Annotated in this window: 47 protein-coding genes (1 of these 47 running past the window's edge); 17 read left to right on the forward strand and 30 right to left on the reverse strand. The window is 74.4% G+C overall.

Annotated features, from left to right (window positions below; genetic code table 11):
- Positions 1-1,661: transglycosylase domain-containing protein (locus IE329_RS22270; RefSeq protein ID WP_190212722.1), on the forward strand; the 1,661-nt coding region annotated here is incomplete at its 5' end.
- Between the two features lie 82 nt (positions 1,662-1,743).
- Here the strand turns inward: IE329_RS22270 and IE329_RS22275 are convergent.
- The 4 genes from IE329_RS22275 to IE329_RS22290 all read right to left on the reverse strand — a co-directional run bounded on the left by IE329_RS22275 (position 1,744) and on the right by IE329_RS22290 (position 5,402).
- Positions 1,744-2,715 (reverse strand): LacI family DNA-binding transcriptional regulator, encoded by a 972-nt coding sequence (locus IE329_RS22275; RefSeq protein ID WP_190212723.1) that lies wholly within the window; start codon positions 2,713-2,715, stop codon positions 1,744-1,746.
- Positions 2,716-2,792: 77 nt separating this feature from the next.
- Positions 2,793-3,218, reverse strand: a complete 426-nt coding sequence (locus tag IE329_RS22280) for a DUF4229 domain-containing protein (protein WP_229927663.1) — start codon at positions 3,216-3,218, stop codon at positions 2,793-2,795.
- Between the two features lie 122 nt (positions 3,219-3,340).
- The gene (locus IE329_RS22285) at positions 3,341-3,868 is read right to left on the reverse strand and encodes a GNAT family N-acetyltransferase (protein ID WP_190212725.1); all 528 of its coding nucleotides are present in this window, start codon (positions 3,866-3,868) and stop codon (positions 3,341-3,343) included.
- 130 nt (positions 3,869-3,998) lie between these two features.
- A complete protein-coding gene (locus IE329_RS22290) occupies positions 3,999-5,402 on the reverse strand; it encodes an MFS transporter (protein WP_190212726.1) in 1,404 nt (467 codons plus the stop codon).
- A gap of 126 nt (positions 5,403-5,528) precedes the next feature.
- Here IE329_RS22290 and IE329_RS22295 point away from each other — a divergent pair, with 126 nt between their 5' ends.
- Positions 5,529-6,536: a GlxA family transcriptional regulator gene (locus IE329_RS22295; RefSeq protein WP_190212727.1), complete on the forward strand. Its 1,008-nt coding sequence runs from the start codon at positions 5,529-5,531 to the stop codon at positions 6,534-6,536.
- A 472-nt stretch (positions 6,537-7,008) separates the two neighbouring features.
- On the opposite strand, the gene IE329_RS22300 is transcribed toward IE329_RS22295, so the two are convergent.
- Positions 7,009-7,530: an ATP-binding protein gene (locus IE329_RS22300; protein ID WP_190212728.1), complete on the reverse strand. Its 522-nt coding sequence runs from the start codon at positions 7,528-7,530 to the stop codon at positions 7,009-7,011.
- A gap of 569 nt (positions 7,531-8,099) precedes the next feature.
- On the opposite strand from IE329_RS22300, the gene IE329_RS22305 reads away from it, so the two are divergent.
- Both IE329_RS22305 and IE329_RS22310 read left to right on the forward strand, forming a co-directional pair.
- Positions 8,100-8,855 carry an RNA polymerase sigma factor gene (locus IE329_RS22305; RefSeq protein WP_190212729.1) on the forward strand — a complete coding sequence of 252 codons (756 nt, stop codon included), beginning with the start codon at positions 8,100-8,102 and terminating at the stop codon, positions 8,853-8,855.
- Positions 8,852-10,129: a zf-HC2 domain-containing protein gene (locus tag IE329_RS22310; protein ID WP_190212730.1), complete on the forward strand. Its 1,278-nt coding sequence runs from the start codon at positions 8,852-8,854 to the stop codon at positions 10,127-10,129. The genes IE329_RS22305 and IE329_RS22310 overlap by 4 nt, the downstream gene beginning before the upstream one ends.
- A gap of 42 nt (positions 10,130-10,171) precedes the next feature.
- On the opposite strand, the gene purU is transcribed toward IE329_RS22310, so the two are convergent.
- Both purU and IE329_RS22320 read right to left on the reverse strand, forming a co-directional pair.
- Positions 10,172-11,089 (reverse strand): formyltetrahydrofolate deformylase, encoded by a 918-nt coding sequence (gene purU, locus IE329_RS22315; RefSeq protein WP_190212731.1) that lies wholly within the window; start codon positions 11,087-11,089, stop codon positions 10,172-10,174.
- A 103-nt stretch (positions 11,090-11,192) separates the two neighbouring features.
- A complete protein-coding gene (locus IE329_RS22320) occupies positions 11,193-11,636 on the reverse strand; it encodes an SCO4402 family protein (RefSeq protein ID WP_073924082.1) in 444 nt (147 codons plus the stop codon).
- Positions 11,637-11,880: 244 nt separating this feature from the next.
- Between IE329_RS22320 and IE329_RS22325 the strand changes: the two genes are divergently transcribed.
- On the forward strand, positions 11,881-13,233 hold the full coding sequence (locus IE329_RS22325; RefSeq protein WP_190212732.1) for an ABC transporter substrate-binding protein: 1,353 nt from the start codon (positions 11,881-11,883) through the stop codon (positions 13,231-13,233).
- A 194-nt stretch (positions 13,234-13,427) separates the two neighbouring features.
- On the opposite strand, the gene IE329_RS22330 is transcribed toward IE329_RS22325, so the two are convergent.
- Positions 13,428-14,585, reverse strand: a complete 1,158-nt coding sequence (locus IE329_RS22330) for a hypothetical protein (protein WP_190212733.1) — start codon at positions 14,583-14,585, stop codon at positions 13,428-13,430.
- A gap of 491 nt (positions 14,586-15,076) precedes the next feature.
- Positions 15,077-16,453 carry a transcriptional regulator gene (locus tag IE329_RS22335; protein WP_073924080.1) on the reverse strand — a complete coding sequence of 459 codons (1,377 nt, stop codon included), beginning with the start codon at positions 16,451-16,453 and terminating at the stop codon, positions 15,077-15,079.
- Between the two features lie 307 nt (positions 16,454-16,760).
- Here IE329_RS22335 and IE329_RS22340 point away from each other — a divergent pair, with 307 nt between their 5' ends.
- The gene (locus tag IE329_RS22340; RefSeq protein ID WP_190212734.1) at positions 16,761-17,477 is read left to right on the forward strand and encodes a bifunctional DNA primase/polymerase; all 717 of its coding nucleotides are present in this window, start codon (positions 16,761-16,763) and stop codon (positions 17,475-17,477) included.
- Positions 17,478-18,070: 593 nt separating this feature from the next.
- Here the strand turns inward: IE329_RS22340 and IE329_RS22345 are convergent.
- Positions 18,071-18,763 (reverse strand): metal-dependent transcriptional regulator, encoded by a 693-nt coding sequence (locus IE329_RS22345; protein WP_190212735.1) that lies wholly within the window; start codon positions 18,761-18,763, stop codon positions 18,071-18,073.
- 220 nt (positions 18,764-18,983) lie between these two features.
- On the opposite strand from IE329_RS22345, the gene IE329_RS22350 reads away from it, so the two are divergent.
- From IE329_RS22350 to IE329_RS22365, 4 genes are all read left to right on the forward strand, one after another.
- Positions 18,984-19,733 carry a sugar isomerase domain-containing protein gene (locus tag IE329_RS22350; protein ID WP_190212736.1) on the forward strand — a complete coding sequence of 250 codons (750 nt, stop codon included), beginning with the start codon at positions 18,984-18,986 and terminating at the stop codon, positions 19,731-19,733.
- 171 nt (positions 19,734-19,904) lie between these two features.
- Complete coding sequence (locus IE329_RS22355; RefSeq protein WP_190212737.1) at positions 19,905-20,825, forward strand: DUF4231 domain-containing protein; 921 nt, start codon at positions 19,905-19,907, stop codon at positions 20,823-20,825.
- 156 nt (positions 20,826-20,981) lie between these two features.
- Entirely contained in the window at positions 20,982-21,848 is an 867-nt protein-coding gene (locus IE329_RS22360; RefSeq protein WP_229927664.1) for an alpha/beta fold hydrolase, read from the forward strand.
- Between the two features lie 89 nt (positions 21,849-21,937).
- The gene (locus IE329_RS22365) at positions 21,938-22,510 is read left to right on the forward strand and encodes a helix-turn-helix domain-containing protein (RefSeq protein WP_190212738.1); all 573 of its coding nucleotides are present in this window, start codon (positions 21,938-21,940) and stop codon (positions 22,508-22,510) included.
- Between the two features lie 150 nt (positions 22,511-22,660).
- On the opposite strand, the gene IE329_RS22370 is transcribed toward IE329_RS22365, so the two are convergent.
- The 12 genes from IE329_RS22370 to pdxH form a co-directional block, all read right to left on the reverse strand.
- Positions 22,661-23,548, reverse strand: coding sequence for a dihydrodipicolinate synthase family protein (locus tag IE329_RS22370; RefSeq protein WP_190212739.1), 888 nt, complete (start codon positions 23,546-23,548; stop codon positions 22,661-22,663).
- Between the two features lies 1 nt (position 23,549).
- Positions 23,550-24,341: an aldolase gene (locus tag IE329_RS22375; RefSeq protein ID WP_190212740.1), complete on the reverse strand. Its 792-nt coding sequence runs from the start codon at positions 24,339-24,341 to the stop codon at positions 23,550-23,552.
- Between the two features lie 410 nt (positions 24,342-24,751).
- Positions 24,752-25,723 carry a 2-hydroxyacid dehydrogenase gene (locus tag IE329_RS22380; RefSeq protein WP_190212741.1) on the reverse strand — a complete coding sequence of 324 codons (972 nt, stop codon included), beginning with the start codon at positions 25,721-25,723 and terminating at the stop codon, positions 24,752-24,754.
- 97 nt (positions 25,724-25,820) lie between these two features.
- Complete coding sequence (gene fxsT / locus IE329_RS22385) at positions 25,821-29,810, reverse strand: FxSxx-COOH system tetratricopeptide repeat protein (protein ID WP_190212742.1); 3,990 nt, start codon at positions 29,808-29,810, stop codon at positions 25,821-25,823.
- On the reverse strand, positions 29,807-31,180 hold the full coding sequence (locus IE329_RS22390) for a TIR-like protein FxsC (protein WP_190212743.1): 1,374 nt from the start codon (positions 31,178-31,180) through the stop codon (positions 29,807-29,809). The genes fxsT (IE329_RS22385) and IE329_RS22390 overlap by 4 nt, the downstream gene beginning before the upstream one ends.
- 186 nt (positions 31,181-31,366) lie before the next feature.
- Entirely contained in the window at positions 31,367-32,113 is a 747-nt protein-coding gene (locus IE329_RS22395; RefSeq protein ID WP_229927665.1) for an AAC(3) family N-acetyltransferase, read from the reverse strand.
- Positions 32,114-32,349: 236 nt separating this feature from the next.
- Entirely contained in the window at positions 32,350-34,782 is a 2,433-nt protein-coding gene (locus IE329_RS22400; RefSeq protein WP_190212744.1) for an FxsB family cyclophane-forming radical SAM/SPASM peptide maturase, read from the reverse strand.
- 41 nt (positions 34,783-34,823) lie between these two features.
- The gene (locus tag IE329_RS22405; protein ID WP_190212745.1) at positions 34,824-35,006 is read right to left on the reverse strand and encodes a hypothetical protein; all 183 of its coding nucleotides are present in this window, start codon (positions 35,004-35,006) and stop codon (positions 34,824-34,826) included.
- 225 nt (positions 35,007-35,231) lie between these two features.
- The gene (gene fxsT, locus IE329_RS22410; protein WP_190212746.1) at positions 35,232-39,266 is read right to left on the reverse strand and encodes an FxSxx-COOH system tetratricopeptide repeat protein; all 4,035 of its coding nucleotides are present in this window, start codon (positions 39,264-39,266) and stop codon (positions 35,232-35,234) included.
- Positions 39,263-40,585 carry a TIR-like protein FxsC gene (locus IE329_RS22415; RefSeq protein ID WP_190212747.1) on the reverse strand — a complete coding sequence of 441 codons (1,323 nt, stop codon included), beginning with the start codon at positions 40,583-40,585 and terminating at the stop codon, positions 39,263-39,265. The genes fxsT (IE329_RS22410) and IE329_RS22415 overlap by 4 nt, the downstream gene beginning before the upstream one ends.
- A 126-nt stretch (positions 40,586-40,711) precedes the next feature.
- Complete coding sequence (locus tag IE329_RS22420; protein WP_190212748.1) at positions 40,712-40,966, reverse strand: hypothetical protein; 255 nt, start codon at positions 40,964-40,966, stop codon at positions 40,712-40,714.
- Between the two features lie 57 nt (positions 40,967-41,023).
- Positions 41,024-41,647 (reverse strand): pyridoxamine 5'-phosphate oxidase, encoded by a 624-nt coding sequence (gene pdxH, locus IE329_RS22425; protein WP_190212812.1) that lies wholly within the window; start codon positions 41,645-41,647, stop codon positions 41,024-41,026.
- Between the two features lie 387 nt (positions 41,648-42,034).
- Here pdxH and IE329_RS22430 point away from each other — a divergent pair, with 387 nt between their 5' ends.
- Positions 42,035-43,135 (forward strand): citrate synthase 2, encoded by a 1,101-nt coding sequence (locus IE329_RS22430; RefSeq protein ID WP_073924063.1) that lies wholly within the window; start codon positions 42,035-42,037, stop codon positions 43,133-43,135.
- Positions 43,136-43,334: 199 nt separating this feature from the next.
- Positions 43,335-44,453, forward strand: a complete 1,119-nt coding sequence (serC, locus tag IE329_RS22435) for a phosphoserine transaminase (protein ID WP_190212749.1) — start codon at positions 43,335-43,337, stop codon at positions 44,451-44,453.
- A 301-nt stretch (positions 44,454-44,754) separates the two neighbouring features.
- Here the strand turns inward: serC and IE329_RS22440 are convergent, their stop codons facing one another.
- Entirely contained in the window at positions 44,755-45,522 is a 768-nt protein-coding gene (locus IE329_RS22440) for a glucose 1-dehydrogenase (RefSeq protein WP_190212750.1), read from the reverse strand.
- An 82-nt stretch (positions 45,523-45,604) separates the two neighbouring features.
- On the opposite strand from IE329_RS22440, the gene IE329_RS22445 reads away from it, so the two are divergent.
- A complete protein-coding gene (locus IE329_RS22445) occupies positions 45,605-46,261 on the forward strand; it encodes a TetR/AcrR family transcriptional regulator (RefSeq protein ID WP_190212751.1) in 657 nt (218 codons plus the stop codon).
- A gap of 42 nt (positions 46,262-46,303) precedes the next feature.
- Here the strand turns inward: IE329_RS22445 and thpR are convergent, their stop codons facing one another.
- Complete coding sequence (thpR, locus tag IE329_RS22450) at positions 46,304-46,939, reverse strand: RNA 2',3'-cyclic phosphodiesterase (protein ID WP_190212752.1); 636 nt, start codon at positions 46,937-46,939, stop codon at positions 46,304-46,306.
- A gap of 44 nt (positions 46,940-46,983) precedes the next feature.
- Here thpR and IE329_RS22455 point away from each other — a divergent pair, with 44 nt between their 5' ends.
- The gene (locus IE329_RS22455; protein ID WP_190212753.1) at positions 46,984-47,499 is read left to right on the forward strand and encodes a GNAT family N-acetyltransferase; all 516 of its coding nucleotides are present in this window, start codon (positions 46,984-46,986) and stop codon (positions 47,497-47,499) included.
- 154 nt (positions 47,500-47,653) lie between these two features.
- Here the strand turns inward: IE329_RS22455 and IE329_RS22460 are convergent, their stop codons facing one another.
- The 3 genes from IE329_RS22460 to IE329_RS22470 form a co-directional block, all read right to left on the reverse strand.
- The gene (locus IE329_RS22460) at positions 47,654-49,180 is read right to left on the reverse strand and encodes an MFS transporter (protein ID WP_229927667.1); all 1,527 of its coding nucleotides are present in this window, start codon (positions 49,178-49,180) and stop codon (positions 47,654-47,656) included.
- 229 nt (positions 49,181-49,409) lie between these two features.
- Positions 49,410-49,844: a MarR family winged helix-turn-helix transcriptional regulator gene (locus IE329_RS22465; protein WP_073924059.1), complete on the reverse strand. Its 435-nt coding sequence runs from the start codon at positions 49,842-49,844 to the stop codon at positions 49,410-49,412.
- A gap of 136 nt (positions 49,845-49,980) precedes the next feature.
- Positions 49,981-50,325, reverse strand: a complete 345-nt coding sequence (locus tag IE329_RS22470; RefSeq protein ID WP_190212754.1) for a hypothetical protein — start codon at positions 50,323-50,325, stop codon at positions 49,981-49,983.
- A gap of 291 nt (positions 50,326-50,616) precedes the next feature.
- Between IE329_RS22470 and IE329_RS22475 the strand changes: the two genes are divergently transcribed.
- Both IE329_RS22475 and IE329_RS22480 read left to right on the forward strand, forming a co-directional pair.
- Entirely contained in the window at positions 50,617-51,015 is a 399-nt protein-coding gene (locus IE329_RS22475) for a VOC family protein (RefSeq protein WP_229912815.1), read from the forward strand.
- 406 nt (positions 51,016-51,421) lie between these two features.
- Positions 51,422-52,234, forward strand: a complete 813-nt coding sequence (locus tag IE329_RS22480; protein ID WP_190212755.1) for an MHYT domain-containing protein — start codon at positions 51,422-51,424, stop codon at positions 52,232-52,234.
- 151 nt (positions 52,235-52,385) lie between these two features.
- On the opposite strand, the gene IE329_RS22485 is transcribed toward IE329_RS22480, so the two are convergent.
- The gene (locus IE329_RS22485; RefSeq protein ID WP_190212756.1) at positions 52,386-54,098 is read right to left on the reverse strand and encodes an enoyl-CoA hydratase-related protein; all 1,713 of its coding nucleotides are present in this window, start codon (positions 54,096-54,098) and stop codon (positions 52,386-52,388) included.
- A 342-nt stretch (positions 54,099-54,440) separates the two neighbouring features.
- Positions 54,441-55,364, reverse strand: a complete 924-nt coding sequence (locus IE329_RS22490; protein WP_190212757.1) for a DUF4231 domain-containing protein — start codon at positions 55,362-55,364, stop codon at positions 54,441-54,443.
- A gap of 266 nt (positions 55,365-55,630) precedes the next feature.
- Between IE329_RS22490 and IE329_RS22495 the strand changes: the two genes are divergently transcribed.
- Positions 55,631-56,395, forward strand: a complete 765-nt coding sequence (locus tag IE329_RS22495; RefSeq protein WP_190212758.1) for a CDP-alcohol phosphatidyltransferase family protein — start codon at positions 55,631-55,633, stop codon at positions 56,393-56,395.
- A 117-nt stretch (positions 56,396-56,512) separates the two neighbouring features.
- Here IE329_RS22495 and sigJ read toward each other — a convergent pair whose 3' ends face one another.
- Positions 56,513-57,245 carry the 3' portion of an RNA polymerase sigma factor SigJ gene (sigJ, locus tag IE329_RS22500; protein WP_190212759.1) on the reverse strand. The gene runs 152 nt beyond the window's last position, so only the last 733 of its 885 coding nucleotides appear in the window; the start codon falls outside the window, past its right edge — the gene reads right to left on this strand; the stop codon is at positions 56,513-56,515.

A 57,245-nucleotide genomic window follows, 5' to 3' on the forward strand; every position in this document is an offset into this window, starting at 1 on the left:
AGCTGGAGGAGGACCTGACCAAGGACCAGATCCTCACCAACTACCTCAACATCACGTACTACGGGAACGGCGCCTACGGTGTCGAGGCCGCCTCCCAGCGCTACTTCGGCAAGAGCAACAAGGACCTCACGGTCCCCGAGGCCGCCACCCTGGCCGGCCTGGTGCAGAACCCCTCCCAGTACGACCCCAAGCTGCACCCGCAGGCGGCGCAGAAGCGCCGCGACGTGGTCATCGACAAGCTGCTGGAGAACAAGCACATCACCGCGGACCAGGCCAAGGAGGCCAAGGCCGCCCCGCTCGGGCTGGCCTTCCACCCCCCGCGCAACGGCTGCATCACCGCCCAGGCCGGGATGGGCTTCTTCTGCGACTACGTCCGGCACGTGGTGAAGCAGGACCCGGCCTTCGGCAAGAGCGCCGCCGAGCGCAAGAAGCTCTGGGACCAGGGCGGCCTGAACATCTACACCACCCTCGACCCGGACAAGCAGGCCGCCGCGCAGGACGCCGTGAGCAGCAACGTCAGGGTCACCGACCCCGTCTCGGCCGCCGCCACCATGATCGAGCCCGGCACCGGCAGGATCCTGGCGATGGCGCAGACCCGCCCCTACGGCCTGGACCCGGGCAAGAACGAGACCGTCGTCAACTACAACGTCGACGCGGCGATGGGCGGCGGCAACGGGTTCCAGCCCGGGTCGACCTTCAAGCCGGTGGTCGCGGCGGCGGCGCTGGAGGCCGGGCTCCCGGCGACCCAGTCGTACCCGGCGCCGAACCGGATCGACTACCCGACCATGAAGACCTGCGACGGCACCTGGAAGAACCTCGCCACCGGCAAGGAGCGCAGCGTCCCCAACGAGTCGGCCAAGGAGATCGGCCCGTACCAGCTGAAGGAGGCGATGGCCCTGTCGGTCAACACCTACTTCGTGCAGATGGAGCAGGAGATCGGGCTCTGCCCGGTCAAGCAGATGGCCAACAAGCTCGGCATCGGCGCCAAGGCCAGCGGCAAGCCGCTGGAGGAGGTCCCCGCGATGGCGCTGGGCGTGGAGGAGGTCAGCCCGCTGACCATGGCCAACGTGTACGCGACCTTCGCCGCCCGCGGCGTCTACTGCACCCCGCTCTCGATCAGCAAGATCACCCGGGTGGACGGCCGGGACGTCCCGGTGCCGCCCGCCTCCTGCAACCAGGTGATCTCGCAGCTGACCGCCGACACCCTGACCACCGTCCTGAACGGTGTGACCGAGAAGGGCACGGGCGCCGACCTCGGCCTGAGCGACCGGCGGCAGATCGCCGGCAAGACCGGTACCTCGGACCAGAAGAAGGCCGCCTGGTTCGACGGCTACACCCCGCAGCTGGCCACCGCCGTCTGGCTCGGCGGCCCGGCCGGCGGCGTCGAGATGCGGAACATCACCATCAACGGGGAGTTCACCCGCGAGGTCTTCGGCGCCACCGGCCCCGGTCCGATCTGGCGCGACGCCATGAACCAGGCGCTGCGCGGCAGCACCAAGGAGCCGCTGAACATGATCTACATCCCCGACCCGCCGCCGCGGACCGACCCGAAGTCCACCACCGGCCCGGCGGCGAGCCCGGGGGCCACCGACGCGACGCCCTCCCCCGGTGCCTCGCAGCGCCGGCCGCGCGGCACCGGGAAGCCGACCGAGCAGCCGTAGCCCGGCGGGCCCGCGGGCCGCGGTCCGCGGGCCGGGAGCTCGGGTCCGGGGACCAGGGGACGAGGGCGCGGGCCCGGCGGGCTCAGGGCCCGGCCGGAGCCGTGGACGAACGGAGGACGAGCCCGGTGGCCAGTGCGGCCACCGGGCTCACCGGTTCGCCGCGCAGCAGCCCGGCCAGCGCGGCCAGGCCGACCCGGCCGAGCTCCTCGCCCGGCAGGTCGACCGTGGTCAGCGGCGGCGCGAGCAGGCCGGCCACCGGGATGTTGTCGATGCCGACCACCGAGACGTCCGCCGGGATCCGCAGCCCCAGTTCGGCCGCCGCCTGGTAGACGCCCGAGGCCACCACGTCGTCGTCGCAGATCACCGCGCGCGGGCGGTCCGCCCGGCTCAGCAGCTCGTACGCGGCGGCGCGGGCCGCCGGCTGACCCAGGTTGAGGCTGACGCCCAGCTCCAGCACGTCCAGACCGAGCTCCTCCGCGGCCCGCTCGAAGGCCTCCTGCCGGACCCGGAAGGTGTACGCGGAGTGGACCGATCGCAGGTGGCCGATCCGGCGGTGGCCGAGTCCGGCGAGGTGGCCGACGGCGTCCCGCATGCCGCCGGCGACGTCCAGTTCCACGGTCGGCCGGCCCGGGTCGGTGCCCGGGTCGGCGTCCAGGAAGACCACGGGGGTGTCGGGGGGCAGCTCACCGAGCTGGCTGTCGTCCGGCGAGCAGATCAGCAGGCCGTCGAAGCGGCTGGTGGTGGCGGCCTCGGCGAGGGTGGCGCTGCCCCAGCCGGAGCTGACCACCACGGCCAGTCCGTGCCGGCCGGCCTCCTCGTGCACGCCCATCAGGACCCGGCCGAAGAACGGGCCGAGGATGTTCGGCACGGCGAGCAGGATCATCCCGCTGCGGCCCAGCCGCAGCTGGCGCCCGGCGGCCTGCGGCCGGTAGCCGAGCCCGCGGGCGGCCGCCCGGACGCGCTCCCGGGTCGCCTCCGACACCCGGTGGCCGGCCTCCGAGCCGGAGAACACCAGCGAGACCGTCGCCTGGGAGACACCGGCGAGCCGGGCCACGTCCCGCCCGGTCGGCCGGCGCGGCGCCGGCCCGGGGCGGCCGGCCTGCGGAGTCCCGTCCGGGGGCACGGGAGCGGTCAGTTCTGCGCGGCGGCGGCCGAGCGCGCCGCGTCGTCGGCGGCGTCCTCCTCGGCGTTCTGGGCGGCGATCCGCTCGGCGGTCCTGCTGCGCAGCCGGCCGCTCACCTTGTCGGCGATCTGGGCCGACATCTGGTCCCGCTGCTTGCTGAGCAGGACGTAGCTCAGCGGCGCCGAGACCAGGGCCGCGAGCAGCACGAGGAAGACGTAGCCGGACGCGCCGGCGACCGGGATGATCCCGAAGTGGCCCAGCAGCAGGGCGAGCAGCAGGCAGCCCAGGAAGATGCTGGCCCGCATGGAGGTGTAGCGGAGCGTGGCGTGCGCGGTGCTGATCGGCGGGGCGCCGACCGGCGCGGTGCCGTCCGCCGGCGGGCTGCTCGGCGACTGGCTGCTCTGCGGCTGGCTGCTCAGCGGCTTGCTGCTCACGAGGGGCATCCTTACTGCACGGGTGGGTCCGGTCCGGTATCCCAGTGAAGCATGCCGTGCCGGGCGGGCGGGGTACGGCCCCGCCCCGCGCCCGCCCCCGGTACGGCTCCGCCCGCGCCCGCTCAGGCCAGGCCGCGCCAGAAGGTGATGTCGTCGCGGTCGTCGCCGGGGGCGACCCGGATCGCGCCCGGTACCCGGCCCACCTCCTGGTAGCCGCAGCGCCGGTAGAAGGACTCCAGGCCGAGTCCGCCACGGGCCGTCAGCCGCAGGCCGGCCAGCCCCCAGCCGCGGGCGGTCCGCTCGGCCTCGGCCATCAGCTCGACGCCGTACCCGCGGCCCTGGAAGTCGGGGTGGACCATGACCCGCTTGAGCATCCGCCAGTGCTCCATCAGCGGGAACCGCATCGACTCGAAGAACAGCAGGCCGGCGATCCGGCCGGTCCCGCTGTCGTGGGCGACCAGCAGCCGGTCCGGGCCGTCCGCCCCCGCCCCGGCGAACTGCCGGTCGGCGGTGGCCAGGACCTCCGCCGGGGTGACCGGCGGGACGAATCCGACGGCACCGCCGGCGTTGGTCACGTCCGCCCACAGCCGGACGATGCCGTCGCGCAGCTCGGGGGTGAGATCGGGGTCGAGGGTGAAACTCAGCGTCATGGGCACTCATCCTAGGAGCCCATTACGAAGGGCACGTGAACGGGCGGGCGCCCCGGCCCCGGCGGCCGTCCGGTCAGGCCGGTGAGGCCGGCCGGAGCGGTCGGACCGGCCGGGCGCCGGGGCCCGCCGGTCAGGCCGGCGCCACCACCGGCGCCGCCGGGCGCCGGCGCAGCGCCAGGCAGAGCAGCACCGCCACGGCGCAGAGCCCGCCGGCCGCGTACCAGGCCAGGTCGTAGTTGCCGAAGGCGTCGCGGGACAGGCCCGCCAGACCCGCCACCGCCGCGGCGCCGATCTGGTGCGCGGCCAGCACCCAGCCGAAGACGATCGGCGCGTCGGGCCCGAAGTGCTGGCGGCAGAGCGCGACGGTCGGCGGCACGGTGGCGACCCAGTCCAGACCGTAGAAGATCACGAAGGCCAGGATCGGCGGCTTCAGGGAGCCGGCGAACAACTGCGGCAGGAAGAGCAGCGAGATCCCGCGCAGCGCGTAGTAGGCGACCAGCAGCTTCCGCGAGTCGAAGCGGTCGGTGAACCAGCCGCTGGCGATCGTGCCCACCACGTCGAACACCCCGACCAGGGCCAGCAGGCTCGCCGCCGTGGTGACCGGCATGCCGTGGTCGTGCGCGGCCGGGATGAAGTGGGTGCCGACCAGGCCGGCGGTGGTCGCGCCGCAGATCGCGAAGGACCCGGCGAGCAGCCAGAACGCCTTGCTGCGGGCGGCCTCCCGCAGCACCCGCAGCGACCGGGCCAGCGCGCTGCCCTCGGTCACCGGGACGGGCGGCGCCTCGGTCGCCCCGTACGGGAGCAGGCCGACGTCGGCCGGGCGCTCGCGCATCAGCAGCAGCACCGGGACGGCCACCGCGGTGGCGGCCAGCGAGACCACCACCACCGCGGTCCGCCAGCCGTGCCGCTCGACGAGCGCGGCCAGCAGCGGCATGAAGATCAGGTTGCCCGCGGCGCCGCCGGCCGTCAGCACCCCGGTGACCAGCCCCTGCCGGGCCTGGAACCAGCGGCCCGAGACGGTGGTGGCGAAGGCACCGGCCATCGACCCGCTGCCGAGGCCGACCAGCACGCCCCAGCAGAGGACGAGCTGCCAGCTCTGCGTCATCAGGATGGTCAGCCCGGCGCCGGTCGAGATGGTCAGCAGCGCGCAGACCACCACCAGCCGGACCCCGAAACGGTCCATCAGCGCGGCCGCGAACGGCGCGGTCAGGCCGTACAGGGTGAGGTTGACGGAGACGGCGCTCGCGACGGTCGCGTGCGACCAGCCGAACTCGGCGTTCAGGGCGTCCATCATCAGGCCGGGCGTGGAGCGGAATCCGGCCGATCCGACCAGGACGAGCAGGGCGACGCCCGCGACCACCCAGGCGTAGTGCGGCCGGGAGGTCCGGCGGACGCCCGGACCGGAGCCGGGGGTCGGGTCGGCAGCGACGGCGGCGGGGGTGCGGTCGGCAGGGGTGCGGTCGCTGGTGGCGCGGTCGGCGGGACAGCTCTCGGCGGCGGCGGCGGGGCCGGGGCGGGTGGTCGGTTCGGTCACAGAAGCGAGTGTCCCGAAGGCGACCGGCCCCCACGAGTGGCCTGACTGCCATGTTTCGTCAGGATCGGGCCACCGGTGTCCGCATCCGTGTGGCAGCATCGGGGGTCTCGACGAGGGGAGTCCGGCATGAGCGCCGCAGACCGCGGGGCCCCGCACCGGGTGGCGGTGCTGGCCCTGGACCGCGTGATCGCCTTCGAGCTCGCCATCCCCTCGCGGATCTTCGAGTCCGCCAAGGCCCCGGACGGCACCCCGCTCTACCAGGTGGCCACCTGCACGCTGGACGGCGGCCCGGTCGCGACCAGCTCCGACTTCCGGATCAGCGTCGACCACGGCCCCGAACTCCTGGAGCGGGCCGACACCGTGGTGATCCCGGCCGCGGCCGAGATCGCCGACCTCTACGCGGCGGGCGGGCCGGGGCCCGGCACGGCCGCCGCCCTCGCCCGGGTCCGGCCCGGCACGAGGCTGGTGTCGATCTGCACCGGCGCGTTCGTCCTGGCCGCCGCCGGGCTGCTGGACGGCCGTCCGGCGACCACGCACTGGCGGCACACCGCGCAGTTCGCGGCCCTGTTCCCCGAGGTCCGGCTGGACCCCGACGTGCTGTTCACGGACGACGGGGACGTGCTCACCTCCGGCGGCGTGGCGGCCGGGGTCGACCTCTGCCTGCACCTGGTGCGGCGCGACCACGGCAGCGCGGTGGCCAACGCCGTGGCCCGCACCTGCATCGTGCCGCCCTGGCGCGAGGGTGGCCAGAAGCAGTACGTCGAGCTGCCCCGGCCCGCGACCGGGACGGCCGGTCCCGGCACCGCGGCCGTCCGGGCCTGGATCCTCGAACACCTGGACGAGCCGCTGACCCTGCGCGAACTCGCCGCCCGGGCCGGCACGAGCGTACGCACCTTCACCCGCCGGTTCCGCGAGGAGACCGGGAGCAGTCCGGGCCAGTGGCTGACGCTCCAGCGCACCGAGCGGGCCCGGCAGCTGCTGGAGGGGACCGACCTGACGATCGACCAGGTGGCCAGGGAGTCCGGGTTCGGGACGGCGGCCTCACTGCGGCTGCAGTTGCGCGGGCGGCTGGACGTGGCGCCCAGCGCCTACCGGCGGACCTTCCGCGAGGTCGAACGGCCCCGCCCGGCCTGAACGGGCAGCGCCCGGCGGCCCCGGCGGCCCGGGCCGGCCGGCTCCGGGGCGTTCCCGGGGAGTGGTGGACGGGCGGAGGAGCGCCGGCCGCGGGTTGGACGGCGGTGCGCCGCGCGCACCCCGAGCACGGCACGGCCGACCGCCGTCCAACCGCGATGCACGGGCCCTGAACCCGCGCCGAGCCCTCCGCACTCGCCGAGGCGCTTTCGCGCAACCGGCACCGCACGGCCCGCCTGCTGAGTTCCCCCTGGACAGCAGTGCCGCGGTGACGGTCGGTCGGCGGTTCCTCGGCGTCCCCTCGCAACGGAGAGCTGCACCCAAGAGTGATCAGCTGGATACTTCACGTCAATGGGTTGTCCGAAATTCGGAATGGTTGCGTTGCGTTTCGGCCGTATCCGGCGCGTACGGCCCAGGCCCGTGCCCGCGGCCGCGTACGGGCCCCGGCGGTCTCGGGACGCCCGGTCCGCCCAGGTCAGGGCGCGGCCGGCACCCGGTCCAGCGAGTCGTGCAGCGGTGCGTCCACGCCGCCCGCCGCCGGCCGGACGGCGGTGGCCGCGGCGTCGATCTCGCACCAGACCCGCTTGCCGGAGCCGTCCGGGTACCAGCCCCAGCGGTCGCAGAGCAGCTCGACCAGCTCCAGCCCGCGGCCGTTGGTGGCGTCCTCGTCGGCGCCCGCGTGCCGGGGCGCGGGCGCCACCTGGCTGGCGTCGGCGACCTCGACCCGCAGCGGGCCGACCATGGCGAACAGCCGGGCGCCGGGCGGCCCCGGGGCGGCGGTGGACTCCAGCGGCATCAGCAGCCTCAGCACGGCCGGACACCCGGTGTGCACCACCGCGTTGGTCACCAGTTCGGACACCACCAGCACCAGCGTCTCGGCGATCGGCGCGTCCGGGTCCACTCCCTGGTTCAGCAGTCGCGAGCGCACCCACCTCCGCGCCCGGCCGACCTCGGCGGGGTCCGCCTGCACCGCCAGTTGCACTTGAAGTACCTGCACCGCTCCACCACCCGCACTCGCAGTTCGGCCGTCGTTTCGATCGGGCCGGTCCGGTCGGCCGGCCGGCCCGGGCCGCCCGCCCCCACAGCCGGGCTGCCCCGCGCTCTCGTCCGTCGCACAACCCTGTCCGTCACGTACTGGCTGCGGCACGAATACGCCTCAGGATGATCCGGCGGGCCGGCCGCAGCAAGCGCTTCGGGCATATTCCAGCGATCGGGGGACAGGGCAGTGCATACTGTCCCGTTCACTCCGGCGGAGCTCGCGCCGATGACCGGACGGGCTCCCGCCCGCGACCCCGCCGGACCTGCTGGGGACGAGGGTAGCGAAACTACCCGCCCATTCCCGGGACACCACGGCCGCCACTCTGGAACCACCCTTCCTACATATGTCCACGCGGCCTCGAACAACGTCCCGCGCGAAGACATCGTGCACGGAGCGGTTGTTCTGACGGTCCGCCGGCCCGGTGGCCCCCTTCGGAGGATTTCCGCCCGGACCGCACGGCCCAAGGACTACCTTGGGAGCAGCAGGCCGGCGGCCGCCGGCCCGGACGTGCCGGGAGGGGCGTGCCGATGACCACCCCCGGACAGCCGCTCTCCTGGGACGAACGACTCCAACAGCGCCTGGCCCGGGGCGAGGAGACGGCGCTCGGCGAGCTCTACGACCAACTCGCCCCGCTGGTGCACGGCCTGGCGGGCCGGATACTGACCGACCAGGCCGCCGCCGAGCAGCTCACCCGGGAGGTCTTCGCCCATCTGTGGACCCACCCGGAGGCCTTCGACCCCGGGGAGGGCTCGCTGCGCTCCTGGCTCGGCGCCCTGACGCACCGCCGGGCGGTCGACCGGCTGCGGCTGGACCGGACCGCCGCCCTCGGCGTGTCGCCGGGACCGCACCCCGGCGCACCCGCCGGCCCGCCGACGGCCACCCACGGGCTCCCGGCGGACGGGCCGCTCCCGGACGCGCCGCCGGCGCCCCGGCCGTGGCCGGACGGCGGAGCCCCGCCCCACCAGGACCTGAGCGCCCGGGCCGGCGCGGTGGACGAGGAGATCCGCGCCGTGGCGACCGCCGCCCGCGTGCAGTACGTGGTGGACTCCCTCCCCCACCCCCTGCGCGAGACCATCACCGAGACGTACTACGACGGCCGGACCTACCAGGAGACGGCCCACCGGCTGGGCATCAGCGAGCAGGCGGCCAAGCAGCGGATGCGGCTCGGCCTGCAACTGCTCGCCACCGAACTCACCGAGCCGCGGGACGACGACGCGGACGGCGCCGTGCCCCCGGCGCCGGGCAGCAGCCCCGCCGGCGCCCCCGCCGGGAGCCTGTCGTGAGCGCGGACGCGACCGCCGCGCCCCTCACCGAGCAGCAGCACGAGGACCTCCGCTCCCTGCTCGGCGCCTGGGCGCTGGGCGCCTGCCCGCGGCGCGAGGCCGCCGCACTGGAACGGCACCTGCGGCTCTGCCCCGACTGCGCGGAGGAGGGCACCCGGCTGCGGGACGCCGCCGGGTGGCTCTCCGCCGACGAGCCGCTCGACCCGTCCGGCGCGCTGCGCCAACAGGTGCTCGACTGGTGCCTGGCCCGGCGCCCGGCCGAACTCCCCGTCCCGGCCTGGGGCGCGCCGTACGCCGCCGAGACCGCCAAACTCGACGCGCTGCTGCGCGACCTCGGCCCCGAGGAGTGGCAGGAGATCGTCGAACTCCCCTGGCACGGCGGCACGGACCGGCTGCGGCCGGCCGAGGTGCTCAGCCACCTGGCCGCGGTCGACGGCTACCTGGCGCTGTCCCTCGGACTGCCCGACCCCGTCCCGGCCGGGCCCGGCCCCGCCGCCCCGGCCGCCGGCCCCGCCCCGGCCGCGGGCGCCGCGGAGACCCCCGGCCCGCCGGCACCGGAGCCTGCCGGGCGGCCCGCGCCGCGGGTCCCCCGGCAGGGCGCCTCGCCGTTCAGCGGGATCGTCGACCGCACCGAGCGGCTGGCCGCCGCCCGGGCCGGCTGCTCCCCCGAGTCCGTCCGCACGCTGTGGCGCCGGCAGACCCGCGCCCTGGTCCGCGGCGCCGCGCTGGCGCCCGGCGGCAACCTCCCGGTCGACTACGGCTTCGCCGCCCTGCCGCTGCGGGACGCCTTCGTCGACCGGGCCTTCGAGTGCTACGTGCACGGCGAGGACGTGGCCCGCGCGGTCGCCTACCCGTACGCGCCGCCGGCGCCGCCGCACCTGCGGCAGATGATCGACCTGGCCGCCCGGATGCTCCCCGAGGCGGTGGCCGCGCTGCGCCGGGCCGGGCGGCCGGGCGCAGCCGGTCCGCCGGGCCCCGAGGGAGGCGGCCGCACGGACGGTGAGCGGCGGCCGGCGAGGCTGCTCAGACTGGTGATCGACGGCCCGGCGGCCGGCGAGTGGCTGATCCCGCTGGACGGGCCCGCCCCGCCGGGCAACCCGGCCGGGTACGGGCGGACCACCGAGCCGGTGGCCGCGATGGTGCTGGACGGGCTGGAGTTCTGCCAGCTGGCCGCCGCCCACCGCGACCCGGACCGGGTGCCGGTCGGCGAGCACGGCGACCGGGCCGCGATCCGCGAGGTGCTGCGCGCCGCCCCGCTGCTGTCCCGGCCCTGAGCGGCCCGGCCGGCCGGCGAAGGCGCCGGCCGGGGCCGGGGCTCAGGTGAAGACGACCGTGCGCGTCCCGTTGAGCAGCACCCGGTGCTCGCTGTGCCACTTCACGGCCCGCGCCAGCGCCTGGCACTCGACGTCCCGGCCGAGCGCGACCAGCTGGTCCGGCGTCACGTCGTGGGTGACCCGGGCCACCTCCTGCTCGATGATCGGGCCCTCGTCCAGGTCCGCCGTGACGTAGTGCGCGGTGGCGCCGATCAGCTTCACGCCCCGGGTGTGCGCCTGGTGGTACGGCTTGGCGCCCTTGAAGCTCGGCAGGAAGGAGTGGTGGATGTTGATCACCCGGCCGGACAGCGCCTTGCACAGGTCGTCCGAGAGCACCTGCATGTAGCGGGCCAGCACGACCAGGTCGACGTTCTCCCGCTCGACCAGGTCGAGCAGCTGCCGCTCGGCGTCCGCCTTGGTGTCCCGGGTGACCGGGATGTGCACGAAGGGGATCCCGTAGGACTCGGTGAGCTCCTCGAAGTCGCCGTGGTTGGAGACCACCGCGGCGATCTCCACCGGCAGCGCGCCGATGCTGGTGCGGAACAGCAGGTCGTTCAGGCAGTGCCCGAACTTGCTGACCATCAGGACGATCCGCATCCGCTCGGCGCTGGGGTGGATCCGCCAGTCCATCCGGAACGAGGCCCCGATGGCGGCGAAGCTGGCCCGCAGCTTGTCGACCGTGACCGGCTCCTCGGCGGAGAAGTGCACCCGCATGAAGAACAGCCCGCTGTCCCCGTCGCCGAACTGCTGGCTGTCGATGATGTTGCAGCCGGTCATGAAGAGGTAGCTGGAGACCGCGTGCACGATCCCCTGCTTGTCCGGGCAGGACAGCGTGAGGACGTACTGGGCGCTGGCCGTCTGCTGTTCCACGGTGGGGTCCTGTCCTGAAGATCGTTCGGCGTGGACGGTCAAGCGTGTCATATTCCGGACAGTGCTCGTCGCCCTGCCCGAACTGCGGGACGCCCGCCCGCGACGGCCCGGGGCCGGTGCGGGAACGGGAGCGAGAACGGGCGGGCGGGGGCGGTCAGACCTGCGTCATGATCCGCAGGACCTCCAGGGACCGCGGGGCCGCGTCCGGATCGTCGCCGTCGTTCTGGGCCAGCCGCACGTGGGCCTCCCGGCAGGCCCGGACCGCCTCCGGCCAGCCGTGGTGCGCCAGGTAGTCGGAGACCGGCGCGTCCGCGCCCACCTGGTGCAGGATCCGCACCACGCGCAGCACCGCGACGTCCACCACGGCGGCCTCGCCGGAGTCACGGAAGATCGTGCCGACGTACTTCTCGGCGGACCAGCGGTCCAGCCAGGTGTCCTCGACCAAGCGGTACACGGCATCGGTCACGTCGCCGAAGCCCTCGCGGCCGGCCAGCCAGGTCTCCTGCTGGAAGGCGGGGTCGGACAGCATGTGCAGCGCCGAGCGCAGTCGGGCGCGCCAGCGCCACCAGGGCAGGTCGTTGAGCGGCATGCCGCCCATCGTGCTGGAGCGGTGCCCCGGACGAGAAGGGTTTCGGGCAGACCGATACGAAGAATCTGTGCTGGCGGACATGGGGAGAGATCGTACGTTCCCCCACCGTTCGTGTTCTACACGCGTCCCCGACCCACCCCACCCGGTGTTCCGCCCCCGTTGGCCGTCCGTTCTCTTTTCTGCCCTCTGTGCTTGTGGCATGGCGGCTTGGCTGGTGCCAGTGAGCAACAGGGTTGCCCAGGGAGGGAAAGCCATGTTCAGGCAGTCCGCATCGCCCGAGGACCAGCAGTCGGCGGGAGACCAGCAGCCGCCCCGGCGCCGTGACGACGCGGCGAACCGGCCCGGAGGACGCTCCGGAGGACGCCGGACCGTGGTCGGCACGGCCGTGGCGGCGGCCCTGCTGCCGGCCCTGTTCGCCACCTCGGCCTGCGGCGGCCCGGCCGACGCCTCCACCGGTGGCGCCGAACTCACGGTGATGACCTGGGCCCCGTCCGGCACCGGGTCCACCGACCGGCCCGGCATGACGGCGCTGGCCGAGGCGATCGGCCGCGACATCAACTCCAAGGGCGGCCTGGGCGGTCACAAGGTGCGGGTACTGACCTGCAACGAGCACAACGAGGCGCCGGGCGCCGCCAAGTGCGCGCAGCAGGCGGTGGACGCCAAGGCGATCGCCGTGGTCGGCTCGTACAGCCAGTTCGGCGAGAGCTTCATGACCACCCTGGAGCGGGCCGGGATCCCGTACCTCGGCGGCTACGGCCTCTCCGGCGCCGAGTTCACCAGCCCGCTGTCGTACCCCGTGGCCGGCGGCATGCCGGCGCTGATCGCCGGCAGCGGCCGCCAGCTGGTCGACACCGGCTGCCGTTCGGTCTCGCTGGTCCGCCCGGACACCCCGGCCGGCGACAGCCTGCTCGGCTACCTCGCCAACGCGCTCAAGCCGGCCGGCGTCAAGCTGGTCGACGTCAAGGCGCCGGAGAAGTCCAGCAACTACACCGAGGTCGCCCGCAAGGCCATCGGCAAGGACGAGAGCGGCAACTGCGTGACGGTCGCCCTGGGCACCGAGCCGACCGGCAACCTGCTCGACTCCTACCGCCGCCTCGGCTCCAGGAACACCCGGCTCGCCTCGGTGATCGGCAGCGTCCAGCAGTCGGTGGTGGACTCCACCGGCGGCGACAGCGGTCCGCTGTCCGGCGCGTACGTCGCCGGCTGGTACCCGCCGGAGTCCTCCGGGGTCTGGGACGCGCTGCGCTCGGTGGTCCGGGGCAGCACGGCCGACGGCAGGACGATCGACGTCGCCGACTCCGGCGTGCAGACCACCTGGGTCGCCTACGAGGTGCTGCGCCAGGTCGGCGAACGGCTCACCGCCGCCGGGCGCCCGCTCAACGCCAAGGCGCTGACCGCGGTGCTGGACAGCGGCGACCCGATCGACACGGCCGGCCTCACCCCGCCGCTGGCCTGGGGCGCCACCAACATGCTGGCCAGCGCGGAGTCGCCGCGGCTGGTGAACACCTGGGTCACGTACCAGCAGGCGAGCTCCGGACGGCTCACCCTCCAGCAGCCCGGCTTCGTGGACGTCCGCTGGGTGCTGACCGGCGGCAAGAAGCCGTAACGGACGACCGCGGGTGCGGTGAAGGGGGCGGGCCGGGCCGGTGGGGCCCCGGCCCGCCTTCCTGTTCCGGGCCCGGGCCCGGCCTCCCGCCCGGGAGCGGAGCAGACGGGGGCGGCCCGCCCCGGTGGGGCGGGCCGGGCCCGCGGCGGGCTGCCGCGCGAGGCGGTGCGGGGGCTGGAGGAGCGGTGCGGGGGCTAGAGGTCCCCGTCGCTCTTGGTGGCCAGGCCGGCCTGGCCGGCGATGGCGTTCCACAGCGCGGAGGCCTGCTTCTTGGCCGTGGTGGCCGTGCCGCTGGCCGCCACCGCCGCCTTGTAGTGCGGGTTGTCCTTCTTCGTCGGGTCGCAGCCCGCCTGGGCGTCCCCGGCCCAGGCCGCGTACTCGGTGTCGGCCGTGGCCGACGCCTCCCAGGCCTGGTTGAGCTGCTCGACCAGCTGCGGGCCGGTGGGCAGCTGGTCCGTCTTCAGCGCCGCCAGCTTGGTCTTCAGATCCCTGCGCTGGCCGGCCGCCGCGGTCAGTGCCTGCTGCGACTCGGGCAGCTTGTCGCACTTCTGCACGGAGGCGACCGCGCCGATCACCGCCTGCCGGCTGTCGTTGGCGGTGCCCAGCAGGTCGGAGAGCCCCTTGGCCTGCTCCTTGGCCTCCGGGCCGAGCGCTCCGGCGGTGGCCCCGGCGCTGCCGCTGCCGGCGGCGCTGCTGCCCGCCGCGACCGGCGCACCCGGCTTGGTCCGGCCGTCGTCGGTGGAGTCGCCGCCGCTCACCAGCACGGCGACCAGGATCCCGGCGGCGGCGCAGCCGGCCACCACCCCGCCGATGATCAGCTTCGAGGACGGCCGCCGGCCGCCGGCACCCGGCGAGGAGCGGGTGGTGGGGGTGAAGGTCGTCTCGGCCTGGGCGGGGTAGCCGGCACCGGCCGGCGCGGCCGCCGGGTACCCGGCCTGCTGGTAGCCCTGGTCCACCGGGGCGTAACCCTGGTCGGCGGAGCCGTAGCCGGGCTGCGGCGCGGGCTGGTAGCCCTGCGCGGGCCCCTGGGCGGGGTAGCCGCCGCCCTGCGGGTCCGAGGTGGGGTACGGCGGCAGGTACTGGGTCTCCGGCGCCGGAGCGGCGGCCTGCGGGGCCGCATACTGCTGCTGGCCGCCCCAGCTGCCGCCGGGGGCCGGTGCGGGCTGCCCCGGGCCGCCGCCCAGGTACTCGGGCTGGCCGGGCTGCGCCGGCAGGCCGGGCTGGCCCTGCTGCTGGCCGGGCTGCTGGCCCTGCTGCTGATCCGGCTGGCCCTGCTGCTGGCCGGGTTCCGGCCGGAAGAGGTCGTCCAGATTGAAGTCACCGGAGTTGGGATACGAGCGGCGCTGGTTCAACGCGATTCCTCACCTGTGCGTGACACCGGGCCCGCCGGGACAGCCGACAGCGATCGAGCGGCCGGCGGCCACCCGTGCCCTGTCTCCCGTACGCGCACCCGGGCCTTCCTCGGTTGTTCCGCGCCCTCGTTGACGGCGGACCACATCTGGGCGGTTCTCTTGGGCGTCAGTTGCCCTTGAACGTCGCGCCCACGGTACCGGTTCACCGTCACGGGTGACCATGCGGAGTGCCGCTTGCCCGGTTCCGGCCCTCCGGCGGCGGCCCCGAACAGCGCGAACGGCCTTCTCCTGCCCGCCGCCGGGCAGAAGAAGGCCGGTTTTCGAACCTCGCCCGGGCCGGACCGGCGGTGGCCCCGGGCACAGTCGCGGGACGGACGGAAACACGGCGGACGGGAAGGACGGAACAGGCGGGAAGGGCGGACGCGGCAGAAGGGCCGCAGGGCGGACGGTGCCCGGGGCCGGCGGCTGTGCCGCGGCCCCGGGCGGCGCCGTCAGGCCGCCTCCGCCTCCGCCCTGGCCTGGAACTCGCGGACCACCCGCTGCTCCCGGTACGGCTCCAGCCGGCGCCGGAACTCGTCCAGGTACTCCACGCCCCGGTTGGAGCGCAGCCCGCTGAGCAGCCGGACGGCCTGGGTGCCCGTCTCACAGGCCCGTTCGACCTCGCGCTGCTGCAACTGGGCCGTGGCCAGCAGGACGAGGTCCACCGCGCGGCGGCGCACCCTGGTCGGCGGGTGCAGGTCGAGCGCCCGGCGGGCGTACTTCTCGGCCTGGCCGGCCTGCTCCAGGTCCCGGTGACAGTGCGCCAGTTCGTCGGCGAGGTAGGCGTCGTCGAAGTGGACGATCCAGTCCGGGTCGTCCTCGGGGTTGCGCCGTTCCATCGCGGCCAGTGCCTTGGCCGCCACCGCCTCGCAGGCGCGGGCGTCCCCCAGCAGGGCGTGGCCGCGGGCCTCGGCGGCGTAGAACATCGCCATCGCGGTCGGGGTGGCGACCGAGCGGGCCCCCTCCTGGGCGGCGCGGGCGAGTTGGGCGATCTCCCGCGGGTTGCCGAGGGTCGCCGCCAGGTGGCTCATCGAGGCGGCCAGCACGTAGCCGCCGTAGCCGCGGTCGTCGGCGGCCTGGGCGAGGCGCAGCGCCTGGATGTAGTAGCGCTGGGCGAGACCGGGCTGCCCGGTGTCGACCGCCATGTAGCCGGCCAGTTCGGTCAGCCGGGCGACCGCCGCGAACAGCTGCCGGCCGGTGTCGTCCCGGTAGCCGCCGCTGAGCAGGCCGGAGACCACACTGTTGAGGTAGTGCACGACGACCGGGCGGACGTGCCCGCTGCCGAACCGGTGGTCGAGGTCGACCAGCATCTGCGTGGTGGCCTTGATCGCCGCGACGTCGGAGGGGCCGACCCGGACGGCGCCGCTGCGGGCGACCACCGGGTCGGGCGGGGTGATCAGCCAGTCCCGGCTGGGCTCGACCAGGGCCGAGGCGGCCACGGCCGCACCGGTCAGGAAGTCCCGTCGGCCGACGTCGCTGCGCCACAGCTCGCAGACCTGCTCCAGCGCACCGCTGAGGGTGGCCGAGAACTGCAGCCCGATGCCGGAGCTGAGGTTCTTGCCGTCGGCCATCCCGATCTCCTCGACGGAGACCCCGCGGCCGAGTTTGCGGCCGATCGCCTCGGCGATCACGGCCGGTGCCTGGCCGCGCGGTTGCTGGCCGCGTAGCCAGCGGGCGACCGAGGTCTTGTCGTACCGCAGGTCGAGGCCGTGCTCGGCGCCGCACAGGTTCACCCGGCGGGCGAGGCCCGCGTTCGAGCAGCTCGCCTCCTGGATGAGTTGCTGCAGGCGCTCGTTGGGCTGTCGTGCGACAAGTGGTCTCGCGGCCATGGGCTTCGCCTCCCCAACGCCCTCCGGTCCCGGCCGGCGGACGACGATTCTGCTGATCTGTTGCCGACTGTCCGACCGTCCAAGGAATCTGACACCAGGTTAGCGATCAGCAACGCCAGCGGGATACCCACGGTGACGGTCCTCACCCCCCGCGCGCCCGGGAGAATGCCCCCGTGCGCCCCCACTGCGCCCGGTCCGCCCCAGCTCCGGCGGGGAGCACTCACCGGTTCGGGTGACATTGCGGCCCCCGGGCACACCTCCTCCCGCCGGGCCGTAACCAGCCTCACGGACGGTAGTTGAGCAGCGCGTGGAAGACACCCCAGGAGCCCCCGGGCGGAGCAGCGACAGCGAGCTGCCCGCACTGCTCATCGAAGCCGTCAGCTACGCCGAGGAACGCCACTGGGAGGTCGCCCCCGGCGCCTGGCTGGTCGACGGCGACGGACCGGCCCGCTGCTCGTGCGGCGACCCCGGCTGCGAGGCCCCGGGCGCGCACCCGGTCGGCGACGACTGGCGCGGCCGGGCCAGCGCGGGCCCGGGTGTGGTGCGCCGCTGGTGGACGGAGACCCCGCAGGCCTCGATCCTGCTGCCGACCGGGCGCTCCTTCGACGCGCTGGACGTGCCCGAGGTGGCCGGCTGCCTGGCGCTGGCCCGGATGGAGCGGATGGGCCTGCAGCTCGGCCCGGTGGTGGCGGTGCCGGCCGCGGCCGGCCAGGTCGGGCGGCGGCTGCTGTTCCTGGTGCTGCCCGGGGTGCTGGCCAAGCTCCCCGAGATGCTCCGCAAGCTGGGCTGGGCGCCCGGCCGGCTCGACCTGGTGGCACGCGGCGAGGGCGACTGGATCGTGGCCCCGCCCTCGCGGGTGGGCCCGTACAGCTTCGCGCAGTGGGCCCGGCCGCCGTCCTCCACCAACCGGTGGCTGCTGCCGGACGCCGCCGAGCTGATCAACCCGCTGGCCTACGCCTGCGGCCGCGAGGCCCCCGCCGTGGCGGCCCGGCAGGGCCGGACGGCGGTGCACCAGCACTCCTGAGTCACTCGTCCGGGTGCCTGCCGGCACCCCCTGGAACGGCCGCCCTACGCCTATCGGGTGAGGGTGTGCGACGCGCGGGACCTCGCGCGCGACCGACGGGCCTTGTCCCCCACCGGGGACGGGGCCCGTCGGACGCATGTCCGGATAAAGGACCGGTGTACCCGCTGGTCAACGGCGAAAGCCCCTCGTACGAGTGACAACGCTCAAGGATTGCCAAGATCTGCCGAGGGGAGGATTTCCTGCGAGAGGGGACGCCGCCGGACGGAAGGGAGCAGCGGGGCCGGGGACACGGCCGAGGAGCGAAGGACCGCACGGGGAAGCGGTGAGCGGGGAACTGCCGGGAGGGGCGCTCGGACGGGGAAGCCGGGCGCGGCGACCGGGGGGATTCGGGAGGGACGGGGCGGGACCAGGAGGGGACGGGGCGGGATCCGGGGGGGGCGTGACACCGGCCGGGCTCGGGGTGGCCAGGTGGCACGAGGCGGGACCAGGGGGCGGGGAGGGAACGGGGAGGGAACGCGAGGGCCCGGTACGTGGGGACGTACCGGGCCCTCGCCGTGCTGCTCCCGGGCCGCGCCGAAGCGCCGGCCGGGGGGTCAGGCCAGCGCCACGAACACGTGCGCGGCGATCTCCTTGCCCAGCTCCGCCGCCTCGTCGCCGGTGCCCACCCGGACCCCGCCGGGGCCGGTGGCCACCTGCACCGTGGCGCCCGGGCGGATGCCCGCGCGACGCAGCGTCCGCATCAGGTCGCCGTCGGTCTGGATCGGCTCGCCGATCCGGCGGACCACCACGCTGGCCCCGCCGTCACCGGGCCGCAGCGCGTCCAGGGTGACCAGGGCGGCGTCGAAGCCCTCCCCCTCCGCCTTGGTGTCGCCCAGCTCGTCCAGCCCGGGGATCGGGTTGCCGTACGGGGACTGCGTGGGGTGGCCGAGCATGGCGAGCACCTTGCGCTCGACCGTCTCGCTCATCACGTGCTCCCAGCGACAGGCCTCCTCGTGCACCTGCTCCCACTCCAGGCCGATGACGTCGACCAGCAGGCACTCGGCGATGCGGTGCTTGCGCATCACCCGCACGGCGAGCCGGCGGCCCTCCTCGGTGAGTTCGAGGTGCCGGTCGCCGGCGACCTGCAGCAGGCCGTCACGCTCCATCCGGCCGACGGTCTGGCTGACGGTGGGGCCGCTCTGCTCCAGGCGCTCCGCGATCCGGGCGCGCATCGGGGTGATGCCTTCTTCCTCCAGCTCCAGAATGGTGCGAAGGTACATCTCGGTCGTGTCGATCAGCCCAGACATCGCCGCTGGCTCCGTTCCTCGGTGTCCTCACCGTCAATTCTGACCTACCGCAATGACAACCGGATCCAGACGGTGGTGTTCCCGGCCGCTTTTCGTCCCTGTTGACAGTCGCAGGCTCCAGGCACCACGGTGCTCGCCGTAGCTTTCTCCACTGGCGGTCTGGACCACCCGGCCGCCCCAGCGGCCGGGCGCCCCCACCCGGCAGAGAGCGCAGGCCCCGATGAGTGACCTGGTCGGACAGTACTTCGACGCAGCGATCAGCCACCTGCAGCGGGTCCGGGCCGAGGAGGCGGGCAACATCGAGCGCGCCGCGGAACTGCTCGCGGACGCCCTCGCCGGCGGGCAGCGGGTCTTCACCTACGGCGCCGGACATTCCTCGCTGGCCGCCCAGGACGTGGTCTACCGGGCCGGCGGACTCGTCCCGGTCAACCTGCTGGACGTGCCGGGGATGGCCGGCGTCACGGTGCGCCCGGCCCCGCTCGCCAGCGCCCTGGAGCGGGTCTCCGGCCTCGCCACCACCACCCTGGACCACACCCCGGCCAGGGCCGGCGACCTGCTGTTCGTCATCTCGCTCTCCGGCCGCCAGGTGATGCCGGTCGAGCTGGCCGCGCACGCCCGCTCCCGGGGCATCCGGGTGATCGGCCTCACCTCGCTGGCCTACCCGGCCGAGGTCAGCTCCCAGCACCCCTCGGGCACGTACCTCAAGGACCACTGCGACGTGGTGCTGGACAACAAGATCGCGGTCGGCGACGGCGAGCTCACCCACCCCGGCGCCGCGACCACCTTCGGCCCGGTCTCCACCATCGTCACCAGCGCCCTGATGCAGGCGGTGGTCGCCTCCGCGGTCGGCCGGCTCGCCGACCGGGGCATCGAGCCGCCGCTGTTCCGCTCGGGCAACGTCGACGGCGGGACGGAGTGGAACGCCAAGGTGATGGCCGACAACGCGGAGCGGATCTTCTACACCTTCTGAGGCCGCTGCCGGGGGCCGGTGCCGGGGCGGGCGCGGGGGCCGTGGCCGCCCCTGGGCCGGTCTGAGACAACCTTCGGGGCTTCTTGGCCATACCGGCCCGGAGGCAGGCGTACCGGCCGCCGGGCCGGGGCAGGACAGCCCTGCGACCTGAGCGACGGGTGGGGGCCGAGCATGGCGACGGGGGCGGGTTCGATGGGGCGGGTCCGTGAGGACGAGCTGCTGCCCGAGCTGTTCTGGGCCGCCGACTCCGCCTCCCAGCAGGGGCAGCGGCGCTCGGTGGCGCTGAGCCGCTGGGAGCTGGTCCTGCTCGTCGCGGCCGCCGCCACCGGCTCCGCCGACGGCCCGCTGTGGGCCTGGCTCGCGGCGGCCGCGTACCTGGGCGCGATCTGCTTCGCGGTGATCACCGGCCGGCAGAACCCGCAGGGGCTCTGGTACGAGGGCCGGGCCGCCGCCGAGTCGGTCAAGACGCTCGCCTGGAAGTTCGCCGTCCGGGCCGACGCCTACCAGCCGCCGCCCACCACCCTGCCGGACGCCGAGGGCCTCTACCGCTTCCAGCTGGCCCGGGTGCTGCACGCCTTCCGGGACAGCCGCGCGGTGCGCGCCGGGGCCACCGCCGAGGTCACCGAGGCCATGCGGGGCCTGCGCGAGCAGCCGCTGAGCGTGCGCCGGGAGGTGTACCTCCAGGAGCGGGTGAAGGTCCAGCACGACTGGTACGCCACCAAGGCCCGCCGCTGCGCCCGGGCCGGCTTCTGGACGGGCGTGCTGGGCATCGTGCTGCCGGCGCTCGGCCTGGTCCTCGCCGTGCTGCGGGCGCTGGGCGGCTTCGACTACGACGCGCTGGGCACCGTCTCGGCGGTCGCGGCCTCGGTGGCGGCCTGGGCCCAGCTGCGGCAGTACCGGCCGCTGGCCGCCGCGTACGCGCTGGCCGCCGACGAACTGGAACTGATCCGGCGCCAGCTGACCCAACTGGACGTGCGCTCGCCGGAGGCCGAGGAACTCTGGGCCCGGCTGGCCAGGGACGCCGAGGACGCGGTCTCCCGCGAGCACACCACCTGGCAGGCGCGCCGGGAGGTGCGCGGCCACGAGCACTGAGCCCGGCCCCGTGCTGCCCCGCGCCGCCCTGTCCCGGCCCGCACCACCCGCACCACCCGCACAGCCCGTCCTGCCCGGCCCGGCCGGGTCGGCCGGGCCGTGCCGGGCCCGCGTCCGGCGGGCCGACCCGATGACCCCGACAACGGGAGGATCCGCGTGACCTCACGCGTGGTGAAGGCGGCGGACGGCCGCGCGCTGGCGGTCGAGACCTACGGCGACCCGCGCGGGCGCCCGGTGTTCCTGCTGCACGGCACCCCCGGCAGCCGGTTCGGGCCGGCGCCGCGCAGCACGGTGCTGTACCGCCTGGGCGTCCGGCTGATCGCCTTCGACCGGCCCGGCTACGGCGACTCCGACCGGCTGCCCGGCCGGCCGGTCGCGGCGGCGGCCGTGGACGTGCGGACGATCGCGGACGAGTTCGGGCTGGCCGAGTTCGCCGTGCTCGGCCGCTCCGGCGGCGGGCCGCACGCGCTGGCCTGCGCCGCGCTGCTGCCCGGCCGGGTGCGCCGGGCGGCCGCGCTGGTCAGCCTGGCGCCCCGGGACGCCTCCGGCCTGGACTGGTACGCGGGCATGACGGCGTCCAACGTGCGCGCGTACCGGGAGGCCGAGCGCGGGCACCACCGGATCGCCGACAGCATGGAGTTCCGGTCCCGCCAGATCAAGGACGACCCGATCCGGCTGCTCAAGGGCCTGGCGCCGGAACTGCCCGCCACCGACCGGATCGTGGTCGCCGACGCAGGCATCCGCCGGATGCTGCAGAGCAACTTCCGTGAGGCCTTCCGGCACAACGCGGACGGCTGGATCGACGACGTGCTGGCGTTCACCGCCGACTGGGGGTTCAAGGTCGGGGACATCGCCGTGCCGACCTGGCTCTGGCACGGCGCGGACGACCAGTTCTCGCCGGTCGAGCACTCCCGCTGGCTGGCCGACCGGATCCCCGACGCCACCCTGATCCTGGAGCCGGGCGCCGCGCACTTCGGCGCGCTGCGGGTGATGACGGCCGCGATGAAGTGGGCGGCCGGCTGAGCGGCCGCCCGGGCACCGGCGGACGGCCGCCCGGGCACCCGCCGGGTGGAATACTCGGACACCGGAACGTTCCAGCCGAGGGGTGCCGCATGACCAGCCGTCTGAGGGTGCTGAGGAAGCAGAACCGCCTCAGCCTGGACGCCCTCGCCGAGCAGGTCGGGGTGACCAAGAGCTACCTCTCCAAGGTCGAGCGCGGCCTGAGCGTGCCCTCGATCTCCACCGCGCTGAAGCTGGCCCGGGCCCTGCGGGTGGACGTCGGGCGGCTGTTCTCCGAGGAGGTCGAGCCCGAGCTGATCACCGTGGTGCGGGCCGGCGAGCGGACGCCGATCGGCACCGACACCCCCGAGGGGCCGCACTACGAGGGGATCGCGACCGGGCTGAGCGGCAAGCGGATGGTGCCGTTCGTGATGTACCCGCCCGAGGACCTGGCCGGTTCGCCGTACAAGTCGCACGCGGGCGAGGAGTTCTTCTTCGTGCACGCGGGCGAGGTCGAACTGGAGTTCCCGGAGCGGACGATCACCCTCCGCACCGGGGACAGCGTCTACTTCAACGCCGGCCTGCCGCACCGCTCGCGGCGGCTGGGGGCGGACCCCGCCACCGTCCTGATCGTGATCCACGACGATCCCGCGCAACCCGCCGACCGGGTCCCGGCACTGCCCTGAGCCGGTCCCGGACGGCGGCCCGGCCGACGGGCCGGACGGCTCGGTGTCCGACGGGCCGGACGGCTCGGTGTCCGACGGACCGGACGGCTCGGTGTCCGACGGACCGGACGGCTCGGTGTCCGAGGGACCGGCCGGCGGGCGTCCGGTGGTTCAGCGCGCGGCCGCCAGCAGCTCCGCCAGCTCCCCGGTCCGGCCGGCGTCCAGCGGCAGCAGCGGGTGCCGGGGATCGCCCGCCGGGAATCCGTCCAGGGCCAGGCCCGCCTTGACGGTGGTGGGCAGGCCGCCCTTGAGGATGAACTGCAGGACGGGCAGCTGGCGGTAGAACGCCGCCCGGGCCGCCGGCAGGTCGCCGGCCCGCACCGCGCGGTAGAGCTCCAGGGTCAGTTCCGGGATCAGGCAGGCCGCCGCCGTGCACCAGCCGGCCGCGCCCGCCGCGAACGCCTCCAGCGCGAGCGGGTTGCTGCCGTTGTAGAACGGCAGCCGGCCGTCCGACAGTTGGGCGAGCCGGTGCATCCGCTGCACGTCGCCGCTGCTCTCCTTGACCATGGTGATGTTGCCGACCCGCTCCACCAGGGAGACCATCAGCTCGGGCGAGAGGTCGATCCCGCTGGTGGCCGGGTTGTTGTAGATCATCACCGGAATGCCGACCGCGTCCGCGACCGCCGTGAAGTGCCGGCTGACCTCGCGCTCGTCCAGCTTCCAGTAGGACAGCGGCAGCACCATCACCACGTCGGCCCCGGCCCGCTCGGCGAACCGCGCCCGGCGGACGGCGCTGCGGGTGGTGAGGTCCGCGATGCCGACCACCGCCGGCACCCGGCCGCCCACCGCGGCGACCGACGCCTCGGCGGCCTCGTACCACTCCTCGTCCTCCAGGTAGGCGCTCTCGCCGGTGGAGCCGAGCGGCGCGACGGCGTGGCAGCCGGCCCGGACCAGGCGGTCGACCAGGGCGGCGAGCCGGTCGGTGTCCACCCGGCCGTCGGCCGCCGAGAACGGCGTCACCGGGTAGGCGATGATTCCTTCGAGTACGGTCCCGGTCATCTCAGGCACCTCCGGTGAAGCAGTCCTGGTGGGTGGTCAGCGCCCGGCGGGCGTAGTAGGCGAACGAGGCCTGGCTGCGCTTTGGCGTCGAGGTCCAGTCGTGCGCCTCGCGGGCGAGCGCGTCGGGGAGCTCCTTGACGGTGCCGGCCGACATCGCCAACAGCTGGAGCTCGGCGGCGCGCTCGATCAGCACCGCCAGCGAGCAGGCCTCCTCGACCGATCCCGCGGCCACCAGCTGGCCGTGATGGGCCATCAGCAGGGCCCGCTTGCCGCCGAGGGCCGCCGAGATGAGCTCGCCCTCCTCGTTGCCGACCGGGATGCCCGGCCAGAGCGGCAGGAAGGCGCAGTCGTCGTAGAGCGGGGTGAGGTCCATCTGGGACACCACCAGCGGCACCTCCAGCATGGACAGCGCCGCGATGTGCAGGGGGTGGGTGTGGACGATGCACTCCACGTCCGGCCGGGCCCGGTAGACCCAGCTGTGGAACCGGTTGGCCGGGTTCGCCATCCCGGTGCCTTCGAGGACGTGGAGGTCCTCGTCGACCAGCAGCAGGTTGTCCTCGGTGATCTCGTCGAAACCCAGCCCGAGGCGCTGGGTCCAGTAGGTCCCGGGGCGTTCGGCCCGGGCGGTGATCTGGCCGGCCAGACCGGAGTCGTGGCCGGCGTCGAACAGGATCCGGCAGGTGAGCGCCACCTTCTGCCGGGTCGTCCAGTCGCTGTCGGGGATCGCGGAGCTCATGCGGCGGTGGGCGAGGTCCACCAGCTCCTCCTTCGTCGCACCGAACGTCTCTGCCACGGGCTGGCCTCCTTGGAACCGGGCGGTCACGGGGAACGGCCTGACGGGAGGCGTTCGCCACCCCTCAAGGACACAATGTTGACAGTAGGACACCTTGTGTCCTTTGTCGATCGGAATCCTCCCGCGGGCATGCCGGAGGCCGGACCGGCGGGGTCGCCGGACCGGACGGGCACGCGGGGCAGGGCAGGGCAGGGGTGAACGCGCGCGAAGGCGCGAGGGAGCGGGGGCGGGACGGAGGGAACAGGCGTACGGGCGTCCAGGCCCAGGGACTCAAGGGCTCAAGGGCTCAAGGGCTCAAGGGCACGGACTCACGGGCGTACGGGGACCGCCCGTCAGGGCGTACCGTCCCGGACGTGCTTGCGCCGGGACGGGCCCGGCGGCGGGGCCCGTGGAAGGGCCGCCGACGGGCGTCAGCCCGCCGTGACCGGCGTCAGCGGCGCGCCGCCCGCCAGCACCGCGAGGACGTTGTCCACGGCCAGCCCGCCCATCGCCTGCCGGGTGCGGACGGTCGCGCTGCCCAGGTGCGGCGCCAGGACGGCCCGCTCCTGCGCCAGCAGCTCCGCCGGCACGGCCGGCTCGTGCTCGAAGTTGTCGACCGCCGCCGCCGACAGCGCGCCGGACTCCAGGGCGGCCGCCAGTGCCAGCTCGTCCACCACGCCGGCGGTCATGCTGACCACCACCGCACCGGCCGGCAGCAGGGCCAGGCGCCCGGCGTCCAGCAGGTGCCGGGTGCCGGCCGAGAGCGGGCAGGTGACGACCAGGACGGCGGACCCGGCCAGCAGCTCGTCCAGCGGCAGCCAGCGGGAGTCGCCTTCCAGAGCGGCCGGGAGCCTGGTGCGGTTGTGGTAGCTGACGGGCATGTCGAAGCCGGCGGCCCGGCGGGCCACCGCCTGCCCGATCCGGCCCATCCCGAGGATGCCCAGCGGGGCGCCGGCCAGCTCCGTGCCCAGCAGGAAGGTCGGCGCCCAGGCCCAGGGCTGCCCGGAGCGCAGCAGCCGCTCGCCCTCGCCGAGCCGCCGGGTGGCCGCCAGCAGCAGGGCCCAGGCCATGTCGGCGGTGGCCGCGGTGAGCACGCCGGGGGTGTTGCTGACCGGCACGCCGCGCGCGGCGCAGGCGGCCAGGTCGATGTTGTGGGTGCCCACCGCGTGGTTGGCGACGATCCGCAGGGACGGCCCGGCGGCGTCCAGGAACTCGTCGTCCACCACGTCGTCCAGGGTGGTGATCACGGCGGCCCGGCCGTGCACGGCCGCCAGCAGCGCGGCCCGTTCCATCGGCCGGACGTCGTCGTGCAGGGTGACGTCGCAGGACGGTGCGAGCCGCTCGGTCACCCCCGGGGCGAGCCGGCGGGTGACCAGGACGGGAGGCAGGTGCTTGTCGCTCATCAGGCCCGCAGCGTACCCCGCGGCGGGCCTGACGGGCGGGGTGGCGCCGGGCCGGCGGCCGCTCACACGGGCTGCGGGGCGCCGGGCCGGCGGCCGCTCACACGGGCTGCGGTTCGAGGTCGCGGTTGATCCGCTTCCAGCCCCGGGCGGAGACCGTGTTGGGGTGCTCCTCGCCGAGCTGGCGGATCAGCTCGGCGACCGCCCGGGCCCGCAGTTCGGCGGCCTGGGTGTGCCGGCCGGCGCCCCGCAGGGTCACCGCGAGGTTGGCCTCGCAGGCGACCGCGTCGGGGTGCCGGGAGCTGTAGCGGTTGCAGAGGCCGGTGTGAGCGGTGCGCTCCAGCCCCTCGGCCAGGTCGTACTGCCCGTCGTCGCCGTAGGCGTTGGCCAGGTTGATCATCGCGCTGAGGGTGAACGGGTGCTCGGCCCCGACCGTCCGGTGCAGCGCCTCGACGGTGTCCCGGCCACGGGCGATCGCCGCCTGGACGTCGCCGCTGCCCCGCAGGTAGATGCCCAGGTTGTTGGCGCAGGCCAGGGTGAAGGGGTGCTCGGGGCCGAACAGCCGCCGGTGGCCGTCGTAGACCGTGACGGCCAGGTCGCGGGCGGCCTCCTTGTCGCCGGACGCGCTGTAGTCGGCGGCCAGGTTGAGGGCGCAGGCCAGCGCGTCGGGGGCGTCCGCCCCGTAGCGCTCCAGGTAGCGCTCGTAGGTCTCCTTGGTGATCCGGCGGGCCTCGGCCAGGTTGCCGGCCTTGCGCAGCGAGACGGCCAGCGACTTGGCGTTGCGCAGGTTCTCCGGGAGGTCCGGTTCGAGGACGTCCATGAGGTCGTTCATGACCTCGCGGGCGAGCTCCGCGGAGCCCTTGTAGTCGCCCAGTTCACGCAGGTCGCGGGCGAGCGCGGACTTGGTCGAGAGGGTGTAGGGGTGCTTGGGGCCCAGGACCGAGGTGCGGCGGTCCAGGGTCTCCTGGTCGAGGTCGCGGGCCGCCTCGCTGTCGCCGACCAGCCGGTAGTCGATCGCCAGGTTGTTCGCCATCGAGAGCGTGCGCGGGTGCTCGTCGCCGAACAACTCCCGGAACTGCTCCAGGATTTCGCGGTCCATGTCGAGCGCGGACTGGAACAGCCCGAGCGCCCGCCGGTCCGCGCCGAGCGAGCCCGCCGTCATCAGCGTGTACGGGTGGTGCTCGCCGAGCAGCCGCCGCTGGCGGGCCAGCGTGGACTCGTCCAGCGCCAGTGCCTCGGCGTACGACCCCTGCGAGCGCAGCACGTTGGCGAGCTGGAAGCGCAGCAGCAGGGTCTGCCGGTCGTCCTCGCCGAGCTTGCCCGTCCAGGCCTCGTCCAGGGCGTGGCCGAGGTCACGGGCGCGCTCCAGCTCACCGCGCTTCCAGAGGTAGCGGACCCGGTCGATCAGCAGCTGGCGGGTGTCGGACTCGTCGCAGTTGTGCGCCTTCGAGGGCGACAGGTGCGGCCAGATCTCGTCGAACGCGGGCCAGTTGGCCGGGTCGTCGGTGTCACCGAGGACGGGCCGGGCGCCGGTGAGGATGCGGTGCACCTCGTGCACCGCGATCTCCTGGTCGTCCTCGGACATCTCGGAGCGGATCACCGCCTGGACGAGCCGGTGCACCTGGAAGCTGTTGCTGCCGGCGTCGACCTTGGCCAGCGCGTACCGCCCGATCGCCTGGATGACCTTGCCGAGCATGAACTTGTCGTTGAGGTCCTCGTCGTACTTCACCAGCGCGCGGATCATCTGGTCGCTGTAGAAGAGGTTCATCGAGATCGGCTCCGGCGCGAAGAACGCGCAGAGCTGCAACAGCCGTACCGCCGCCGGGGACTGCACCCGCAGCCGGGCGATGGACACGTTCCAGGTCGCGCCGACCGGTGTCGGGTAGTCGGTCGGCCGGGCCACCGCGAGGGCGCGGGCGGCCTCCGCGTGCAGCTGCGAGACGTAGGTGTCGACGGGCGTACCGGTGGTGTCCAGCCAGGCCGCCGCGACCTCGACCGCGAGCGGCAGGTCGCCCACCGCGTCGGCCACCCGGTCGGCGTCCGTCCGGGACAGCCCGCGGGCCCGGCGGCAGAGGTGCTCGATGCTCTCGCCGCGGGTGAAGACGTCCACCTCCAGCGCCTCGGCGTGGCCGGACCACGCCTGGTTGCGGGAGGTGACCAGGATGTGGCCGGAGCCGCCGGGGAAGAACCGGCGGATCTCGGACGGCTCGTCGGCGTTGTCGAAGATCAGCAGCCAGCGCGAGGTCGGGGTGCCGCGCCGGAGCGCCTCGCGGGCCGCCTCGGCCGCCTCGGTGACCGAGTCGCCGACCCGCAGGCCCAGCCGGCGGGCGAGTTCGGCCAGCGCCGGGGCGACCAGCTCGGTCTGCTCGGCGTCGATCCACCAGACCAGGTCGTAGTCGGACATGAAGCGGTGCGCGTACTCCAGCGCGACCTGGGTCTTGCCGACGCCGCCGAGGCCGTACAGGGTCTGCGGGGTGGGCAGGACGGCGGCCATCCCGCCGCGCAGCTGGTTGCGCAGCTGCTCCAGCACGGTGGCCCGGCCGGTGAAGGAGGGGTTGCGCGGCGGCACGTCCCAGACCTGCGGCTTGCTGCCGGGGAACCGCGGGCCGGTGCCGGAGGCCTCCTCCAGCGGGATCTCCCCGCGGCCGAGCGCCCGCAGCAGGGTCTGCACGGACTGCGCCTCGTCGCGGCCGACCAGGTCGACCGGGTTCCGGTTGCTGAACGGCGCGGTGAGGCGCACGTCGCCGACCCGGACGGGCACCAGCTGGCGCCGGGTGCCGGAGGGGTCGGAGCTGACCACGGACTCCCAGAGCGCGCGGGCCTGCGGCGAGCGCAGGTAGGCGGGCGAGAGCACGGCGACGGTGCGGTACGCCGCGTCGATGCCCCGCTCGGTCTCGTGCCGGGGGTCCGATCCGGCGCTCAAGTCCCTCGGCAGCACCCGGAACCCGGCCCGGCTGAGGACGGACTCGATCCAGTCGGCCCACATCCGGTCCTCGGGCACGTAGGACAGGTAGAGGTCGGCCGGCACGGACGGGCGGCGCCGGGTGAAGGCGTCCACGTACCGCAGCCGGATCTCCTCGTCGACCGGCGGCAGCGAGCTGACCCGTCCCTCGGTGAGCATCCCGGTGAGCCGCTCGCAGGCGGCCAGCATCGAGGTGGGGCTGCCGCCCTGGTCGCCGAAGGTGGCGAGGATCTCCTCGTACGCGTAGAACGGCCGGTACGGGATCTCCACCGACCCCCAGTAGTGGGCGAGTTCGTCGCCGCCGAGGCCGGCCGGCAGGCCGTCGAAGCGGATCCGGGCCAGCGCCCGGCCGGCGTCCGCCTTCTCCTTCTCGCCCTCGTCGATGCGCATCGGGACGGGCAGGATCCGGATGCCGCGGTCGCGGTAGCGGTCGTGGATGTGCTGGGCGATCCGGGAGGCGCCGTCGATGGACTGGTCGCTCAGGGTGAAGCAGACCACCAGGTCGTCGGGCATCTGGACGGTGCAGATCTCGGCGATGTCGGACAGGCCGGTCCGGCTGTCGATCAGGACGTAGTCGTAGCGCTTGCGCATGTCCGCGCGCAGCGCGTCGAAGAACTGCCCGCCGTCGAAACGGTCGTAGAAGATGTCCCAGTCCAGGCGGCCGACCGCGTCCGAGTAGTCGCGGTTGAACTGCCCGGCCGAGAGGAAGTCGAGGCTGCCGCCGCTCGGGAAGAGCGGCCAGGCCAGCGAGAGGGCGTGCGGGTGCACCCGGGCGAAGTCGAGGTGCCAGTCGGGGGCGTGCTCGACCGGCCGCAGGGCCTCCTCCCGGTACTCGGCGATCAGGTCCATCATGCCGGTGGTGCCGGCCAGCACCGCCTGGTCGATGAACGGGTGGAAGAACTTGGCCAGGCCCGGCGCCTCCAGGTCCCAGTCGACGGTGAGCACCCGGAATCCGTTGGCGGCCAGGATCCAGGCGGTGTTGGCCAGCGCCATGGTCCGGCCGGTGCCGCCCTTGTAGGAGTAGAAGGTGACGATCCGGCCGTTGCGGTCCTCCTCCGCCTGCGGCTTCGGCGCTCTGGCGGCCTCTCGGCCCGCCACCCGGAGGTTCCTGGTCCGGCTCTCGCTCATGCGTTTCCTCCCCCGGGCTCGGCCCCGTCCTGCGGGCTGTCGCCTTCGGCGCTGGCTGGGTGGTCGTCGTCCGTGCGCGGCGGTGCGAGGCCCGCCGCTTCGCGTCCGCGCCCGCCGCGGAACGCGTCACGCAGGCTGGGCCGGGGCGTGGCGGTCTCGCCCGCCCCCGTTCTGGTCCGGTCCTCGAAGGCGTACTTGGCCTTCATCGCCGCCCTCGGCAGGGCGTCGTCGAAGTCCTCCAGGCTGGCGAGCCCGGTCGGCCCGGCGGCCAGGCCCTGGAAGCTGGGGCGGGCCACCCGGTGGGTGAGCCGCAGGGCCTGGTCGCTGAGTTCGCCCAGTGGGCCCTCGTGCTCGACACAGTCGGGGTCGTCCTGGTTCCACGGCTCCAGCACACCGACCCAGCCGGTGTTGCTGCGGTCGAACCGGCGGACCAGCTCCCGGCGGCGCTCGTCCCGCAGCGCCCAGCGGTCGAGCAGCAGCAGGCCGGGGGCGGTGGGCTGCCCGCCGCCGGTCAGCTCCTCGACCTCCTCGTCGAACTCGTGCACGCTCGGCTGGAACCCCAGCTGCTTCGCCAGCCGCACCGCGTGCTCGGCCAACGGCCGCTCGGCGACCGGCCGGTACGGGTGCCAGTCGGTGCGCCGGGCGCCGTAGTAGTCCGCGTTGCGCCCCGGCGGCAGCTCCGCCCGGTGGTACGAGAGCACCGAGATCCGCAGCTGCTTGGTGGGCGCCACCACGTTGAACGCACTGGGCTGGGACTGGAAGTCGAGCTTGCGCCCGACCGGGATCACGGTGTCCTCGGCGACCTCGACGATCCGCCGGGCCAGCCGGTGGACGGCCAGCTCGTAGGCCGACCGGAAGTAGCTGAGCTTCATCAGCGCGTACAGGCCCTCGGCCGCGTAGTCGGGCCCGAAACTGGCGTGGTTGAACTGGAGTTGGCTGGCCACCTCGGGCAGCTTGTACTGCCCCATCGCCACCCAGAGCACCGGGACGACGCCGCTGGTCCGGTCCGAGTCGCGGTTGGCGGGGTACACCGGCCGCTGGGTGAACGAGTGCCACTCCTGCCCGCAGGCGAGGCTGCTGAAGTAGCGCGGCGAGTACAGCGGAACGAACACCCGGCAGGAGGCCAGCTCGTGGGAGAGCCGGTCGGCCCACAGCTCGCCCTGGTGCATGCTCTCGTCCATGAACCCGACCGGGGCCCCGGCCGGTAACGTGGTGAGCTGCAGCACCGCCTCGCACAGGTCGCGGTAGAGCTGGCGGACCCAGTGGTTCGGGTCCCCCGCCCCGCGCGCGCCGGCCTTCGGCGTATGGGCATAACTGAGGAAGAAGTAAGGACGGGACGCGTCCTCGTCCCAGCCCCCAGGGTCGTACACACGCGCCTCCCCCTGGCCCGTCCACCACCGGTCCCCACACGCACGGGGGCTTCAGTGTAAGAACGACTTGCACTCCAATGGAATAGCGCAACGGGGTTGATCACTCGTCATGTCCCGGACGATCGCAGGCGCACGGGCCGTGCGGGGGGCGCTAGGGGGCGCAGGCGGCCCCGCCCGCCAGGGCGGTCACTCCTCCGGCGGCAGTCCGCGGCTGCGGCGCAGACTGCGCACCGCGAGGTCCACGACCTCGCGGATCGGCAGCAGCCGGCAGTACGCCCCGCCCACAAGCTCCCCGGTGACTCCCCGCGCCTCGCGCAGCACGGCCTCGCCCAGCTCGGCGAAGTGCAGGTCGTCCAGGAACGGCCCGTCGAAGTGGACCCACCGGCGGCCGGCCCCGTCCTTCACCACGCAGCTGTAGTGGCGGGTCGGCACGTCGGGCATCCGCAGGTCGGCCAGATGGAAGACGGTGAACCGGTCCAACGGCACGCCGATGGTGAGCGCCCGGGCACCGATCTCGTGCAGCCGGCCGAGCGGCGACCGCTGGCCCAGGTGGCAGTCGAGGTCGTGCACCTCCGTGATCTCCTTCGCCCGCTCGCCGACGGCGGCGAAGGAGGCCTGCGGGTGACTGCTGCGCAGCGCGTCGGGCCGGCGGCGGACCTCCTCGGAGAGCCTCCCCATGGTCGGCGAGCTGGGAGTGGTCGCCGGATCGAAGGGCGGCATGCCGGCGCGCCATTCGGCGATCCGCTCGGCGGACCAGCCGGCCTGCATGGTGGTGACCAGCCGGGAGGTGGAGGAGTTCTCCGGGGTCCCGGTGTAGGCGACCAGAGTGCCCCGCCCCGGCCCGCCGAGCGCGTCCAGCAGGGCATCCACCACGGTGGCGGCGCCGCCGGCCACCGGCCCGAGCCGACGCAGCGAGGCCTGCACGAAGAGCACTTCGCCGGGGCGGACGCCCAGCGCGGCGAAGTGCCCGGCCAGCTCGTCCCGGCCGAGGGGCGGTGCCGACGGCAGGCCGGTCGGCCCCGGGGCGGACTCGGGGTTCGAGGTGCGGACGGCACTGCCGGTACGGGATTCGATAAGGATGACGGTTCCCGGGAGGTGATGGGCCCCGGTCGGTCGTCCGGGGCTACGACGGGTCGGTGACGAGGATACAAGCGGTATGTGACGATCGGTCAGCCGGGCGTCACCAGTCCCTCCGGCGCGGCCTGCCGCCGCGCCTCCTCGGCGGTCCGCTCGGCGACCGCCGGCAGCTCCGTCTCCAGCCACGGCCGCACGGACTCCCGCATCCCGTCCGCGAACCGCAGCCCGAGAGCGGTGAGCGAGCCGGAGCCGGCCAGCCGTTCCACCGCCTCCGCCGTGTACCGGCGCCAGAGTGCGAACTGCGCCCGGGTGTGGTCGGCCGTCTCCCCCGGCAGCCCGTCGTAGGCGAGCGTTCTGGTGCCCCAGAACTCGGTCACCGCCAGATGCGCGTAGGTGCCCTGCAGCAGCCCCTCGATCGGCCGCGGGTCCGGGCGCCACGGGGCGTGGTAGAGCGCGGTGTCGGACGGGTCGTACAGGTCCACCAGGTCGAGCACCGCGCCCAGTTTGACGTGCTGGAACTCATGGGCGAGCAGCAGGCCGAGGATCGGCGCGGTGGCCGGCCGGGCGATCCCGACGGCCCCGAAGGCCTGCCGGGCGGCCGCGCTGACGTCCCGCCCGGCGGGGCCGGCCCGCAGCGGGGTGATGGTGCTCAGTCCCGCCCGGACTCCGGCCGCGTAGTCGGGCAGATCACGGCCGACCAGCTCCCAGGCCTCACGCAAGGCCCCTGTCCAGCTGTGCAGTTCGGGGTCGGCCAGACGGCCCTCGACCGGCCAGTGGTGACTGTCGCGCTGCGGGTCGGTGTCCTCCAGCGCCACCGTCCAGCCGTCCGCGAAGCGGATCCGGCGCACGGGCTGCCAGCGCCCGCCGGCGGTGTCCTGCCCGGTCACCGTGACGACGTCACCGTCGGCGGTCCGCACCGTGAAGCCGTCCGCCCCTCCGGTGACTCGCGCCTCGCCGTCCGTGGCCACGAGCCGGCCGAGCGTGGGCAGGTGCAACGCGCCGCCGCGCACCGGCACCGCCAGCGTGACGTCGCGTCCGGCCCGGACGGCCGCCGCCGCCGCCAGCTCCGCCAGCGGGGCGAGCCCGGCGGCGGGGTCCCCCGCGAGCCGCCGGGCCGCCCAGGCCCGGACGTACGGGTGGCCGAGCACGGCGTCCAGGGCGGCGGGGGCGGTGGCGTCAAGGGCTGACAGCAGGTCCCACGCGGCCGAGTCGCGCAGCCCCGAACTGTCCCAGACGGCGGCCAGCATCGCCCGGGTGAGCGCGAGTTGTGAGCGGGCGAGGGCTGCGACGGTGTCGGCACCGCCGTGGCCGCGCGCCAGCTCGCCCAGTTGCCGGTCGGTGAGGGCGGGCACCAGCACGGGCTCGGCGGCCTGGGCCGGTACGCGGGGCGCGGGATCCGGGCCGCCCGGCCCGGCGATGCCCTTGATGAGCGCCATGAGGTCCCCGCAGTAGACGGAGGGATGGTCGAAGCTGCCGCCGTCGGCGTCGGCGCGGTAGCGGTGCGCATACAGACCACCGCCGCAGGCCCGGACCACGGGGCAGGACCGGCACTCGGCGCTGAGGCCCGCCAGGCCCGCCTGCCGCTGTGCCATTCCCGGATGGCGGGCGACCTGGTCGAGGTCGTGGGTGAAGACGTCCATGCCGGTGGCGGGCGCACCGTCGAAGGAGGTCTTCAGGCTGTCGGCCTGCTCGTAGCTGCCGTCCGTCTCCAGGACGACCACGTCCGCGGGCTCCAGGCCCAACGACTCGGTCAGGCTGGACAGGCCACGCAACGTGCGGTGCACCGAGTCGAACGTGCGGACGGCGAACGGGCGGCCGTCCGCCTCCCACCGGCCGTAGACATTCAAGAGCCATTCCGCATAAGGGGTCTCCCCCCCACCGGCCGGGCGCTTCGGGGGTTGCTCCCAAGTGGCGTGCGGCAAAAGGAAGTCGACCGCCGGGGGTTCGAGTTCGGCCAGCGCGCGATACACCACGACGGGATCGTTCTCGACGTCGATGGTGCACAGCAGACCGGCGAACAGGTGCCGGAACTCCGGCTCGCGCAGCAGTCCCACCGCGCGCAGCACCTGGGGGTGACTGCTGCGCCCGTCGGCGTACCGCCGGTGCCGGTCGTTGGCCGCGCGATCGCCGTCCAGCGAGATGCCGACCTTGATTCCCACCTCGTCGAAGAGTTCACAGAACGTGCGGTCCAGCAGCACGCCGTTGGTATGGATCCGCAGGTCGAGGGCGCAACCGGGCGGCAGTGCCGACCGGAACGCCGCCGCCGCGCGGCGAAGCCGGTCCGGGCCGGCGAGCAGGGGTTCCCCCCCGTGCAGGACGACCCGGACGGCGGTCAGCCGGTGGGTGGCCGCATGCTCGCCGACCCGGCCGGCGGCTCCGGCCAGCACCTCGTCGCCGATGACCTTCGGACGCGCGCGCCAACTCGTGTCAGCGTGTTCGTAGACATAGCAGTGATCGCAGGCGAGATCACATCGACTGTGCATTTTCACCACGAATTGGGTGAAAGGCAGCGGAATTCTTTCCATTGTCTACCGGATTCAGCCGGAGCCCCTGAATTACTGGCTGATCAGATGGAGGAATTAAATGCCGCCACCGGCACCAGCCCTGAATCGGAACCGGGCAGGGCGCGTCGGAGCCGAACGGACAGCTCCTCGGTGCCGAGTGAGGCCAGATCGGCCAGAGTCGGCCGGTCAGTCGCCTGACGGTCGATCAGTTCACTGCTGGGCCTGGTGTCCAGTGCGGGTGTCATGTTCGAGTCTCTTCCACGATGGGGGTTAGAGAGAGCAGGATGCCGGGTATACCACCCGGTCCACCAGAAGCGTATCCGGCCTGCACAGCCATCGCCGTACTGTTCTTGGCACTGCTTCGGCCGATACCGGCCCGGACTGCGGATTCTCGCCGAAAGTTCACTCTCCTGGCGGTCGCACAAGGGCACCGGCGTGGCGCACGGAAGCCGCGCCCCCGCCCCGCTCCCTCACACCCACGGCGGGTCGATGTCGAAGTCCAGCCGCTCCCCCGCCTCGGCCGCCGCGGTGATCGGATGGCCCGGGCCGAGGGTCCGGCGGGCCCGGCGGACGCTGTCGGCCGTGAGCTCCGCGGCCCGGGCGCCGTGGCCGCGGGCGGCGAGGCTCAGCGCCAGGTTGGACGTCGCGGCGAGGGTGTCGTAGTGGTCCCGGCCGAGGACGTCGGCCAGCAGGGGGACGGCCCGCTCCTCCAGCGCCACGGCGGCTTCGTCCGCACCTGCCGCCGCCAGCCCGTTGGCGTGGTTCGCCATCGTCACGAGGACGTAGGGGTGCCGGTCACCGAGCTGCGGGCGCAGGCGCTCCAGGGTCTCCTCGGACAGCCGGCCGGCCTCCTCGGTGCGCCCGGCCCGGCGGAGCAGCACCGCGAGGTTGCCGGTGACGGCCAGCGTGGTGGGGTGGAGTTCGCCGAATTCGTCGCGGTAGTAGGCGAGGGCGTCCTCGCACAACCGGACGGCGCGGTCGGTGTCGCCGAGCGCCGCGGCGTCCCCCGCGAGGCTGACGGCGGCGGCGGCGGCGTCCGGGTGCCGGGCTCCGTTGCGGTCGAGGTAGCGCCGGTGGACGTCCTCGTCGATCCGCAGGGCTTCCCGGTGCCGGCCGAGCCGGCGCAGCGTGACGCCGAGGTGCCGGCGGGCCCGGAGGGTCTCGCCGTGGTCGTCGCCGATGGTCTCCCGGAAGCCTTGGACGGTGGTCTCAAGGACGTCGAGGGCCTCCTGCAGCCGGCCGGCCTCCCGCAGGTCGCACCCGTAGTTGGCGGCGGAGGCGAGCGTGTAGGGGTGCAGGGCGCCCAGGACCTCCTGCTGGACCTGATGGGCCTGCCGCTGGCGCAGGAGCGCGGCCGGCAGGTCCCCTGCCAGGAATTCGGAGATGGCCAGGTTGTTGGCGATCATGAGGGTCCGCGGGTGCTCGGGCCCGAGGGTGCTCCGCGCCGTGGCGAGGGTGCGTTCGTCCAGCTCGCGGGCCTCCCGGTAGCGGCCGAGCCGGCGCAGGTCACCGCCGAGGCTGCCGGCCACCGCGAGGGTGTGCAGGTGGCCGGGTCCGACGGTGGCGCGCAGCCGTTCCAGTACGTCCAGATCGGTCTCGTAGGCCTCCAGCAGGGCTCCCTGGGAGCGCTGGATGTTGCCGAGCTGGGTGCGCAGCAGCAGGATCCAGGCGTCGTCCCCCGCCGCGGTGGTGGCGCCCCGGCGCCAGCGCTCCAGGATGCGTTCCGCGAGGTCCCGGCCCGAGGCGTGCAGGCCGCGCTGCCACTGCGCGCGGACCGAGTCGACGATCCACCGGCGCACCCGGGGATCGGGGCTCTCGACCGCGCCGGACGGCCACAGGTGCGGCAGGAGTTCGGCGTACCGCGGCCAGTTGGCGGGAGTGTCCGGGTCGTCCGGGGCGTCGGCGGCGAGCGCGCTGTGCACCGCGGCGCGGATGACGGCCTCGTCCGTCCCCTCCACCTGGTCGTGCAGCACGGCCCGGACGAGCCGGTGCACGTCGATGGTCCCGGCGGCCTGGTCGAACCGGGCCAGCCCGAACCTGTTCACGGCGCGCAGGAACTCCCCGGTCGCGAGCAGGTCGTGGCGGGCGCCCTCGGGCAGTCCCAGGGCCTCGATGACGGGCCGGCTGTAGAGCAGCCTGGCCGGGATGGCGTCCGGGCCGAAGAACGCGCAGATCTCCAGCATCCGGGCGGCGGGGGCGTTCGCCCTGGCCAGGTCCTGCACCGCGATCCGCAGCGTGGCGGCCGTCGAGTGCGGGTAGTCGTCCGGCCCCGGTCCGGTCCGGTCCAGCAGCTCGGTGAGGGTCACCTCCAGCAGGTCCAGGTAGGTCGCCGCGGGCATCGGAGTCTCCCGGAGCCAGGCCGCGGCCTGGCCCACGGCGAGCGGCAGATCGCCGAGCAGTCCGGCGATCCGCTCGCCCTCGGCGTTCCGGACACCCGCCGTGCCGGAGAGCAGTTGGACGCTCTCCTCGCGGGTGAAGACGTCGACCTCGGTCCGCCCGGCGTGCCCGGCCCAGTTCCGGTTGCGGGAGGTGACGATCACGTGGCCGCCGGCGCATCCGGCCGGCAGCCAGGGTGCCAGTGCCTCCGGGTCCTCCGCGTTGTCGTAGACCAGCAGCCAGCGGCGGTACGGCCGGCCGAGGCGCAGGGCGTCCAGTACCGCGGTGGCGGTGCGCCCGACGTCGTCACCACTGCGCAGGCCCAGCCCGGGGGCGAGCTCGGCGAGCCGCTGCGGGATGCCGGCCGGGTCGTCGGCCGGTACCCACCAGATCACGTCGTACCCGGCTCCGAACCGGTGCGCGTACTCGGCGGCGGTCTGGGACTTCCCCACCCCGCCCAGTCCGTGCAGGACCTGGACGGGCACGGCGGCCGGGCCGGGGCCGAAGCGGTCCCGGAGGAGTTCGAGGAGCCGCCCGCGCCCGGTGAAGGCGGCGTTGCGCGGGGGGATGCCCTGGACGGCCGGACGGCGGCCCGGGAACCGGGCGGGATCGGGCGCCGGCTCGTCGGCGCCGTCGAGCCAGCGCCCGGCTCCGGGCGCCGGGCCGAGCAGTTCGAAGAGTTGCGACTGCGCGGCCTCGGCGGAGCTGCGGGTCAGGTCGGGGGCCTCGCGGCCGGCGAACGGCGCGGCCGGCCGGCCGGCCGACGCCCCTATCCGCAGGACCAGCAGCTTCTCCGGCCCGCCGTCCGGGCCGGCGGGGGGCAGCCGGCGCCAGATCTCGCCGGCCCGGGGCAGGGCGCTGTACTCGGGTGACAGCAGGGCCAGGACCCGGCCGTCGCCGGCCGCGGGCCCGGCCGCCTCCGGCACGTCGGCGGCGGACGGCAGTGGGTCGTCGAGCGGTTCCGCGGCGCTGTGCAGCGAGGCGAGGTAGCCGAAGCCGGCCAGTTCGGCAGCGGCCCATTCGGCCCACATGCGCTCCCCGGGCGCGTAGCTGACGTACACCTGCCGGGACCTCGTCCGGTCGGTCCGCAGGTAGGCCGCGTACAGCCGGTGGCGGGTCCGCTCGGGGACGGGGTTCAGCGCGCGGACCCGGCCCTCGGTGAGCCAGGAGGCCAGCCGCTCGAACGCGCCGAGCAGGCCGTGCCCCTGCCGCGGCCGCTCCACGACGGTGGCGGGCACCTCCTCGTAGGCGTAGAAGGGCCGGTAGGGCACCTCCACGTCCCGCCAGTACTCGCCGCGCCGGTCCGCGCCCAACCAGCGGTCGAGGTAGGGGGCGAAGGACTCGTGGGCGAGGTCCCGGCCGGCCTGGAGGCCGGCCCGTTCGGATCCCTCGACCCGCATCGGCACCGGCAGGACCCGGATCTCGCGTTCGTCGGCGTTCACGATGGCGCGGGCCGCGTCGACCCCGCCACGGATGCTCTGGGCCCCCAGGGTGAAGCAGTCGACCACGGTGTCCGGCATCAGCACCGTGCAGATGCCGGAGGTGTCGCTGACGCCGGTCCGGCTGTCGATGAGCACGTAGTCGTAGGACCGGGTCCACCGCTCGCGCAGCGCGTGCAGGAATTCGGCGCCCCGGATGTCCCGGTGGTTGTAGAAGCTGCGCCAGTTGAAGCTGGTGACGGCCGCCGAGTAGGCGGCGTTCTGGCGGCCGGCCGGCATCAGGTCGAGCCTGCCGCCGGACGGGAGGTCGAGTGCGAGCCCGCAGAGGTAGGAATCGAGCCTGCCCGGTTGGCCGAGCCACTGCTCCGGCCCCAGCGCCGCGACACCGTCCGGCCCGGGCAGGGCCTGGTCGACGTAGGCCCGCAACAGGTCGATCAGCCCGTCGGTGGCGTGCAGTTCGGGATCGACCAGGAGCGGGTGGTAGTAGCGGTGCAGCCCGGGCGCCTCCAGGTCCCAGTCGACCACCAGAACGCGCAGTCCCTGGCTCGCCAGGATCCAGCCGATGTTGGCCAGCGCCATGGTGCGGCCGGTACCGCCCTTGTACGAGTAGAAGGTGGCGACCGTGCCGGGGCCCGGGTCGGACGGGACGGCGGGCTCGGTGGCCGGCGGGGCGGCGGGCTCGGTGCTCATCGTTCGGTCTCTCCTTCGTGCGACGGGCCCGTCGGCGCGGCCGAGCCGCCGGCGGGCGGACCGGCCGGTACGGTCAGGCCCGGTATCGCCGGACCGCCCGGGCCGAGCCCGAACCCCGCCCTCACGCCGGCCGGATCCGTGTCGTCGTCGTCCAGCAGCTTGTTCTGGGCCACGGTGACCATGGTGAGGAGCGCGTCCTCGAAACGTTCCCCGGCCACGCGGACCCTGAAGAGCGGTTCGGGCCCGGATCGGTGCAGCCAGTTGCGGGGGAAGACCTGGCGCACTCCGGCCCACAACCGGGCGTGGGCCGGCCCTTCGGGCGGGTCGTCGGTGCCGGTCGGTACGAGGACCGCGGTGACCGGGTGGTTCCGGTCGTCGAACTGGCTCAGCGCCTGGCGGTACGGTCCCGCGCCGACCGCCCACGGGTCCACCAGCAGCACGCTGACCTGGTTGTCCTCCCGGGCGCGGTCCAGGCGGGCACCGAGGTCGGGGCCGATCTCGTCGAGCGTGGTGCTGTGCCCGGCCAGGGTGATCGCCCGCTGGGCCCGCACCACCAACGAGGGCCGCGTGGGCGGATGGTAGGGCGCCCAGTCCCACGGACGGGGCCCGTACCACCCGCCCTGCGGCGCGCCGCCGGGCACCGCCGGAGCGTCCTCGTCCGCCCGGCCGGCGGCGACGAACAGCCGGACCGGGCCGGTCGTGGCGGGTTCCACGGCCGCCGCGGCCGAGGCCTGGGCCGGGAAGCAGCCACGCACCGTGGCCAGGTCCAGCTGGTGCGACTCGGCGATCGGACGCCCCGCCACGTCCCGCACCCGCTCCGCGACGACCCGCACCACCCGGGTGTACTCGGCTCCGTGCGGATCCGTGCGGAGCAGGTCACGCAGGCCCGAACGGGCGTAGGCCTCACCCATGTCCTGCTGGACGTACTGGATCTTCTTGACCTCGGACGGCAGCCCGCCGGGAGGCGGCTCCCAGAGCACCGGTATCAGGGCGGCGACGCTCTCGCCGCTCTCGTCCTCGTGCCGGCGCATCCGGTCGTGGAAGGCCGTCCACTCCTTGCCGCAGTACAGGCTTGCGAAGTACTCCGGGGAGTAGAGGGCCACCATGGCCCGGCTGGCACCGAGCATCCGGGAGAGCTGCCGCTCCCAGTCGTCGCCCAGGCGCAGCGCCTCGGTGTCCCGGTAGGCGAGTTCGCCGGGCCCCGCCTGGGGCTCGATCCGGGCCAGTTCGTCGCGGAGGTCGGTGAAGAACTGGTCGACGAAGGCCCGGCCCGCCTCGTGGTCCCGCCGCGCGTAGCTGAAGAAGAAATATGGCCGCACCGCACCCCCAGGCCCCGCCCGGTGCAACCGCCGTTCCGTCACCCCGGATTCTCACAACTCGTCCAAATGTAGCGGCCGGTTGACGAGCGGTGCGGCGAAAGGAGGACAGCCGTCGAGCCGGAACGGTCAGATCGAGGACTGGAAGAGGCCGGCCGTCACGGCGCCGGTCGCGGGGGCTCCCAGCGCGCGCCGCACCAGCTCGTGCAGGTCGGCGGACGGCAGCGCGGCGAGCCGGCCGAGCGCCGGGAGGCGGGCCCGGACGCCGTCCGGGCCGTCCGGTGTGCGGATCGCGTCGTCAGCGGCGTGCTCGGTGGCCCGGCCCATCAGTGCCTCACCCTCGGAGAGGTGCCGCCCGGGCCTGTCCGCCCGGGCCTCGGTCAACCCTACAACCGCCCATGACGGCACGTCAGCTTTCGGGCGGCGGTCACGTCCGCCGCCTCACGGGCAGAGCCGCTCCACCCGCCAGCCCGTGCCCTCGGCGACGTAGCGGAGCCGGTCGTGCAGCCGGTTCGCGCGGCCCTGCCAGAACTCGACGACCTCGGGGACGACCCGGTAGCCGCCCCAGAAGGGTGGCACCGGGACGCCCTCGCCCTCGGGGTAGCGGCGTTCCAGTTCGGCGTAGCGCTGCTCCAGCACCTCGCGGCCGTCGACCGGGCTGGACTGCTCGCTGGCCCAGGCGCCCAGCTGGGAGCCGTGCGGGCGGGTGCGGAAGTACGCGGCGGTCTCGTCCCGGCCGACCTTCTCCACCCGGCCCTGGACGATCACCTGGCGGGCCAGCGTGATCCACGGGAAGAGCAGCGCGGCGTACGGGTTGGCGGCGAGCTCCGCACCCTTGCGGGATCCGTAGTTCGTGTAGAAGACGAATCCGCGCCGGTCGTAGCCCTTCAGCAGGACGGTCCGCGAGCTGGGCCGGCCCTCGGCGTCCGCCGTGGAGAGCACCATCGCGTTGGGCTCGGCCGCCCCGGCCCCGCCCGCCTCGTGGAACCAGCGGGTGAACTGGGTCACCGGGTCGTCGGCGAGGTCCGCCTCGGCCAGGCCCTCGTGGGCGTAGTGCTCGCGCATCGCGGCGAGATCCGGGCTCGGGGGCGTGGGGTGGTCGCTTTCCGGGGTCTGCACGGCAACATCATCCCGTACGACAAGCAACGGGCACTGCTACGTCCGGACAAACCCCGGTGGGAGATAAGGTGTCTCGCCACCGCTTCACCGCCCGTCCTCCGGGGGAATGTCCGGATCGGACCGGTTGGTTCCGCAGGAATCACGGCCGCACCGGTCAACCGGACGAAGAACGCGCGCCAGGTGGGGCGGCCTTCGGGAAACATCACCTCGGTGGTGTATGGCGCAATGCACCCGGTGCCTGAGACGCTGGCACCGAGTGCCAACCACCATCGGTCACTGGCGTGCTGCCCCACCACGGCCGCCCGCCGATCGCAGAACTGAAGGAGCCGTCGCATGTCCGACTTCGTACCCGGGCTTGAGGGAGTCGTCGCTTTCGAGAGCGAGATCGCCGAGCCCGACCGGGAAGGCGGCGCCCTGCGGTACCGCGGCGTCGACATCGACGAGCTGGTCGGCCACGTCTCCTTCGGCCACGTGTGGGGCCTGCTCGTGGACGGCAAGTTCAACCCCGGCCTGCCCGCCGCCGAGCCCTTCCCGATCCCGGTCCACTCCGGCGACATCCGGGTCGACGTGCAGTCCGCGCTGGCCATGCTGGCGCCGGTCTGGGGCCTCAAGCCGCTGCTGGACATCTCCGCCGAGCAGGCCCGTGACGACCTCGCCCGCGCCGCCGTGATGGCCCTGTCGTACGTGGCGCAGTCGGCCCGCGGCCAGGGTCTGCCGATGGTGCCGCAGAGCGAGATCGACAAGGCCGAGACGGTCGTCGAGCGCTTCATGATCCGCTGGCGCGGCGAGCCCGACCCGAAGCACGTCAAGGCCATCGACGCCTACTGGACGTCCGCCGCCGAGCACGGCATGAACGCCTCCACCTTCACCGCCCGGGTCATCGCCTCCACCGGCGCCGACGTCGCGGCCGCCCTGTCGGGCGCCGTCGGCGCGATGTCCGGCCCGCTGCACGGCGGCGCGCCGTCCCGCGTGCTGGGCATGATCGAGGAGATCGAGCGCACCGGCGACGCCACCGCCTGGGTCAAGCAGGCCCTCGACAAGGGCGAGCGCCTGATGGGCTTCGGCCACCGCGTCTACCGCGCCGAGGACCCGCGCGCCCGCGTGCTGCGCCGCACCGCCAAGGAGCTCGGCGCGCCGCGCTTCGAGATCGCCGAGGCGCTGGAGAAGGCCGCGCTGGAGGAGCTGCACAACCGCCGCCCCGACCGCGTGCTGGCCACCAACGTGGAGTTCTGGGCCGCGATCATGCTGGACTTCGCCGAGGTCCCCGCGCACATGTTCACCTCGATGTTCACCTGTGCCCGCACGGCCGGCTGGTCGGCGCACATCCTGGAGCAGAAGCGCACCGGCCGCCTGGTCCGCCCGGCCGCCCGCTACATCGGCCCCGGCCCGCGCAGCCCGCGCGAGGTCGAGGGCTACGGCTCGATCGCACACTGACGCACCCGGCGGGGCCGCGGCCGCGACCGGTGCCTCCGGGCCCGGCCGGCCGCGGCCCCGCCGACACGCCGGGCGGGCCCGGGGAGCGCCGCTCCCCGGGCCCGCCCGCACTGCCGCGGAGGCCCTTCGCCGCAAAGATCACATCTCAGCGGGCGGACGACCGTAACAACTCCGCAATCCGAGCCAGTAGGCTGCGCCTGTGGCTCAGATCCAGATCCCCGCTGACATCAAGCCCGCAGACGGCCGTTTCGGCTGCGGCCCGTCCAAGGTGCGCCCCGAGGCCCTCAGTGCCCTCGCCGCGACCGGCTCCGCCCTGCTCGGCACCTCGCACCGCCAGGCTCCCGTCAAGGACCTGGTGAAGCGTGTGCGCGAGGGCGTGAGCAGCCTCTTCTCCCTCCCCGAGGGGTACGAGGTGGTGCTCGGCAACGGCGGCTCCACCGCCTTCTGGGACATCGCGGCATTCGGCCTGGTGCGCGAGAAGTCGCAGCACCTGAACTTCGGCGAGTTCTCCTCCAAGTTCGCCTCCTCGGTGAAGGCCGCCCCGTGGCTGGCCGACCCGTCGGTGATCAAGACCGAGCCGGGCACCCACCCGCTGCCGGTCGCCGAGGCGGGCGTGGACGTCTACGCGCTCACCCACAACGAGACCTCGACCGGCGTCGCGATGCCGATCAACCGCCCGGTGGGCGGCGACGAGGGCTCGCTGGTGCTGGTCGACGCGACCTCGGGCGCCGGCGGCCTGCCGGTGGACATCACCGAGACGGACGTCTACTACTTCGCGCCGCAGAAGTCCTTCGCCTCCGAGGGCGGCCTCTGGCTGGCGTCCTTCTCCCCGGCCGCCCTGGAGCGCGCCGCCGAGATCGCCGCCTCCGGCCGCTACATCCCGCCGTTCTTCGACCTGCCGACGGCCATCGACAACTCGTCGAAGGACCAGACGTACAACACCCCGTCGATCTCGACGCTGTTCCTGCTGGCCGACCAGCTGGAGTGGCTGAACGGCAACGGCGGGCTCGACTGGGCCGTCGCCCGTACGGCTGATTCCTCGTCCCGCCTGTACACGTGGGCCGAGAAGTCCTCCTTCGCGCAGCCGTTCGTCGGGAACCCGGCCGAGCGCTCGCAGGTGGTCGGCACGATCGACTTCGACGAGTCGATCGACGCCGCCGCGATCGCCAAGGCACTGCGTGCCAACGGCATCGTCGACACCGAGCCGTACCGCAAGCTGGGCCGCAACCAGCTGCGCGTCGCGATGTTCCCGGCGATCGACCCGGCGGACGTCGAGGCGCTCACCGCCTGCATCGACCACGTGGTCGGGCAGCTCTGACCACGGTCGCAAGCTGACGGAAGGGCCACCGCCTGCGGGCGGTGGCCCTTCCTCGTTGTCGCTGCTCCGACTTGTCAGTGTTCCGCCGGTCGCTGTTCCGCCGGTCGCAGTTCCGCCGGTGCCGGCCGCACGGGCTCCCGGCCCGGCCGCCGTTACCTGGTGACCAGGGAGCTGATCACCACGACTGCCAGCAGCAGCACCAGGGCGCCGGTCACGATACGCATGCGAGTCTTGGGGTCCACGGTCAACGAGCGTACCCCCGGCCCGGCGCGGCCCGGCGTGCGGGCCGTCCGGCCGGCGCTCAGACGCCGAGCGCCGAGCCGCCGGACGCCTCCAGGTCCTGCCCGGTGACCCAGCGGGCGTCGTCGGACGCCAGGAAGCCCACCACGTCGGCGATGTCGGCGGCCTCGCCGACCCGCCCCAGCGCGGCGTAGCCGGCGGCCCGGGCGTGCTCGGCCGGGTCGGCCAGCCAGGGGTTGATGTCGGTGGCGACGATGCCCGGCGATACCGAGTTGACGGTGATCCCGCGCGGTCCGAGGTCCTGGGCCAGGGTCCGGGTCAGGGTGTCGAGCGCGCCCTTGGTCATCGCGTAGGCGGTGATGGACGGGAAGGCGATCCGGGTGGCGCCGGAGGAGATGTTGATGATGCGGCCACCGTCGCGCAGCCGGTCCAGGCCTTGCCGGATCAGGAAGAACGGCGCTTTGACGTTGACCGCGAACACCCGGTCGTAGTCGGCCTCGGTGACCTCGTGGATCCGCCCGTGGGCGTTGATCCCGGCGTTGTTGACCAGGACGTCCAGGCCGCTGCCGCCGCCGTGCCGGGCCAGGGCGGCGTCGAAGGCCGTCCAGAGCGCGTCCGCGTCGCCGGGCAGCCCCAGTTCGGCGCCGACGGCGAAGGCCCGGCCGCCCTCGGCCGCGATCCCCTTGACGGTCTGCTCGGCGGCCTCCCGGTTGGTGCCGTAGTGCACGGCGACCAGGGCGCCCTGGCGGGCCAGCCGTTCGGCGATGCCCCGCCCGATGCCGCGGCTGCCGCCGGTGACCAGTGCCGTCCTGCCCGAAAGCGTGCCCATGGCCACGCCCCCCATTTCTGTAGTGGTCGCTAATGAAAGCGACCGTAGCACGCTTCTGTAGCGTCCGATATAGAATCTCGCCATGGCCACCACCCAGCGCGGACGCCCCCGCTCCTTCGACCGCGACGCCGCCCTGGCCAAGGCCGTCGACCTGTTCTGGGAGCACGGCTACGAGGCCACCTCCGTGGCCGACCTCACCGCCGCCATGGGCATCAGGCCGCCCAGCCTGTACGCGGCCTTCGGTGACAAGCGGACGCTCTTCCGGGAGGCCGTCGCCTCCTACCGGCAGACCTACGGCTCACTGCTCCCCCGCGCCCTCGACGAGGGCCCGACCGTCCGGGCCGGCGTCGCCCGGATGCTGCGGACCGCCGCCGCCGAGTACACCGACGCCGCCCACCCCTGGGGCTGCCTGCTTATCAGCGCGACGGTCAACTGCACCTCGCCCGAGGTCGAGCAGGACCTGCGGGAGATCCGCAACGCCAACGTCCGCACCCTGGAGTCCCGCATCCGGGCCGACATCGCCGCAGGTCACGAACGGCCGGAGAGCGACGCGGCGGCGCTGGCCATGTTCACCGCGACCGTCCTGCAGGGGATGTCTCAGCGCGCCAGGGACGGCGCCGGGCGGGCCGAGCTGGAGCAGGTGGCGGCCACCGCCATGCTCGCCTGGCCCGCGCCGGAGAAGCCGGGAGCAGCCGCCGCGCCGGCCGGGGCGGCCCCGCCGGTGCCCGGACAGCCGTGACCGGCGGCGGCCCGGGTCCAGGCCGGAACAGGCCGGAACAGGCTAGCGCCGGTCCGGGCCGGCAGCGCGCCCGGAGGCCCCGCCGGCGCCCCGCGTCCACCGGGCCAACGGCCAGCTGCGCACGCTCTCGTAGTGCGCGAACCCGCCGTCCAGCTCGCTCTTCATCAGGTGCACCTCGGCGGCCTCCCACTCGACGCCGCGGAACTCCGCCAACGCCGCTTCGAGCCCCTCCAGCTCCCCCACCGCGTGCCGCCGCACCGCCCGGCGCTGCCCGTGCGCGGAACCGGCCCGGGCCAGCGTCAGATGCGGGTGGAAGCGGAACGCGTCGCCCTCGCCGAGCAGCCCGGCCGCCGCCCCCGCGACCGCCTCGGCGAGCCGCCGCAGCGCCCAGGTCTCGCCCTCCACGCCGGCCCAGAACACCTTGTCGCCGAACCGGCCGGCGCCGGACAGCCGCAGCCGGTGCGCGCCGTGCCCCTCGACGGCCTCGGTGAGCACGCCCTCCAGCTCGGGGAGCCGCTCGGCCGGCACCTCGCCCAGGAAGGCCAGCGTGATGTGCCAGCTCTCGACGCCCGTCCAGCGCAGCCGCTCCGCGCCCGGCAGCTCCCGGACCGGCGCGACCGCGTCGGCCAGCTCCTGCACCGCTTCCACCGGCGGCTGCACCGCCACGAAGAGCCTCATGAGGCCATCTTCCCCCGGGAGCCGCGCCGGGCTAGAAGGGTTTTATGAAGATCCGCACCGGTGGGCCCGAGGACGCGGCCGCCATCATCGACCTGCTCGACTCCGCCATCGCCTGGCTGACCGCCCTGGGCCGCACCGGCCAGTGGGGCGACCGGCCGTGGTCCGCCCGGCCGGCCGCCGTGCAGCGGATCCACGAGTACACCCGCGACCACCTGGTCCGGATCGCCGAGGACGCCGAGGGCAGGACGGTGGGCGCCTGCGTGCTGGCCGACGTCCCGCCCGGGTACGCCACGCCGGTCACCGAACCCGAGCTGTACGTCCGCAACCTGGTGACCGACCGGGCCCGCTCGGGCTCCGGCATCGGCGCCGCGCTGATCGCGGACGCGCTGGAGGAGGCCCGTCGGCGGGGCATCGGCCTGCTCCGGGTGGACTGCTACGCGGGCGACGACCGGCGGCTGGTCGGCCAGTACCGCGCCCTGGGCTTCACCGAGACGGAGGCCTTCGAGGTCGAGCAGCCGGCCGGGCCGTGGCCGGGCCAGATCCTGGAGATCCGGCTCTGACCGGCCCGTGTCCGCAGGGCCGGAGGCCGGAGGGCCCGAGGGCCGGAGGGCCGGAGGGCCGGACGGCGTCGGGGCCGGTGCCGTCCGGCCCGGCTCAGGAGCCGGGCCGGACGGACGGGCGAACGGGCGAACGGGCGGGCGGAGCGGCGGGCCGTCAGCAGGCCGCGGCCAGCTCCGACTTCGCCGGGGCGGCGGCACGCGGCACGAAGGCCACCACCCGGCCGCCACGCCCGGGGTGCAGGTCGACCCGCACCCGCAGGTCGGCGCTGCGGGCCAGCACCAGTCCGACCACCAGGGCCGCCAGCGCGGACACCGCGCCACAGGCGAGCAGGCCCAGCCGGGGTCCGTACACGTCGGTGACCCAGCCGACCACCGGGGCGCCGATCGGGGTGCCTCCGGTGAAGACCAGCACCAGCAGGCCCATCACCCGGCCCCGCATGGCGGGGTCGGTGGCGAGCTGCAGCATCGAGTTGACCGAGGTGTTGAAGGACAGCCCGAAGATCCCGATCAGGGTCAGCAGCAGCGCGAAGGACCAGTAGCCGGGGGCGAACGCGGCCAGCAGCTCCAGCACGCCGAAGCCGAGCGCCGCCGCGACCAGCCGGCGCAGCCGGGGCGCGCCGCGCCGGGCCGCGAGCAGCGCGCCGGCCAGCGAACCGACCGCCATCGCGGTGTTCAGCAGGCCGTACTGCCCGGCACCGACCTTGAAGGTGTCGTACGCGAAGCCGGACAGCAGCGTCGGGAAGTTGAACCCGAAGGTGCCGATGAAGCCGGCCAGCACCATCGGCCAGAGCAGCTCCGGGCGCTCCTTGACGTACCGCAGCCCCTCGCGGAGCTGGCCCTTCTCCCGGGCGATCGGCGCGGTGGGGCGCAGCTCGGAGGTCCGCATCGCCAGCAGTCCGCCGATCACGGCGGCGAAGGACAGCGCGTTGACGGCGAAGGCCCAGCCGCTGCCGACGGCCGCGATCAGCAGGCCGGCCACGGCGGGGCCGACCAGCCGGGCGGTCTGGAAGTTGGCGGCGTTCAGGCTGACCGCGTTGGCGAGGTCCTTCGGGCCGACCATCTCGGAGACGAAGGCCTGCCGGGTCGGGTTGTCGACGACGGTCACCAGGCCGAGCAGCAGGGCGAAGGCGTAGACGTAGTACGGCGTCACGACGCCGCCGACGGTCATCGCGGCGAGGCCGGCGGCGAGCAGGCCCATCGCGCCCTGGGTGGCGATCAGCAGCCGGCGCTTGGGCATCCGGTCGGCGAGGACGCCGCCGAACAGGCCCAGCAGGAGCATCGGCAGGAACTGCATGGCGGTGGTGATCCCGACGGCCAGCGGGCTGCCGGTGAGGCTGAGGACCAGCCAGTCCTGGGCGATCCGCTGCATCCACGTCCCCGTGTTGGAGACGACCTGTCCCAGGAAGAAGTAGCGGTAGTTGCGGATCCGGAGCGAGGAGAACATCCCGCCGGGCCGGGTGAACTGCGCACCCGTGGGGCCGGCGGCCGGGCCGGCACGGCCCGGGTCCGACGCGGCGGGGGGAGCCGCCGCGGTGCGTTCCTCGGGGTCGTCGTCGCCGGTGCCCGGCAGGCCCGTGGGGCTGGGCGCCTGGCTCTCGGCGGTGGCGGCGGCGGATGCCACCGGGTCGGTGCTCGGGTCGTCGGTACGGATGGCGGCGGCGGCTGCGGCCGGCGGTGTCACTGTGGTCTCCCCTCGGCGCGCGACGGACGGCCGGGCCGGCGTCGCGCTACTGGTGTGCGTGGTCGGTGCTGCGGTGATGCGGTGCTCCTTCTGCGGTGCGGGCAGGTCTGCCCCGGTGCGACCGGGGCATGGTGCTGTGGTGCTGTGGCGAATCGTGCGGTGGTGCGGTGGTGCGGTGGTGCGGGTCGTACGGTGCCGCGGGCGTGCTGCCCGTCGCGCTCCGCCGTGGTCAGAGGTGCGCGAGCTTGTAGAGCACGGGTGCGGCCTCCCGCAGGACGGCCCACTCCTCCTCGCTCAGCCCCTCGGCCAGCTCGGCGAGCCAGGCGTTCCGGCGGCGCCGGCTCTCGGCCAGGATCGTCTCGGCCTGCTCGGTGCTGCTGACGACCACCTGGCGGCGGTCCTCGGGGTGCGGCTCCCGCCGTACCAGGCCCTTCTCCTCCAGCATCGCCACGATCCTGGTCATGGACGGCGGCTGGACGTGCTCGCGCCGGGCCAGCTCGCCGGGTGTGGCCTGTCCGCAGCGGGCGAGGGTGCCGAGCACCCCCATCTCGGTGGGGCTCAGCGACTCCTCGACCCTCTGGTGTCGCAGTCGGCGGGCCAGGCGCATGGTGGACGACCGCAGCTGGCTGATCGCCGCGAGGTCCTGCTCGGAGGTTTCGGGCATGTCCTTAGACTATGTCATTACTCTCGCTAAGGAAAATTGGTTACCGCACGTCCCACGCGCCCCCTCCGCCACCAGGGTCACGGCCGGCCGGGCCGCGCGGCCCGGCCCCGGCTCCCGCCCCGGCCACGGGCCCGGCTCAGGCCGCGTCGGCGATGATCAGCTCGGCCATCGCGAGCAGCCGGCGGAAGGCCACCAGGCCCTCCCGGTACTCCGCGGAGCGCCCCAGCAGGGTGACCGCCGCGCGCAGCTCCGGCAGGCACTCCCGGAGGATCCCGAGGTGGCCGGGGCCGGGCACACCGCCGCGGCCGAGGTAGGTCGAGACGCAGCCGGCCACGTTGAGGTCCAGGTGGGCCAGACCGAGCTTCTCGTCCCAGGGCACCTCGGGGAACGGCCCCGGGCGGTGCGCGGCCCAGAGCAGGGCGACCTCGTCGAGCCTGATCCGGTGCGCCTCGGGGCCGTGCGCCCGGGAAGTGGGGTTCATCGGGCGATCCTCCCCCGCCGGGCCGGCCCGCCTCCCACCGGCCCGCGCCCAGTCGGCCTGGGCCCCGGGCCGGCCCGGCGCCGGGGGCAGTCCGGGCCGCCGACGAGGGCCCGAGGAGACACGCCGGGCCGGAACGAGCAGCTTGGCGGCGCCGAACGGGACGCCGCACGAGATGCTGGAAGAAGACCAGAGGTACTCGACGACCGCAGCACAGGGCACCACCGGCACCAGCACTCCCGTCAGCACCACCGGGCCGGCAGAGACCCGAGCCAGCAGAGAAGGGCCGATCGCATGTCCGACCTCCCGTCCGAGCAGAACGCCGACGGCTTCGCCCGCCTCGCCATGGTCACCATCGACTGCGCCGACCCGGCCGCGCTGGCCGCCTTCTACGGCGGGCTGCTCGGCTGGGAGCCCCGGCACGTCGACGACCGCTTCGCGATCCTGGACAACCCCGAGGGCGGCACCCCGCTGGCCTTCGGCCGGGTCGAGGGGTACGAACCGCCGCCGCCCGGCAACCCGGACGGCAGCAAGCACTTCCACCTCGACTTCTACGTCGACGACCTCACCGACGCCACCGACCGGGCGATCGCCCTCGGCGCCACCGAACCCGCGTACCAGCACGGCCGGCAGCTCAAGGTGCTGATCGACCCGGCCGGCCACCCCTTCGGGCTCGCGCCGCTGGACCGTTGACCACACCCGCGGGCCCGGCCGGCGGCGGGCCCGCGTGAAGCCTCCGCCGGTCCTCCGCGAGGCCTCCGCAAGGCCTCCGCGCGACCACCGGCCCCCGTCCGGACCGGGCGGGGGCCCTGGGGAGGCGGCGTCAGAGCTTGGTGCCGACATCTTGATCCTCCGGTGAAGGAACTCTCTGACCAGGCATTTCTCCCCGAACAGGGTCGTTGTGCGCCCCCTGGACAGTGGCTACTGTCCCTCTTGTCAGGGGCACCGCAGCCAGGCTCCCCGCACGGGCCCGGCCCATTCGCGCGAACCCCGCGCCCCCTCCACGCTTGACGCACCTGCCGAGCGTCCCCTCACCCGCCGGCCCGGCCGCCCGAGACCTGGCACCACGCTGCTCCCCATTCCGTCCAGGGAGATCCTCTTGGGTGAGATCCACCATGCCGTCTACGGCTGGGTGACACCGGCCCTCTCGTACTTCACCGCCTGCCTGGGAGCCTTCGTCGCGCTGCGCGGCACCCGCTGGGCGCTGCTCTCCGAGGGGCGCACCAAGGCCAACTGGCTGCTGTTCGCGTCGATGTCGCTGGGCGCCGGAATCTGGTCCATGCACTTCATCGCGATGCTGGGCTTCTCCGTCTCCGGGGTCCGGATCCGCTACGACGTGCTGCTCACCGTGCTCAGCCTGGTCGTCGCGATCGTGGTGGTGGGGCTCGGCATCTTCGTCGTCGGCTACAGCCGGAACCGGACCGGGTCGCTGCTGGCCGGCGGCGCGGCGACCGGCCTGGGGGTGGCGGCGATGCACTACATGGGCATGGCCGCGGTCGAGGTGCCCGGCCACATCGCCTACCACCGGGCCACCGTGGGCGCCTCCGTGGTGATCGCGGTGCTGGCCGCGACGGCGGCGCTCTGGGCCGCGCTGAACATCAAGGGCACCCTCGCGGTGCTGGCGGCGGCCCCCGTGATGGGCGTCGCGGTCTGCGCGATGCACTACACCGGCATGGCGGCGGTCTCGGTGCACCTCACCGGCGCCCAGGAGTCCCACGGCGGCGTGCTGGCACTGCAGTTCGTCTTCCCGCTGGCCGTCGGCCTGGGCTGCTACGTGTTCTTCAGCGCACTGGCCTTCGCGGCGGCGCCGAGCAAGCCCGGCGCGCCGGGCCGGTGGCGCCCGGCCCAGCCCGTGATCGCCGGGCCGGCCCCGCGCCTGGTGCCGAGGCAGCGGGCGGCCGCCGGCCGCTGAGCGGGCAGGCCGCTGCCCCCGACGGGATGTCAGGTCCCTTCGGGGGCAGTGGCTGTCGTCGGCGGAGGCCGGGCAGGGTTCGCGCCGTCCAGGTGCGAACCCTGCCCGGCCTCCGTCGGACGCGGTGACCGGCCGGGGAGGTGCGGCCCGGTCAGGACTCCCGGCCGACGAGTTCCGTCAGGTGCTCCGGGGTGCGCACCGGGCAGGCCTTGTGCACGAAGGCCCGCCGCAGCTCGTGGTACGCCTCGCCGCGGCCGTAGAAGTTGCGGTGCATCTCCCGCAGTTCCTCGGCCCGGTACGCCGCGAGCGGCTTGGTCTCCTCGTCCTCGGCCCGCCGGCGCTTCTTCTCCACCAGCCGGCCGGTCAGTTCGGCCGAACCGGCCAGCGCCGTGGCCTCCCTGAGCACCCAGCGGCGGAACCCGGCCGCGTCGCCGCCGGCCGTCCGGTCGACCAGGCCCAGCCGGGCGGCCTCGGCGGCGCCGACCGGCAGCGCCGCGCCGGTGAGCCGCCCGGCCTGCTCGGCGCCGACCCGGCGGGGCAGGGTGTACGTCCAGTACTCGGAGCCGTGCAGGCCCATCAGGCGGTAGTGCGGGTTGAGCACGGCCGAGTCGCGGCACCAGACCTCGTCGGCGGCGACGGCCAGCATCAGCCCGCCCGCCGCCGCGTTGCCGGCCAGCGCCGAGACGGTGATCTTGTCGGTGGTGGTGAGCACCGCCTCGACCAGGTCGTCCATCGCGTTGATGTTGTCCCAGGACTCCAGCGCCGGGAACGGCGCGGCCTCGATCACGTTGAGGTGGATGCCGTTGGAGAAGAAGTCCCGGGCGGCGCCGAGGACCAGCACCGAGGTCGGCCGCTCGGCCGCCTCCTGGTAGGCCGCCAGCAGCCGGCGGCACTGGTCCGTGCTCATCGCGCCGCCCGCGAAGGAGAATTCGAGGAACCCCGCGTCGCCCTGCTCCCGGTAGCGGATCTCCGACCAGGTCTCCCGGCCGGCCGCGTCGGCCGGGCTCACCGGCACCTCGCGGACGGCAGTCAGCAGCCCCCGCAGCACCGTCGTGGCCGGCAGCTTGTAGGTGGCCGGGCCGCCCGGGGTCCGGCGCGGGCGCAGCTGCGGGATCCAGACCGCGCCGTCGGTGGTGGCCCGGCAGATCGCGCCGTCCCGGGTGGCGATCACGGCGCCGGGCCTGGAGCCGCGCAGCCGGTCCTCGGGGTGGCCGCCGTGCAGGAAGTACTCCCGGCCGAACATCTCGTCCAGGACGCCGGGCTGCGAGTCGGCGGACCGCAGCTTGCGCAGCACGGTGGCGGTGTCGTCGGCGGCCCAGTCGATCCGGCGGAACTCCTGGGCGTGGTAGGGCCGCAGGCGGCCCCGGACGTCCGGGCGGTCGTAGTCCAGCGGGTCGGGGGTGAACAGCCCGCCCGCGTGCCGCTGCACCGCCAGCAGGACGGCGTCGACGGCCGCGTCGGCGACCTCGCCGCGGTACAGCTCGCTCTTGCCGCAGCGCTCGACGGCGAGGTCGACGGAGGCCCAGATGTCGCCGGCGTCCATCTCCTCGACGGCCTGGAGGACGGTGACGCCCCACTCCTCGGCGTCCTCGTGGATCGCCCAGTCCAGCGAGGACGGGCCCCGGTCGCCCTTGGGCCCGGGGTGCACGATCAGGACCGTCCGGGTCGACCAGACGTCCTGCGGGACGGCCCTGGTGAGCATCGGGCAGACGATCAGGTCGGGGTCGGTCCGGGCGACGGCCGCGCGGACCGCGTCGTCGCCCAGGGCCAGCTCGACGGCCACGGTGTGGCCGCGCTCGCGTAGTTCGGTGTGGACGCGCTGGGTCAGGCTGTTGAACGCGCTGGCGATCAGAAGAATGCGCAAGGTGCCCTCCGGCCAGGTACCTGAGATGCTGTCGCGGTCGCGTGAGGGGCCGGCCGGTGGGTGCGCACGGTGCCCGCCACGGCGGAGCCGGTGGCTTGGGCCCGTGAACGGCCATGCCCCCCGGCACGGGTCGGGGCACCCCGGTGGTTCCGGGCCCGACCGCCCCGATCCAACCATGGGCATGCACACGCAAGGGTGGCCGGAAGTACACCCTCGCCCGACTCTCACGCACCCTGCACACCGGCACGACCAAACACCCGCGCCGCCTGCCGAATCTCCCCGGTACCGCCACCGGAGGGCGGGCCCGGGCCGGACCCGGAGGCGACGCGGGGGCGACGCGGCTCAGCGCGGGAAGGCCCGCCGGGCCCGCCAGGTGGTGTGCTCGCGGGAGACCGCGTCCTCGGCCTCGGCCGCCAGCGAGGCCCAGTGGGTCTCGGCGTCCGGGCGCTTCAGGTCCAGGTCGGAGAGCTGGTTCCCGACGTTCTCCAGCTCACGGGCGGCCAGCTGGTACGCGGAGGCCAGCGGCCGGAGCTGCTTCAGCTGGGTCCAGGCGATCACCGACGCGGCCGCCGCCGAGCAGGCCCCGAAGATGTGCACCGGCAGCGCGCCCATCGCCTGCGCCACCGCCGCGGCCCCGCCCACGATGATCAGCGCGGCCGTGGCCAGCCCCCAGGAGACCGACTGCGACTCGCAGGCGTCCGCCCGCGCCCGGTACCAGGTCCGCTGCCCCTCCACCCGGGCCCGCAGGTACAGGGTGCGGCGCTCGGTCAGCCCGGCCGCCCGCACCCGGCGCATCTCCGGCGTGATCTCGGGCAGCGTCCCCGGCGGGACCACGGACGGGTCCTCGAAGGCCTTCAGCACGTCGGCGACCTGCAGCAGGTAGCCCCGCTCCACCTCGGCGGAGTCCGCCGGGCCGTCGAACGGCCGGGCCCGCACGGTGTACTTCCAGGCCAGTGTCTTCACCGACTCCGCCGCCGCCCGCGCCTCGTACCAGCGCCCCTGCGGGTTGCTCTGGCGCAGCCGGAACCAGAAGTAGCCGGCCGCCAGGAACGCCGCGACCGAGAACAGCGGCGTGACGTCCGCGTCCCCCCGGTGGCTGGGCCCCGGCACGGTGCTCACCACCGCCGCGACCACCAGCATCACGATCTGCCCCCGGTACCAGCGCAGTGTCTGCCGCTGCCCCTGCAGCGACGCCTTGTCCGCCGTCCAGAACGGCTCCGGCAGCAGCCGTGCCTCTTCCGTTCCCGGTGGATCCTCTTGGACCATCGCGAAAGCCCCTCCCCGTCTCCCGTCCAGGCAGTATGCCCACCACCAACTGGGCTACACAGAACCTTGGTTGGAGATCGGCGGCGCGATCCCCGCGGCAGCGGGCGGGCGGCCCCGCACGGCCGGGCCGCCCCGGCGGCGGCCGGCCCGGCCGCGGACCCGCCCGCCGGCCCGTTTGCGCTCACGCCGTACCGTGCGCTTGCGTGTGATCGCACACCCGGCCGAATCAGCCGCACGGGTGCGCCCGAGCCAGCCACGGAGACAGCATGACCAGGGTCCAACTCGAAGAACTGCGCGGTGTCGTCCACCCGCCCGGCAAGCTCGACAGCCGGGCGGAGCACTGGGCCGGCCGCCTCTACATGCGCTCCGTCTCACTGCGGATCACCCGCCTCCTGCTCGACACCCGTTGGTCGCCGAACCAGATCACCGGCGTGATGGTGGTGGCGGGCGTGCTCTCCGGGGCCGCCCTGCTGGTGCCCGGAATCGGCGGAGCGGTGCTGTCCGTGCTGTTCATGCAGCTCTACCTGCTGCTGGACTGCGTGGACGGCGAGGTCGCCAGGTGGCGCAAGCAGTACAGCCCGCTCGGCGTCTACCTGGACCGCCTCGGCGCCTACCTCGCGGACGCCGCCGTGATGATCGGCATGGGCTTCCGGGCCTCCTCGCTGCACATCGGCCCCTACCTGGTGGCCGGCCTGGCCGCGGCGATCGGCGTGCTGATCCTCAAGGCCTCCTCCGACCTGGTCCACGTGGCCCGGGCCGACAGCGGCCTGGCGAAGGCCACCGACGCCTCGGTCGTGCCGCGCTCCTCCGGTCTCGCCCGGGTCCGCCGGCTCGCCTCGGCCGTCGGCGTCCACCGCCTCTGCAACGGGATCGAGTGCACCCTACTGCTGCTCGTCGCGGCGCTGGCCGACCTCGCGCTCGGCGGCCTGACGGCCACCCGGGTCGCGGTCGCCGCCGTCACCGCCGTCGTGTGGGTGCTCGTCCCGGCGCACATCGTCTCGATCGTCGCCTCCTCGCGACTCAAGAGGTAGCGCCGTACGGCCCCCTGGGGCCCGGCCGCCGGCACCGCCGGGCCGCGTGACTGCGGGGCCCGGCGGCGGCCGGCGTACGACCGGCGGCCCCAGGCCCCAGGCTCCATGGCTCAGGCCTCAGGCCTCCAGGCCCGCGAGGTCGAGCTTGCCGAGCCGGTCCGGGTCGGCGATCACGTCGATGGCGACGATCCGCCCGCCGGTGACGGTGAAGGCCATCACGGACATCGCCCGGCCGGCCGTGGCCACCACCACCCCCGCCACCCCGTTGACCAGCGCGGGGCGGACGAACGGCGACAGCCTGCGGAAGGTGAGCGCCTGCGAGGCCACCGTCCCCGCGCCGTGGAGCACCACCGTACGGCCGGCCCGGAGCGCGCCGCCGTCGGACCGCAGCACCACGTCCGGGGCGAGCACGGCGACGAGCGCGTCGAAGTCGCCGTCCCGGGAGGCGGCGAAGAACGCGGCCACCACCTCGCGCTGCCGGGCCCGGTCCGGGTCCGGCGCGGGGGCCTGCCCCTGCACCCGGCGGCGGGCCCGGCTGGCCAGTTGCCTGGTCGCGGCGGCGGACTTCTCGATCATCGGGGCGATCTCGTCGAAGGGCACGGCGAACATGTCGTGCAGCACGAAGGCGATCCGCTCGGCCGGCGTCAGCGACTCCAGCACCACCAGCAGCGCCAGCCCGACCGAGTCGGCCAGCAGCACCTCGTGCTCCGGGTCCACCACGTCCGCCCGGCCGACGACCGGGTCCGGCATCCGCACCTCCAGCGAGTCCTCGCCGCGCTGCGCGCGCCGGCGCAACCCGCTCAGACAGATCCGCGCCACCACCGTGGTCAGCCAGCCGCCGAGGTTCTGC

It is taken from the genome of Kitasatospora indigofera, assembly GCF_014655955.1.
Classification (GTDB): domain Bacteria; phylum Actinomycetota; class Actinomycetes; order Streptomycetales; family Streptomycetaceae; genus Kitasatospora; species Kitasatospora indigofera.

What these genes read in the sequence shown, in the direction of transcription:
- IE329_RS22285 (WP_190212725.1), bottom strand. Translation starts at nt 3,868, where the DNA reads ATGACGCTGAGTTTCACCCTCGACCCCGATCTCACCCCCGAGCTGCGC.
- IE329_RS22295 (WP_190212727.1), top strand. Translation starts at nt 5,529, where the DNA reads ATGAGCGCCGCAGACCGCGGGGCCCCGCACCGGGTGGCGGTGCTGGCC.
- IE329_RS22305 (WP_190212729.1), top strand. Translation starts at nt 8,100, where the DNA reads ATGACCACCCCCGGACAGCCGCTCTCCTGGGACGAACGACTCCAACAG.
- purU (WP_190212731.1), bottom strand. Translation starts at nt 11,089, where the DNA reads ATGACACGCTTGACCGTCCACGCCGAACGATCTTCAGGACAGGACCCC.
- IE329_RS22320 (WP_073924082.1), bottom strand. Translation starts at nt 11,636, where the DNA reads ATGGGCGGCATGCCGCTCAACGACCTGCCCTGGTGGCGCTGGCGCGCC.
- IE329_RS22325 (WP_190212732.1), top strand. Translation starts at nt 11,881, where the DNA reads ATGTTCAGGCAGTCCGCATCGCCCGAGGACCAGCAGTCGGCGGGAGAC.
- IE329_RS22335 (WP_073924080.1), bottom strand. Translation starts at nt 16,453, where the DNA reads ATGGCCGCGAGACCACTTGTCGCACGACAGCCCAACGAGCGCCTGCAG.
- IE329_RS22345 (WP_190212735.1), bottom strand. Translation starts at nt 18,763, where the DNA reads ATGTCTGGGCTGATCGACACGACCGAGATGTACCTTCGCACCATTCTG.
- IE329_RS22350 (WP_190212736.1), top strand. Translation starts at nt 18,984, where the DNA reads ATGAGTGACCTGGTCGGACAGTACTTCGACGCAGCGATCAGCCACCTG.
- IE329_RS22355 (WP_190212737.1), top strand. Translation starts at nt 19,905, where the DNA reads ATGGCGACGGGGGCGGGTTCGATGGGGCGGGTCCGTGAGGACGAGCTG.
- IE329_RS22365 (WP_190212738.1), top strand. Translation starts at nt 21,938, where the DNA reads ATGACCAGCCGTCTGAGGGTGCTGAGGAAGCAGAACCGCCTCAGCCTG.
- IE329_RS22370 (WP_190212739.1), bottom strand. Translation starts at nt 23,548, where the DNA reads ATGACCGGGACCGTACTCGAAGGAATCATCGCCTACCCGGTGACGCCG.
- IE329_RS22380 (WP_190212741.1), bottom strand. Translation starts at nt 25,723, where the DNA reads ATGAGCGACAAGCACCTGCCTCCCGTCCTGGTCACCCGCCGGCTCGCC.
- fxsT (WP_190212742.1), bottom strand. Translation starts at nt 29,810, where the DNA reads ATGAGCGAGAGCCGGACCAGGAACCTCCGGGTGGCGGGCCGAGAGGCC.
- IE329_RS22400 (WP_190212744.1), bottom strand. Translation starts at nt 34,782, where the DNA reads ATGGAAAGAATTCCGCTGCCTTTCACCCAATTCGTGGTGAAAATGCAC.
- IE329_RS22405 (WP_190212745.1), bottom strand. Translation starts at nt 35,006, where the DNA reads ATGACACCCGCACTGGACACCAGGCCCAGCAGTGAACTGATCGACCGT.
- fxsT (WP_190212746.1), bottom strand. Translation starts at nt 39,266, where the DNA reads ATGAGCACCGAGCCCGCCGCCCCGCCGGCCACCGAGCCCGCCGTCCCG.
- pdxH (WP_190212812.1), bottom strand. Translation starts at nt 41,647, where the DNA reads ATGCGCGAGCACTACGCCCACGAGGGCCTGGCCGAGGCGGACCTCGCC.
- IE329_RS22430 (WP_073924063.1), top strand. Translation starts at nt 42,035, where the DNA reads ATGTCCGACTTCGTACCCGGGCTTGAGGGAGTCGTCGCTTTCGAGAGC.
- IE329_RS22440 (WP_190212750.1), bottom strand. Translation starts at nt 45,522, where the DNA reads ATGGGCACGCTTTCGGGCAGGACGGCACTGGTCACCGGCGGCAGCCGC.
- IE329_RS22445 (WP_190212751.1), top strand. Translation starts at nt 45,605, where the DNA reads ATGGCCACCACCCAGCGCGGACGCCCCCGCTCCTTCGACCGCGACGCC.
- thpR (WP_190212752.1), bottom strand. Translation starts at nt 46,939, where the DNA reads ATGAGGCTCTTCGTGGCGGTGCAGCCGCCGGTGGAAGCGGTGCAGGAG.
- IE329_RS22455 (WP_190212753.1), top strand. Translation starts at nt 46,984, where the DNA reads ATGAAGATCCGCACCGGTGGGCCCGAGGACGCGGCCGCCATCATCGAC.
- IE329_RS22465 (WP_073924059.1), bottom strand. Translation starts at nt 49,844, where the DNA reads ATGCCCGAAACCTCCGAGCAGGACCTCGCGGCGATCAGCCAGCTGCGG.
- IE329_RS22470 (WP_190212754.1), bottom strand. Translation starts at nt 50,325, where the DNA reads ATGAACCCCACTTCCCGGGCGCACGGCCCCGAGGCGCACCGGATCAGG.
- IE329_RS22475 (WP_229912815.1), top strand. Translation starts at nt 50,617, where the DNA reads ATGTCCGACCTCCCGTCCGAGCAGAACGCCGACGGCTTCGCCCGCCTC.
- IE329_RS22490 (WP_190212757.1), bottom strand. Translation starts at nt 55,364, where the DNA reads ATGGTCCAAGAGGATCCACCGGGAACGGAAGAGGCACGGCTGCTGCCG.
- IE329_RS22495 (WP_190212758.1), top strand. Translation starts at nt 55,631, where the DNA reads ATGACCAGGGTCCAACTCGAAGAACTGCGCGGTGTCGTCCACCCGCCC.